We start from the raw sequence: 57,671 nt of genomic DNA, 5'->3' as shown, positions 1-57,671 counted from the left end.
CATGAGCCAGGTGAACGCCGAGGTCGAGCAGATCCGCACCGACATCGCCGCCCAGCAGGAGGAGGCCACCAAGAAGGTCAGCGAGCTGCTCGACAGCCTCGAGGAGCGCCGCACCGCCGCCAAGGACGAGGCCGACAAGCTCATCAGCCAGGCCAAGACCGTGCGCGAGGAGGCCGACTCCTACGCCGCCGCCAAGCGTTCCGACGCGGACGCCCAGGCCGCCGCCATCCTCAAGAAGGCCGGCGAGGAGGCCGAGACCCAAATCGAGGAGCGCCGCACCGCCGCGCAGGTCGAGCTCGACGGCCTCAAGAAGAACATCAAGGAGCTGCAGCAGCGCGAGGCGCAGATCACGCAGCGCGTCACCGAGCTGCGCTCCATGTTCACCAACGTGTTCTCCGGATTCCTCAACGACCAGGCCGCCGCTCCGGACGTGCCGGTGAACAACGCCGTGGCCGACGGCGACGCCGCGCCCGCCGACGCCCCGGCCGGGAACGCCGCCGGTGCCGATGAGGTCGACGACATCCCGGAGATCACCGACGGCGACGCCGGCGACCAGCAGCAGCCGGCCGCGCAGGACGCGCAGGGCGCCGAGCAGCAGCAGCAGTAGCTGCAGTAATAGCAGACGGCGATAGGAGCCCCTGCATGCCGACCGGGACGGGTCGGCATGCAGGGGCTCCCGTGTTTCCGTCATCGCCATACGTCGAGTAAGCTGGTCCCGGTTGTTATCCGCCCACAAGGAAATCAAGGAGATAATCGGACATGACTGAACTGCAGCCGTTGAGCACCGACGCGTTGGACACCCTGCGTGAGGAGTTCGACGCCGACGGCACCAACCGTATGGCGATGAACGCGGTGACCGCCGCCGGCATCGACACCGTTGCCAAGAACTACGATCGCGCGCGCCTGCTGCAGCGCCGCTTCTCCACCGTCGTGGACAACGGCGAGGCCACCCACCAGGACCGCTCCGGCCGCTGCTGGCTGTTCAGCTCCCTGAACGTGGCCCGCTTCGTCGCGAAGAAGAACCTGAACGTCAAGGAGTTCGAGTTCTCCCAGAACTACGCGATGTACTACGACAAGCTCGAGCGCGTCAACTACTTCCTGCAGGACGTGGCCGCCCTCGTTCGCGCCGGCGAGCCCGCCGACTCCCGTCTCGTCCAGCACCTGCTCGCCGACGTGATGGGCGACGGCGGCCAGTGGACGATGGCGATGAACGTCTACAAGAAGTACGGCGCCGTGCCGAAGGACCTCTACCCGGAGACCGCCTCCTCGAAGAACACGGGCGCGATGAACACGCAGCTGCGCCACATGCTGCACACCGCCGTCGCCCGCATGTTCGCCGCCGAGGCCGCCGGCGAGGACGCCCGCATCGACGAGGTCATCACCGAGGCCCGCGCCGCCGGCCACCGCATCCTCACCATCCACCTGGGCGAGCCGCCGGTCTCCTTCGATTGGGAGTGGACCGACGCCGACGGCGAGTTCCACCGCGACGGCGAGATCACGCCGCAGGAGTTCTGGAAGAAGTACGTGGGCTCCGCCGATCTGGAGAGCTACGTCTGCCTCGTCGACGATCCGCGCAAGGAGCACCCGAAGGGCCGCAAGATCGCCATCGAGCACCTCGGCAACGTGGCCGGCGGCGACGCCACCGAATACCTCAACGTGCCGAACCAGTTCATGAAGGACTGCGTGAAGAAGATCCTCGTCGAGCAGGGCATCCCGGTGTGGTTCGGCGCCGACTGCCACCCGTTCATGGACCGCGAGTCCGGCGCGTGGGCCACCGACCTGTTCGAGTACGGTTCGATCTACGACTTCGACTTCGACCTCGACAAGGAGGAGCGCGTGCGCTTCGCCGACTCCGCGATGAATCACGCGATGGCGTTCGCCGGCGTGGACGTCGCCGAGGACGGCGCCACCCGCCGCTGGCGCATCGAGAACTCCTGGGGCACGAAGATCGCCGACAAGGGCTACTTCACGATGAGCGACGATTGGTTCACCGAGTACGTCTATGAGGTCGCCGTCCCCAAGGCGCTCCTCCCCGAGGAGTACCTCAAGGCCCTCGAAGAAGACGCCATCTCCCTGCCCGCATGGGATCCGATGGGCGCGCTTGCCTGAAAGGCAAGCGCGCCTGAGCCGACATGCCGTATAGCGAACAGCCCGGTGGGCTGTTCGTAGGCATGGCCCGCGGTCGTGAGACCGCGGGGAACGGCGAAGGCAGATCTGAGTCTGCCGAAGGCAGTCAATAATTGCAGGGCGCACTCGCGTGAGAAACTCGGCCCCCTCTGACGAGGGGGCTCCCGGCGGAGCCGGGTGGGGGAGAGACCGCGGCCGCAGGCCGCAGAAGAACGGAATCGGCCTTCGGCCGATGCGATTTTCCCGCGGCCTGCGGCCGCTCTTCCTCTCTCCCTCCGTCATCGCTTCGCGATGACACCTCCCTCGTCAGAGGGAGGCGATGGCAGCTGGCCTCACATCAGCTCGCCTGTCGGCTCGCACATCGCCTACAAACGCCTCCGGCGTTCGCTTCACGGCGAGGTCCCGTCAGGGGGAGCCCGATAACCCGCCGATTCCGGCCGGCCGTTCCACGAAACGGCCGGCCGGTTTCGCATTTCGGGCACGGCACACTACAGTGAAGTGGTCGCCGCACGGTGCGGCGCGTATCGCGCATCGCATGTCGCATGCGCATATATCGAATGACTCATGGTCAAGAAAGGAGAGTCGGCATGGCAGCACTTCGTGGTCCGGACAGTTCCGAGGACGCGCGTCGTTTGGGGGAGCAGGCCGTCTTTCCCGAGACCGTCGACGTCAACATCCGCCAGCTCGACCCGATTCCCGCGCCGCGCGCGTTCCTGAGGGAGCTGCCGCTCACCGACGAGATGAGCGAGCTGGTGCTCACCTCCCGCCAGCAGATCCGCGACGTCCTGCACGGCCGCGACGACCGTCTGCTCGTCATCGTCGGCCCTTGCTCGATCCACGATCCGAAGGCCGCGCACGAGTACGCGGAGAAGCTCGCCGCCGTGAACCGCGAGCTCAACGACCGCCTGCTCATCGTCATGCGCGTGTACTTCGAGAAGCCGCGCACCACGATCGGCTGGAAGGGCCTCATCAACGACCCGGACCTCGACGGCCGGTTCAACATCCGCAAGGGCATGTGGCTGGCACGCAAGGTGCTCACCGACGTGCTCAACCTGGGCCTTCCCACCGCGACCGAATGGCTGGACCCGATCACCCCGCAGTACATCTGCGACCTGATCAGCTGGGGCGCGATCGGCGCGCGCAACACCGAATCTCAGGTGCATCGCGAGCTCGCCTCCGGCCTGTCGATGCCGGTGGGCTTCAAGAACGCGACCGACGGCTCGATCAAGCCGGCCGCCGACTCCTGCTATGCGGCCGCGTTCGAACATCATTTCCTGTCGATCAATCTGGACGGCCGCGTCATCTCGGCGGAGACGAAGGGCAACCCGGACTGCCATCTCGTGTTGCGCGGCTCGAACCACGGCCCCAACTACGACAAGGCGTCCGTCGCCCAGGCGCTGGAGGACCTGAGGAAGTCGAAGGCGTCGGGCCCGAGCGAGCATGGTCTCGTCATCGACGCGGCGCACGGCAACTGCGGCAAGGACGAGGTGCGCGAGGCCGAGGTCGTCGAGGAGATCGCGCAGCGCGTCGCCGAAGGCGAACCTGGCATCCTCGGCGTGATGATGGAGAGCTTCCTCGTCGCCGGCCATCAGAAGCCGGCGCCGCTCGACCAGCTCGTCTACGGCCAGTCGGTGACCGACTCCTGCGTGCCGTGGGACCGCACCGAGGAGCTGCTGCATACGCTCGCCGACGCGGTCGCCGCCCGTCGCGCCTCCCGCTGAACCCATCCGCCGCACTCTCCCGCCGCGGGCGATATCCGCTATCCTTGGGCACTGGATATGTGAGCCAAGGGAGAAGCGATCGTCATGCAGCAACAGCAGCCACTCAACAAGCCGGAGGATCTGAAGGCCATCCGCGAGGCGATGGACGCGGGCAAGAACCCGCTCGTCGCCACGGACGTGCCGCGCTGGGAGGACCAGGTCGGCGTCAGCCGCATCGTGAACCGGCGCGTGCTGGAGTTCGAGGTGCTGCCCACCCCGGCCCAGGTACTCGCCGACCTGCCGCTCGGCCCCGAGGCACAGGAGATCGTCGCCTATTCGCGTGACGAGATCCGCGCCTGCCTGTACGGGCAGGACGACCGTCTGCTCGTCGTCGTCGGCCCGTGCTCGGTGCACGATCCGGCGGCGGCGCTCGACTACGCGCGTCGTCTCGCCAAGCTCAAGGACGAGCTCGACGGCCAGCTGCTTATCGTCATGCGCGTGTACTTCGAGAAGCCGCGCACCACCGTCGGCTGGAAGGGCCTCATCAACGATCCGGACATCGACGGCTCGTGCAACATCCGCAAGGGCCTGCTGCTCGCGCGCAGGACGCTGCTCGGCGTGCTCGGCGAGGGCCTCGCCGCCGCCACTGAATTCCTCGAGCCGACCAGCCCGCAGTTCATCGCCGACGCGGTCAGCTGGGGCGCGATCGGCGCGCGCAACACCGAAAGCCAGGTGCACCGCCAGCTCGCGAGCGGGCTTTCGATGCCGATCGGCTTCAAGAACGCGACCGACGGCTCGGTCAAGGCCGCGTCCGACTCGTGCTTCGCGGCCGCGCAGCAGCACACGTTCTTCGGCATCGACCATCTGGGCCGCGCCGCCGTCGTCAAGACGCTCGGCAATCCCGACTGCCACGTCGTGCTGCGTGGCGCGAGCTCCGGTCCGAACTACTCGCGCGAGGACATCGCCGCCGCGTTGGAGACGATCCGCAAACGCATGCCCGCCGACTCCGCCGCCGCGCACGGCGTGATCGTCGACTGCTCGCACGGCAACTCCGGCAAGGACGAGCATCGCCAGGCGCAGGTGGTGCGCGAGATCGCCGCGCGCATCGCCGCGGGGGAGCAGGGCATCACCGGTGTGATGATGGAGAGCTTCATCGAAGGCGGCAACCAGCCGGCCGCGCCGCTCGACCAGCTCGTCTACGGCAAGTCGATCACCGACAAGTGCCTGAGCTGGGAGGATACGGAGGCCCTGCTGCGCGAACTCGCCGAAGCGGTCGCCACGCGCCGCTGGCGGTGAGGGGGAGCGGGGTCTACCCCTCAGTCGGCCTGCGGCCGCCAGCTCCCCTGTCAAGGGGAGCCGAACCTTGGCGATGTCAAGGGGAAGCGAAGCTTGGTGATGCCGAGGGGAGCCGGGATACATGGAACGTGGTCCACAATGTGAGCAGTCTCACCGCGGGGTCCGGACGGCGAGTAGACCAATAGGCAGCACAGCGGTGTGCGGACGCCGCTGCAGCCACAAGCCGCCAGCCCGCGCTCCGCGCACCCTGCCGATTCCCCGCGGCGCGACGCATACCGCGCATGGCCCGCGGGGATGAATCCGAGAGATTCATTCAAGAGGGGTTACATCACATCATGTCCGCAACCGCAGTCGCATCCACGGCAACCTCGGCGAAGAAGGACTCCGTTCCCGAGATCATCGCCGCGTCGATGGTGGGTACCGCCATCGAGTTCTACGACAACTACTGCTATTCCATCGCGTCCGCCAGCTACTTCGGCGCGATCTTCTTCCCGGCCGCCACCAAGGCCAACCCGGCCATCGGCACCATGCTCGCGTTCCTCACGTTCGCCGTGTCCTTCCTCGCCCGCCCGTTCGGCTCCATGCTGTTCGGCCACTTCGGCGACAAGATCGGCCGCAAGACCACGCTCGTCGTCGCGCTGATGACGATGGGCATCTCCACGTTCCTCGTCGGCTGCCTGCCCAGCTACGACCAGTTGGGCGTGCTCGCCATCATCATCCTGTGCATCTGCCGCGCCTGCCAGGGCGTCGGCCTCGCCGGCGAATGGTCCGGCGCCGCCCTCGTCGCCACCGAGAACGCCCCGGCGCACAAGCGCGCCCTGTACGGCTCGTTCCCGAACCTCGGCGCCCCGATCGGCTTCTTCTGCGCCTACGGCCTGAACCTGCTGCTCGACTCCACGCTCGGCCCGGAGACGATGCAGGCCTGGGGCTGGCGTGTCCCGTTCCTGTGCTCCGCCGTGCTCGTCGCCATCGGCCTGTATGTGCGTCTGCGCATGACCGAGACGCCGATCTTCCGCAAGGCCGTCGCCAACGACCGCGTCGTCAAGCACCCGCTGCGCTCGCTCGTGCCGTACTGGAAGGAAGTCCTTCTCGGCACCTTCGCCATGGGCATCACCTACACGCTGTTCTACGTGCTCGGCACCTGGTCGCTGAGCTACGGCGTCAAGGTCATGCAGCCGGCGTTCACGCAGAACGAGTACCTCGCCATGCAGATGACCTCCGTGGTCTTCTTCGCGGTCTTCATCCTCATCTCCTGCATCTACTCCGACCGCATCGGCCGCAAGAAGGTGCTCATCACCACCACCGCCCTGACGCTCGTCTTCTCGCTGTTCGCGATGCATCTGCTGCAGCACAACGTCGTCACCGTCATGGTGTTCCTGTGCGTCGGCTTCGCGCTCATGGGCTGCCTGTTCGGACCGTGCGGCGCCTACCTGCCGGAGCTCTTCCCGACCAACGTGCGCTACTCCGGCGCGGGCCTGAGCTACAACCTCGCGGCCATCCTCGGCGGCGCGTTCGCCCCGTCCATCGCCACCGCCCTGGTGCAGTCGACCGGCTCCGTCGTGTCCGTCGGCTGGTACATGGCCATCATGGCCGCCCTCGCGCTCGTCGCCCTGTTCCTCATCAAGGAGAGCAAGGACAAGGACTACGAGGCCTGAGTCCATCCGATCCGCGGTACCCCCTCAGTCGGCTTCGCCGCCGGCTCCCCCTGAAGGGGGCGCGGAGAGAGGTCTGACCATAATCTCCCCTATGCTCGGTTGCGGAAACGCACATCGAGCATAGGGGAGATTTCGTATGACCGGCAAGCATATCGCGTCCGCCGCGGCGGCATCCACCAGGACCATCGCGATCATCGGCGCGCTGGACGAGGAGGTGGCGCTCATCGCCGCCGCCCTCGAGCACGTCGAGCACGACCATGCGGCGAGCCTCGACGTCACGCGCGGCACGATCGCCACGAACAAGGGCGAGGAGCTCGCCGTCGTCGCCACCGTGGGCGGCATGGGCCTCGTCGCCGCCGCCGCGACCACGCAGCATCTCATCAGCACGTACGCGCCGGACGCCGTCGTCTTCTCCGGCATCGCCGGCAACCTCAACCGCGAACTGCACGTCAACGACGTCGTGCTCGGCGGCACGCTGCGCTTCCTCGACACCGACATGCGTCTTGTCGGCCAGTGGAAGCCCGGCACGCCGGACGAGCCCGTCACCGAATTCCATTCCGACGACCACCTGCTCCACATCGCCGACGAGGCGCTCGACGCGGCCGGCACGAAGCACATCACCGGCATCATCGCCTCCGGCAACTACTTCGTCGACTCGCCCGAGCAGGTGAGCCGCGTCATCCACGACACGGGCGCCGACGCGGTCGAGATGGAGGGAGCCGCGGTCGCGCAGGTCGCCGCGCGCAACGACGTGCCCGCGCTCGTCATCCGAGCCCTGTCCGACAACGCGGACACCGACTACGAGGTCTTCAAGGAGTTCGACATCAGCGAGTACGCGGACACCGCCGCCGCGCTCGCCGTCGACATCCTCAGGCGCATGTGAGCCCACGTCCCGCGGACGTCCGTTTTTCGCCGGAAAAAATGAACATCCGCTGAACTTACGTAGTCCTGCGTGAATCCTACGTGTTCTCCCGCTAGTCTGGAGGGGCAAACGTTTTCGGCCGGCCGTCGCGTCGACGTCCCGTCGCGCGCCGCCGGCCTCCCGTCAGTGAGGTGGAACATGGTCTGGTGGCAGGTGCTCGTTCTGGTCGTCGTCGCGCTCGTCGCGGCGATCGCCGCCTACCGCGACGGCATGGAGCGGGGCGAGCGCGTGGGGCGCGAGTCGCGCCCGCACGTCGCCGCCCCGATCGACCCCGACGACGTGCTGTTCGGTGGCGAACCGTCGGTGCGTGCGCGGGAGGAGGCGTTCGTCGCGGCGATTCCCGAAGCGGTGATTCTCGTCGACGGCGAAGGCATCGTCCGCTACATGACGAAGGACGCCGCCGAATTCGGGATGAACGAGTCGCGTCATCTTTCGGACGACGACGCGCTCGGCATCCTCGCGCGCGTCGCCGCGGACGGCAAGACACGCGAACGTGAGATCGAACTGCCTGTCGAGGGCGTGCACACGCTCGCCGGCGTGAACGGCGATTCCGGGCGCGGCGTCGAGGCGGGCAAGGCGATGCCGTCGAACATCCGCTATCTCAGGGTGCGCGTGAGCGCGATCGGCGACGACCTGTACGCGGTTCTCATCAGCGACATGAGCGAGCAGCGCCGGTTCGAGGCGATGCGACGCGACTTCATGACGAACGTCTCGCACGAACTGAAGACGCCCGCCGGAGCCATCTCCCTGCTCGCCGAGACGATCGGCGACGCCGCCGACGATCCGGACGCCGTGCGCTACTTCGCCGGACGCGTCTCCAAGGAATCGACGCGACTGACCGAACTCGTCCACCGTCTCATCGACCTGCAGAAGGCGCAGGACGCGGCCGGCGTGCTCGACCCGAAGCGTCTCGGCGTGCTCGCCGTCGCGCGCAAGGCCATCGCCGAGAACCAGGTGCAGGCGGACGGACGCCACATCGCGCTCGAACTGCACTATGACGGCGTGCAGGTGCCGGCCGACGCGCCCGGACCGGGGGAGAGGGACGCGATCGTCTCCTGCGACGAGGACTCGATCACCACCGCCGTGAAGAACCTCGTCGAGAACGCGATCCACTATTCGCCCGAACACACGACCGTGCGCATCGCCGTGGGCGCGCGCGACGGCAAGGTGCGCATCCGCGTCATCGACCAGGGCATCGGCATCCCGGCGGAATCCATCGACCGCATCTTCGAGCGCTTCTACCGGGTCGATCCGGCGCGCTCGCGCGCGACCGGCGGCACCGGTCTCGGCCTCGCCATCGTCAAGCATTGCGTCGCCGACTGCGGCGGCACCGTGTCCGTGTGGTCGCATGAGGGGGAGGGGTCCACGTTCACGATCGAGCTGCCGCTCGACGCGGACCAGACGCCGCTCGCCGGTCCGGCCGCGGACGGTGCGGACGCTACGGACGCTACGGACACCGCCGGGGTCGCCGATGCCGCGGACGTTGCGGATGATCGGGGAACGGACGCCCGGAAAAACGTAGTCGGCGATGATGGTGGTACTGATGATTCGCATGATACTGGGAATCACACCGAAAACGACGCGTAATTATTACGTAGTCGAGATTGGAGGCGGATGAACCGTGGGCGAACGACTAGGATTGTCCACGTAACAAAACAGGGGAAAGGTGATCATGACGCGCATTCTCATCGTGGAAGACGAGGAATCCTACAGGGAACCGCTGGTGTACCAGCTTACGCGGGAAGGATACGACGTCTCCGCCGCCGCGACCGGCGAGGAGGGGCTCGAACTGTTCACCAAGGGCGGCATCGACTTCGTGCTGCTCGACCTCATGCTCCCCGGCATCGACGGCACGGCGCTGTGCCGCCGCATCCGCGAGCAGAGCCGTGTGCCGATCATCATGCTCACCGCCAAATCCACCGAGATCGACAAGGTCGTCGGACTCGAGCTCGGCGCCGACGACTATGTGACCAAGCCGTACTCGTTCCGCGAGCTGCTCGCGCGCATCCGCGCCGTCATGCGCCGCAACCAGCAGCCCTCGGGATCGGGCGACGGCTCCGGCGCCGACGACCTGCCGCTCGTGTGCGGCGACATCTCGATGCAGGTCGGCCAGCATCAGGTCACCGTGCGCGGCGAGAACGTGTTCTTCCCGCTCAAGGAGTTCGAGCTGCTCGAATACCTCCTGCAGAACAAGGGCCGCGTCATGACCCGCCACCAGCTCATCGACCGTATCTGGGGCTCCGACTATGTGGGCGACACCAAGACGCTCGATGTGCATGTCAAGCGCGTGCGCGCCAAGATCGAAGAGGACCCGAGCCACCCCAAGTACCTCACCACCGTGCGCGGCCTCGGCTACAAGATCGACAAGCCGGCCGCCTGACCTGCGGTTGCGTGACCTGCGGTTGCGCGTGATTCATTCAGGCTCCCTCTGACGAGGGAGCTGGCAGCCGGAGGCTGACTGAGGGAGAGAAGGGCCGGAAGGCCCGATTGGGTCTCCTCTTCTCTCCCCACCCTGCTTCGCCGAGAGCCCCCTCATCGCAGGAGGCCGGCTCATGCGCCAAACTACGCGCAAGTCCCCGAAAACGACGTAGGCATTGATTGCGGATTGTTCATCGTCCGTTCACTGATTTCGGCCGGTGAAAGCCGTCGTTCCCTCTAGTCTTGAAGATGTCAAGAAATGACGGACGGTTCGGAATGCGTCTCCACACCACATCCGGATCGCCTCTTGCAAGTGATAGAGGGAAAAGAAACAATGCGTAAGAACATCCTCGTTCGCTCCATTGCCGCCCTGTCCGGCATCGTGATGCTGGCCGGCCTTGCGGCCTGCGGCGACAACACCGCCTCCACTTCCAACGGTGGCTCCGATTCCACCACCAAGTCCGAACCCATCTCCGGCAACTTCGCCGGCGCCGGCGCCTCCTCCCAGCAGGCCGCCGTCGAGGCTTGGACCGCCGCCTTCCAGGGCACCAACCCGGACGCCAAGATCGCCTACAACCCGTCCGGCTCCGGCGCTGGCGTCTCCACCTTCCTCACCGGCGCCACCGCGTGGGCCGGCTCCGACAAGGCCCTGTCCGACGACGAGGTCGCCCAGTCCAAGACCGTGTGCACCTCCGGCACCGCCTTCGACGTCCCGGTGTACATCTCCCCGATCGCCGTGGTCTTCAACCTCAAGGGCATCTCCGACGCGGGCAAGCACATCGACCTCGACGCCTCCACCATCGCCAAGATCTTCGACGGCAAGATCACCAAGTGGAACGATCCGGCCATCGCCGACCAGAACAAGGACCTGAAGTTGCCCGACACCGCGATCACCGTCGTGCACCGCTCCGATAAGTCCGGCACCACCCAGAACTTCGTCTCCTACTTCAAGGACGCCGCCCCGAACGACTGGAGCTACGACCTGTCCGAGAACTGGCCGAACTCCGTCGGCCAGGGCGCCAAGGGCACCTCGGGCGTGATCTCCACCGTGCAGCAGGCCGACGGCACCATCGGCTACGCCGACTTCTCCCAGGTCGGCAAGCTCGGCACCGTCGCCGTGAAGGTCGGCGACACCTACAACGAGATCTCCGCCGAGGCCGGCTCCAAGGTCATCGAGGATTCCGAGCTCGACTCCTCCGCCAAGGGCGACAACCGTGTGGTCGTGAAGATCAACCACGAGACCACCGCCAAGGGCGCCTACCCGATCGTCCTCGTGTCCTACATGATCGCCTGCCCGGCCTACAAGGACGCGAAGCAGGGTGAGTTCGCCAAGGCGTGGCTCACCTACGTCACCTCCTCCGATGGCCAGAAGGCCGCCCAGGACGCCGCCGGCTCCGCGCCGCTGCCGTCCAGCCTGACCGCGAAGATCACGAAGTCGATCGCGGCCATCAAGACCAAGTGATGACCTTCCCGGGTCGTCCATACGGGCGGCCCGGCACGGTCCGAACAGCTTAATTGAAGACACCGAATCTGTGAGCCGCAGTCGTGCGAACGGCTGCGGCTCACAGCCGGTTTTCGGAAAACCGTGCCATGAAGGTCCTCACGCACTCGCAATACGCACCAATTTCCACTAAGGAGAATCCGTGAGTTCGCAAGACACACCGGTCATGCAGCCGGCCGGCGGCAAAACGGCGGACAAGGTGTTCAAAGGCATCGCGTATGCCTGCGGCATCCTGATCCTCGTCGTGCTCGCCGCCGTGTTCCTGTTCCTCTTCTTCCGCGCATGGCCGCTCATCGGCGGTGACCAGGCCGCCAACAGCGCCACCATCTCGAGCTTCACCGGTGGCAAGACGTCGAGCTTCTGGGGCTACGTGCTCCCGCTGCTCTTCGGCACCGTGCTCGTCTCCATCCTCGCCCTGCTGATCGCCTTCTTCGTCTCGATCGGCATCGCCCTGTTCATCTCGCACTACGCGCCGAAGAAGATCGCCACCGCGCTGAGCTACGTGGTCGACCTGCTCGCCGCCATCCCCTCCGTCATCTACGGTCTGTGGGGCGGCCTGATTCTGGTGCCGGCCATCTACCCGTTCTGGAACTGGGTGGCCACCTACCTCGGCATCATCCCGTTCTTCGCAGGCCCCGCCGCCAACCCGCAGCGCACCGTCGCCACCGTGGCCGTCGTGCTCGCCGTGATGGTCCTGCCGATCATCACCTCCATGTCGCGCGACATCTTCCTCCAGACCCCGACCCTCCAGCAGGAGGCCGCCTACGGTCTGGGCGCCACCAAGTGGGAGATGATCAAGCTGGCCGTGATTCCGTTCGGCAAGTCCGGCATCGTGTCCGCCTCCATGCTGGCCCTCGGCCGCGCCCTCGGCGAGACGATGGCCGTGTTGATGATCCTGTCCCCGGGCCTCACCTACTCCATCAAGCTGCTGCAGGCCTCGCAGAACCAGACCATCGCCGCGAACATCGCCGCGCAGTACCCTGAAGCGAACGATCTGGGTGTCTCCACGCTGATCGGAACCGGTCTGATCCTGTTCCTCATCACCTTCGTGGTCAACTACGTCGCCCGTAAGATCACCGAGAAAGCGAGCGTCTGATGGCTGAAGCAACCGCGACCAAGAAGAAGAACCTCGACGGCGCGCCCGTCATCGACTTCGACAAGTTCCGTCCGACCCGCTCCTCGGAGAACGCCCGCAAGCGCAAGGACTACTTCATGACCGGCCTGATCGGCCTGGCCTTCGTCATCGCCTGCCTGCCGCTGATCTCCGTCCTGTGGACCACCATCGTCAACGGTCTGAAGCGACTGAATCTCAACTTCCTGTCCTACAACATGACCGGCGTGGTCGGCGGCAACCCGACCCCGTCCGGCGGCTACGGCGGCGTGCTCCACGCGATCATCGGCACGCTGGAGATCACCGGCGGCGCCATGGTCATCTCCATCCCGATCGGCATCATGTGCGCCGTGTACCTCGTCGAATACGCGCACGGCGGCAAGCTCGCCATGACGATCTCCCTGCTCGTCGACGTGATGAGCGGCATCCCGTCCATCGTCGCCGGTCTGTTCGCCTTCTCGATGTTCACCATCGTGTTCGGCCCCGGTACGATCAACGGCTTCGAAGGCTCCGTCGCACTGTCGCTGCTCATGCTGCCGACCGTCGTCAAGTCCTGCGAGGAGATGCTCAAGATCGTCCCGAACGACCTGCGCGAGGCCTCGCTGGCCCTCGGCGTCACCAAGCAGCGCACGATCACCAAGATCGTGCTGCGCACCGCCCTGCCGGGCATCGTCTCCGGCTGCATCCTCGCCATCGCGCGAGTGATCGGCGAGACCGCCCCGCTGCTCATGACCGCCGGCTACATCTCCAGCACCAACGTGAACCTCTTCTCCGGCCAGATGACCACCCTGCCGGTGTTCGTCTACCAGGAGTACTCGAAGCTCAACGCGAACTGCCCGGCCCACGCGACCGCCGCCTGCGTGCCGACCATCCCGATGGAACGCGCCTGGGCCGCCGCCCTCGTGCTGATCATCATCGTGCTGCTCCTCAACCTCATCGGCCGTCTCGTCGCCAAGGTCTTCGCCGTCAAGACCGGCCGCTGAGCCTCAGGCCCCCGCGAAACGTAACGCATCGTAAGCAACCAAAAGGAAATTCATCATGGGACAACGCATTGACGTCAACCACGAGAACATCTACTACGGCGACTTCCTCGCCGTGGAGGATGTGAACATCAACATCGAGCCGAACAAGGTGACCGCGTTCATCGGGCCGTCCGGCTGCGGCAAGTCCACCGTGCTGCGCACCCTGGACCGCATGCACGAGCTCATCCCCGGCGCCCACGTCGAGGGCGAGGTTCTGCTCGAAGGCAAGAACCTGTACGACAAGGACGTGGACCCGGTCTCCGTCCGCCGTGACGTCGGCATGGTCTTCCAGCGCCCGAACCCGTTCCCGACGATGTCCATCCGCGAGAACGTGCTCGCCGGCGTGCGCCTGAACAACAAGCACCTCAACAAGTCCGACGCCGACGATCTCGTCGAGTGGGCCCTGCGCGGCGCCAACCTGTGGAACGAGGTCAAGGACCGTCTCGACAACCCGGGCATCGGCCTGTCCGGCGGCCAGCAGCAGCGTCTGTGCATCGCCCGCGCCGTGGCCGTCCACCCGCAGGTCGTGCTGATGGACGAGCCGTGCTCCGCCCTCGACCCGATCTCGACCCTGGCCGTCGAGGATCTGATCAACGAGCTCAAGGACGACTACACCATCGTCATCGTCACCCACAACATGCAGCAGGCCGCCCGTATCGCCGACTTCACCGCGTTCTTCAACCTGAAGGCCGTCGGCGAGCCCGGTCACCTCGAGTACTTCGCGGACACCACCACGATGTTCAACAACCCGCAGAACGAAGAGGCCGAGCGCTACATCTCCGGTCGTTTCGGCTGATCGCGCGACGGATATCGCCGTCATTCCGGAAAGCCCCGTCCCGTACATGTGCATCGCACGTGTACGCGGCGGGGCTTTCCCCGTTTCGGTGCGGGTGCCGCGCATGCATGGATGCGGCGTCCGCTCGTGGCTGGTTTGTCCCTCGATGAATGAAAGGTCTGTTGCGTCGTCGAGGGACGGATTCCGTCGCCCCTCGACGCGGTAGGCATCCTTTTCTTCATCGAGGGGCGGGCCTCCCACGTTCCGTGAAGACAGGCACTCACCATAATCCGCTATTTTTCAACGATTTAACGAAGCGCCTTCTTGACTCGCAGGCCGTCCACGTGCCCCTCGATGCCAATTCCCTGTGCGTCTACGCCGAGGGGCAAGAATTCCTGCCCCTCGATGAATAAAACCCCAATCGCCATGCCGAGGGGCAACCTTCATCGTCCTTCGGTGTCGGCTGGTATGTGCCATCCGTATTGAGAGCTCTTCCATAAATAAGGGGCCCGTGCCGGACCGCCGGAACCGGCGGACGTCACGGGCCCTGCGCGTGGGTTCCGTGACGGGACCACGGAACCCACGCGCCACGCGACTACGCGATCACAGGATCGCCATGCACACGAAGTCGATGATGAACAGCGCGGCCACGACCCAGATGATCGGGTGGACGTCCTTGGCCTTGCCCTTGCAGGTCTTCACGATGCAGTACATGATGAAGCCGCCGGCGATGCCGTAGGAGATCGAGTAGGAGAACGCCATGAACGCGGTGGCGAAGAACGCCGGAATCGCGTCCTCGATGTTCGTCCAGTTCACTTCCTTGAGGGATGCGGCCATCATGCAGCCGACGATGACGAGCACGCCGGCGGTCGCGGCGGACGGCACGGCGGAGATGACCGGGGCGAGGAAGATGGACAGCGCGAAGCAGATGGAGACGACCACGGAGGTCAGGCCGGTGCGGCCGCCCGCCGCGATGCCCGCGGAGGACTCCACGTAGGTGGTGGTGTTCGAGGTGCCGCAGATCGCGCCGATGGAGGTGGCGATCGAATCGGCGAACAGGGCCTTGTCCATCTTGGAGGAGAAACCGGAGCCGTTCTCCAGCGCCTTCTCGTCCTCGAGGGAGAAGATGCCGGTGCGGCGGCCGGTGCCGAGGAACGTGCCGAGCGTGTCGAACGTGTCGGACATGGAGAACGCGAAGATCGTGACGATCACGAGCGGAAGCCTCGCCGGGTCGGAGAACAGCGCCGGGAAGCCTTCGGGCGTGAAGATCGCGCCGAACGTGGTCGGCAGCTCGGAGAACGTCTGCGACAGGGATTGGGCGGAGCCGAAGTTGGTCACGCCGAACGGGATGCCGACGATCGTGGTGATGACGATGGCCAGCAGCATGCCGCCCTTGACCTTCATCACGGTGAACACGACGGCGAGGATCAGGCCGATGAGGAACACCCACAGCACCGGGCCGTCGAACGTGGCCAGGCCCGGCGTCGCGGCGGTGGCGAGGCCCTTGCCGGCGGCCTTCGTGTCCTTCGGGGTGAAGGTGATGAGGCCGACGTTGAGCATGCCCACGTAGGCGACGAACAGGCCGATGCCGCCGCCGATCGCCTGCTGCAGCTGCTCGGGGATTGCCATGATGATCATCTTGCGGATCTTGGTGACGGTGATGATGATGTTGATCAGGCCGCACAGGAACACCATGCACAGCGTCTCCTGCCAGGTGAATCCGAGGCCGAAGCAGACGGTGTACGTGAAGAACGCGTTGAGGCCCATGCCGGCCGCCTGCGCGTACGGCACGTTGGCGAACAGGCCCATGACGAGCGTGCCGATGATCGCCGCGATGATTGTGGCGAGGAAGACGCCGCCCCACGGCATGCCCGTGGACGACAGGATCTGCGGGTTGACGACGATGATGTACGCCATCGCGAAGAACGTGGTCAGACCGGCCAGGATCTCGGTGGAGGCCGTCGTGCCGTTCTCCTTCAGGTGGAAGAACTTCTCCATATTCTCTTCTTTCCTTGGAATGGTTGGCAAAGCCGTGGCTGATTATATCGCGGGCGCGTTGCGCGGGAGCGGGGCCGGCGGGGTTAGACTGGGCGGCGGAACGATAGGTCTCGCATGATGGGGGAGCGATGGGCAAGCCGGCGGTAGAGGTGTCGATTCGCGCGTGGAGGAAGAACACGGTGCATCCGGGGCAGGAGCGTGGCCGCGTGCTGCTCATGCCGGGCACCGGCTACAACTGCGACCGTCCGTTGCTGTACTGGTCGGCGCAGGCGCTCGTGGAGGACGGCTGGCGCATCGACCGCATGAACGTCGCCCACGCCTCCGACGACCTGTCGACGGTGATTCCGGTATTGAACGGGGCGATCGACGGGTGGGTGGCTTCCGTACGCGCCGAGGCGGCGCCGTCGGAGCGTCCGCCGCGGCTGCTGCTCATCGGCAAGTCGCTCACGACGATGACCTATCCGCACGTCGCCACGACGTTCGGCCTGCCGTTCGTGCTGTTGACGCCGGTGCTGCATCACGCGGACTTCGACCCGTCCGCGCGCGTCATCCCGGTGCCGCGCGTCGGCGACGACATCATGGCCGAGCCGGACGCGCCGGCGGTCGGCGTCGCGCGCGCGGTCGTCGACGGCGACGCCGCCGCGCTCGCGGGCGGCGACGCCGAGCTGGAACGGTGGCGCACGTCGCGGTATCCCGGTCCGGCGCCGCTCGTGTGCGCCGGCACCGCCGATCCGTTCTATGACCGGGCTCGTGCGAACGCGTTGACCCCGCACGTGCACGAGTATCCGGATGCGAACCATTCGATCGAGGTGCCCGGCCATTGGCGTCGTTCCCTCGACTATCTCAAGGAGGTCGCCGCCTCCGTCGCCCAGTACGCCGCCACGATCTGATCGGTGATCGCGGCCGGGTCCGGCTCCCTCGATCGCGGCCGGGTCCGGCTCCCTCTGATGAGGGAGCTGTCGGCGGAGCCGACTGAGGGAGAGACGACCGCGGGGCCGGACGATGGACGACGCGACACGCCCATGTGACGCGTTGTCCGTGACCCCACGTAACTTATCCACTCGTAAACCACAGACCGTTGGTTGAGGTGCGCGTGAGTGCATCTCCGAAGTTCGGCACGCCGAGCCAACGCAGGTTGAGAGATATAAGCCCATTTACGGGTGAGCCGGAAACGGCCTTATGTTGCTCTGCCTGCGCGCAGGGCTTTTTTATTGCCCGGCGGGGCGTCCGAACCTCAGGTCAACGGCCGACTTAGGAAGGAACGCCATGAAGAGGCCCGAAAAGGAAGCGGTGGTCGCTCAGCTTACGGCTCAGTTCCGTGATGCTGACGCGGTCTACCTGACCGAGTACCGCGGGCTTACCGTTCCGCAGATCTCCGATCTGCGTGAAAAGCTAGGCCGCGATACTTCCTACACTGTGGCAAAGAACACGCTGGCACGCATCGCCGCCAAGGAAGCGGGCATCGAGGGTCTCGACGAGATTCTCGCCGGCCCGACCGCCATCACCTTCGTGAAGGGCGACTTCATCGAGGCTGCGAAGACCATCCGTGACTTCGCCAAGGAAAACAAAGCCCTCATCATCAAGGGCGGCTATGCCGATGGCACCGTCTACGACGCTGAAGGCGCCACCAAGCTGGCGGATCTCAAGTCCCGCCCGCAGCTGCTCGCCGAGTTCGCCGGCGACATCAAGGCCACGATGTCCAAGGCCGCGTACCTGTTCAACGCCCTGCCGACCAAGGCCGTGCGTACGATCGATGCGCTGCGCGAGAAGCAGGAGAAGGCCGCCTGATTCATGCCTGGCGCGGGTTCGTCCCCGCCGCGTGAACCGAACGGTCATAACTGAAAAGAAACCAAGTTTTTAGGTGGCGGACGCCCCTCTTCAACCTGTCCGCCGCCAAAGATCGAAAGGAAGCCATAATGGCTAAGTACACCAACGATGAGCTGCTGGAAGCCTTCGGCGAGATGACCCTGGTCGAGCTCTCCGAGTTCGTCAAGGCCTTCGAGGAGAAGTTCGACGTCGAGGCCGCCGCCCCGGTCGCCGCCGTTGCCGCCGTTGCCGGTGCCGCCGCCCCGGCCGAGGAGGAGAAGGACGAGTTCGACGTCATCCTCTCCGCCGTCGGCGACAAGAAGATCCAGGTCATCAAGGCCGTCCGCGCCATCACCAACCTGGGCCTCGCCGAGGCCAAGGGCCTCGTCGACGGCGCTCCGAAGGCCGTCCTCGAGAAGGCCAAGAAGGAAGACGCCGAGAAGGCCAAGGAGCAGCTCGAGGCCGCTGGCGCCACCGTCGAGCTCAAGTAATGCACGCGGTCGGGAAGGCCGCTCATTACCAGCTTCGCACGTTTCTTCGTGCAGGAACCCCGCATCCGTCGCTTCGGATGCGGGGTTTCCCGTATCCGGGCGGATTCTGTCGATTCGTCGGACGATAATGCGAACAAATGCGCCGGGGCATGACACAATAGGAAACAGTGCGTGAAATCATCAGAAAGGGAGGCCGCGCGGTGAGTGAGCAGACGGCGAGCCAGTGGCGATTGAAGGTCGCGGGCGGGGACCAGGTGAACGTGCGTCCGGGCGAAAGCCTCGAAATCGGCCGCAAGCCGCTGCGCCCCCTGCCGGATGAGGGCATCGCCCGTCTGGAGGTCGACGACGCGACCAAATCCATGTCGAAGCGTCACGCCCGGTTCTCCGTGGCGGCCGACGGCGGCGCGGTGCTGCGCGACCTGAATTCGACGAACGGCTCCTACGTGGTGAACGAGAAGGGCGAGCTCATGCGCCTGCCCGCCGGCCGCGACGTGCCGCTGCCCTCCTCGCCGATGCGCATCCAGTTCGGCGACGTGCCGGTCGATTTCGTCCGTGTCGAGCCGGATACGCGCCCCGAGGCCGAGGTGCCGAACCTGTTCGACTATTCCACGGCCGCGACGACCCGTCAGGAGCCGGATGCGGCGGACATGTCCGTCGACGAGATCCTCGACCTGCGTGCGGGCGAGCCCACGGCCGTGTTCAACGCGCAGAACGCCCGTCACGCCGCGACCTCCTCGCCGTTGGCGCGCATCGCCGACATCGAGCCGCTCACGTTCGCGCAGGTCACCTCGCCTGCCGGCGGTCAGGACGATCCGGACGATCGGGATGACGAGGAGCCGCCGATCGTGTTCTCCGAGGCGGATTCGCGTACCGATCTGCCCGTGACCCCGGTGCCGGACGCCACGCCCGTCGTTGTGCCGGACGATTCCGGAACCACGGGGAACGGCGCGGACGGCCCCGACGCCTCCGCCGTCTCCGCTGCCTCCGATATCCCCGTCGTGCGGGAGCCGTCGACGGATTCGGTGCCGTTGCACGTCGTCGAGGCGGCCGATCCGGTGTCGCCCCGCGACCTGTTCGCCGACGCGATGAACAAGCCCGCCGACACCGCGCCGGAATCGGCCGCGACGCCCGTCGCCTCGTCGCCGGAGCCCGTCGTGTCGCCCAGGCCCGTCGTGTCCTTCGGTGCCGTCGCGGCGTCCGACCCCACCGTGTCGCCGGAGCCCTCCGTGTCGTCCGACGCCGAGGCCGAATCCGCGCCGTCCGAGGACACGACCACGCCGATCGTCGTCGGCGCGGCGCGGGAGACCGTGTCCGTCGGCTATGACGATGACGCCACCGGCGTCTACAAGCCCGCCTTCGAGCCCGGTTCCGTGTTCGACAAGGTCTCCAAGGGCGAGTTCGGCAAACCGCAGACCCCGATGATCGAAGTGGACGGCCTCACCTCCGAGGACGCGCGCCACACCACCGACATGACCCTCCAGTTCGAGATGGCCCGTCACGCGGAACTGCTGCCCTTCCTCGCGATGAACCCCGCGCTGTACGACGACCTGTACGCCTGGCTCGCCGCGCAGGGCGACGCCGACATCGACGAGGCGCTCGCGCACAACGTGGGCTACCAGGACTACCGCGAAGCGGTCGGAAAGTGAAGGAGAGCGGACGATGAGCGCACAATCCACGAAACCCACGCTCGACTGGCTGCAGCAGTGGCATGACCAGTACAAGGCGGCACTCGTGCCCTCCCCGCTGGAGGACGTCAACCAGCTCGCCGCACAGCTCGACCTGACGCACGCGCACCCCTCGGGCATCGCCCAGCTGTTCGCGTCCGGGCACGTCACGCTCGAATCGCTGTTCCGCGACAACGGCATGCTGCGCGCCGCGGAACGCCGTCTCGGCCGCGTGCTCGACGACCGCGCCGCCAAACGGCGCGTGAGCGGCGTCGCCGAACTGTCGCTCGTCGTCGGCATCGCCACCTGGCACGGCAACGCGCGCCCGGTGCTGCTCTACCCGGTGCAGGCCGTCGCCTCCACGACGCCCGGACAGTCGACGATCGCGTTCACCGGCACCGTGACGCTCAACGCGTCGTTCGTCGACGCGATGCGCGAGGCCGGCGTCACGCTCGACGCCGACTACCTGTTCGACGGATCGCACTATGCGTCCGGGTCCCCCGAGACGTCCGCCGTGTTCGCTGAGATCGCGAAGCGCGTGAAGCCCGCGGTCGGCGACTTCAACATCGAACGCCACATCATCCTCGGCTGTTTCATGGAGCCGTCCACGCAGATCCTCACCGAGACGCAGCGCATCATCGACCAGCTGGGCGAAGGCCCTAGCGGCAACACGCTGCTCGACGCGCTCGCCGGCGACCGGGACGCAGCCGACACGCTGCGCGGCGCGCCGATCCCCGACTACAGCCCGTTCGACGCGGACCCGCACAGCGAGTATGAGGTGGGCGACGTCGACAACACGGTGCGTTACGCCGCCCAGCTCGCCGCGTCTGGCCACAGCGTGGCCGTCGACGGCGCGGTCGGCAAGGACACGGTCGAACAGGCCGCGGCCATCGCCACCCGCTGCGTGATGAACGGCCGCACCGTGCTGTACGCGCCCGGTGTGGCCGAGCAGAAGCGGCGCTTCATGCAGGTCATGCGCGCCAACGAGACGTCCGGCATGGTGCTCGACATCGCCGACGAGCAGGCGAACGCGGACATCGACCGCCAGCTCATCGCCGCCGTCGGATTCCGGTCCGGCGTGGCCACGCAGCATTTCGACCAGCTGGCCGACGAGCTCGTCGGCGTGCGCTCGCGGCTCACCCGCTATCTGGGCGACCTGCACGGGGTGAGCGAGAAGTGGGGCGTGTCCGCCTACCAGACCATCCAGAACCTGGCGGCGATCTCCGTCGCCCCCACCCATCCCTCCACGCACGTGCGGCTGTCCGAGAACACGGCCCGCAGCGTCGCCGGGCACATCGACGAATGGACGGCGAAGCTCGAGCGGGCGGCCGCCGTCGGCGAATACACGATCGGCCCCGACGACACCGCCTGGTACAAGGCGTCCGTCACCAGCGAGCAGGAGGCGGTGGACACCTACCAGCGCGTCGTCGACCTGCTGCAGAAGGTGCTGCCCGCCGTGCGCGAGCATGTCGCCTCCACCGTGCAGGCCTGCGGATTCCCCGTGCCCGCCACCGCGCGCGAATGGGAGCGCCAGATCATCGTGCTCAAGAACCTGAGGCGCGTGCTCGACGTGTTCCAGCCGGAGATCTTCGAACGCGACATCGATTCGATGATCGAGGCGACCAAATCGAAGGCCGACCGCAAGGCCGAAGGCACCACGATGGGCTTCTGGGAACGTCGCCGCCACACCCGCGAGGCGAAGTCCCTGCTGCGCGTCGGCGCCCAGGTCGAGGACCTGCACGGCGCGCTCATCATCGTGAAGAAGCAGTCCGAGCAGTGGCGTTCGCTCGTGCCGCACGGCGGATGGCCGGTGCTGCCGCCCAAGCTCGACCAGATGATCGCCGCGCAGGAGACCATGTCGCGCCACATGACCGCGCTCGACACGGTGCTCAGCACCACGCCGAAGGGCGGCGAACTCGAATCCCAGGACTTCAACGACGTGGAGAGCCGGCTCAAGGCCCTCTACGACGACCACAAGTCGCTCGACGACCTGCCCGAACGCTGCCGCCTCGAGAACGAGTTCCAGGCCGTGGGCCTCAACGACCTCGTCGCCGACTTCTCCAACCGCCACGTGGACGCCTCCGCCGTGGGCGCCGAGCTCCAGCTCGCCTGGTGGACCACCGTGTTCGAGGACATCGTCCGCTCCTCGCCGATCATCTCCAACCAGGACGGCTCGGTGCTCGCCAACGCGACCGAGCGTTTCGAGCAGGTCGACGTCGAACACGTGCGCTCCATCGGCCCGATGGTGGCCCAGGAGTCGATGCGCCGCCTGTGCGACCTGCTGTTCGCCCGCACGCAGGAGGCGAACCTGCTGCACACGAAGCTCGCCGGCCGCGGCCACATGCCGCTCGACCGCATCCGCCGCGACCATGCGGAGATCCTCGCCGCCGCCAAGCCGATCCTCATGGCCACGCCGGACACGCTCGCCTCGCTCACCGAGCCGAAGCCGCTCGCCGACGTCGCCATCATCGACGCGTGCGCGCACATCCCCGCCATCCAGCTGCTCAGCATCGTCGTGCGCGTCAAGCAGATCGTCATCATCGCCCATAGGGACACCGTCACGTGCCCGGGACTCAAGCGGCTCATCGACGCGCTGCCCGTCGTCGAGGTGAAGTCGCACCCGGTGCGTCGCGCCCCGAGGCTCAGCGCCTTCCTTGAATCCGAAGGCTACGGCGCCGTCCGCTACGACGTGTGCACCGACGCGGCCCGCGGCCGCATCGCCTACCACAAGGTCGAGGCGACCGGCACGCCCGTGTTCGCCACCGGACTGGTCGAATCCAGCCAGCAGGAGATCGACGAGGTGGTGCGGCTCATCACCGAGCGCGCCCACTCGTTCACCATCGTGCCGGCCAGCTACCTGCTCACCGTGGTCTCGCTCACCGACGTGTTCCGCGTGCGTCTCGGCGCCGAGCTCAAGGCGCTCGCCGCCAAGGACAAGTCGATGAACAGCTTCCTGCGCCATGTCCGCCTCGTCGGCATCCGCGAGGTGGCCGGCGCCCGCGCCACCGACGTGATTCTCGCGATGTGCTACGCGAAGACCTCGCACGGCCGTCTGCTCCAGCAGTTCGGCGCCCTGGAGGACACGGGCGGACGCGGCATGCTGCTCGACGCGCTCGCGCTCGCCGACCATCACGTCGATATCGTCGCCGCGTTCACCTCCGACGAGATGGAGGACGAACGCATCCACGCGCCCGGCGTGAAGCTGCTCAAGACGCTGCTGACCTGGGCGGAGCATCTGCCCGACGAGCCGGCGCTGCCGGCGTGCCGCGAGTCCGGCAGCAACACGCTGTTCAACGATCTCGCGGACCGCATCCGCGCCCGCGGACTCGACGTCGCCATCGACTACGGCTACGACAACGGCCTGACCATCCCGATGGTCGTCGGCCTCAAAGGCAAGCCGTTCGCCCTGGCCGTGCTCACCGACGACGCCGGGTACATGTCCATCCAGTCGACGCGCGAACGCCACCGCATGCTCACCGCCGACCTGATGACCCTCGGCTGGTCCGCGGTGACCGTGTGGAGCGTCGGCTCGTTCGTCAATCCGGAGAAGGAAGTCGACCGCATCGTCGCCAAGGTCGGCGAGATCTACCGGGAGGTGCAATGAGCGAGTACTCGTCCACCCGACGCACGCCGCGCAAGCACAAGCGCGTCGTGCGCGAGGGCACCGAACGATTCGACGCGGACGGCGTCAAGCTGGAGCCTTCGGACATGATGACCGAGCGCCAGCGCGAGGCCGACGACGACAAACGCATCCTCGGCGAACTGCCGCCGCACTGGGCCGTGTTCAACGAGAAGAGCTGAGCTTCGGCATCACCGGGTCACGGCGACGATCGCGCCGAGCTCGGCCGACGCCATCACCCTGACCGCGGCCTCGGGCGTCATGGCCATCGTGACGACCGCCGTGCCGGCGCCGTTCTCGTCGCGCCTCGCGCGTTTCATCACCAACGCGTCCTCGGCGATCGTGCAGGTTCCCCCATCGCCGTCCGGTCCGTCGGCCGATTCCCCTGACGGTGGATCGGTCGGGCCGCCGTCGGACGATCCGTCATCGGCCCGATTACAGCCCACGGCGGACACCAGTCGCACCGTGTCGCCGGCGACCAGCGCCGAGGCGTCGTTCGACACCGCCACCTGGAGCACCGTCCGGCCGCCCGGCACGACCGGCGCGTCACGGGCGTTCGTCGGAAAGAGGGGCTGACTTTCGTCCACATCGTTCTGCGCGATCCGCCCCACCACATCGTCGGTACGGGAGAACGCCCCCGCGACGACGGGGGAGCGGGGCGTCTCCACCACGGCGACGTCGCCGGCCTCGATCACGTCGCCGCGCCGGATCGCGCGCGTCGCGACGACCACATCCGTCGTCGCGACCAGAACGTCCACCAGTATCACCGCAATCACCGCGACGACGATGACGCAGCATGCGACGACGATTCGGGTGAGCCGCGCGCGGGCACGCCGCGCGGCGAGCGTGGGGCGTGTGAGCCTCGCCCAAGGCGGATCGGGTATTCTCATATGCCCAGCGTCGGGTATCGGCATGGTCGGACGCAACCCGTACCGGCAATGTGGATAGAGCCCCCGGAAATCTTCACATCCTGTTCGAACGGGTACGGCGACCGCCGGCGCCGGCGATGCACCTCGGACCCCGGACCCGGATACGACGAAGGCGGCGCACCGGATGACATCATCCGATGCGCCGCCTTCCCGCAATCCGCCGCCGGCGCGGCGCGAACCTCACTTCTTGCCGGAATCGGTGCGGTAGAAGCCGCTGCCCTTGAACTCGATCGGCACGGCGGAGAAGATCTTGCGCACCTGCTCCTCATGGCACTGAGGGCAGACGGTGATCGGCGCGTCATCGAACGACTGGCGCTCGGTGAAATCGTAGCCACAGCTCTTGCAACGGTAATGATAGGTAGGCAACGTAATCCTCCAACGAAACGAATCCGGCCCGGAACCCCACGGCATGGCCACCCGGCGAAAAGCCCGCGGCTCCCCGCGTGTCCCGGCATATGCAACCGTACATATCCTAATCGCCCGCGCGACACGTCCCGCCGGAAGCGAACACCGGTTTCCAGCATGCGGAACGGTAGCCGGAACGGGCGGCGAGGCGTCGGCGTCACGCGAACATCGTCACGCCGTCCGGCGTGAGCGCGCCGTCCACCGGCAGATCATGCGGCTCGCGGGGCAGCGGGTCCGCATCCGCATCCAGCAGCTCCCACGGCCAGCAGACGGCGACGACCGGCGCGTCGGGCGCGCGATGTCCGAGCGCGCGGTCGTACCATCCGCCGCCGCGTCCCAGCCGGGTCCCCGACCGGTCCACCGCCAACGTGGGGACGATCACCAGTCCGGCCTCGCCCAGCGCCTCGGGTGGCAGCGTCGGCACCGTCGGTTCGTCGGGCCGGTGATGCCCGTTCCCGCCCGCATCCACCGCACGCAGGTCGTCGAGATTGCGCAGCACGCCCCAGCCGACATCCAGCCCCGAACCCAGCAGCGGCACGAGCACGCGCGCGCCGGCCTCCAGCAACGTGCCCAGCAACGGGCGCAGCTCGACCTCCGACCCCATCGAGACGTAGGCCGCGACCGTCATGCCGGCGAGGTCGTCCGTGGGCCAGGGCAGGTCGCGCATCAGCGCGGCCAGACGTGCCCCCGCTTCGGCGCGCTCCCCGGCGGGCACCGCCTTGCGCCTGGCGATCGCCTCATGGCGCAGCCGCCGCTTCGTCTCGATCCGCTCGTCCCGTTCGACGTCCATCGTCCGTCCTTTCGTCCGGTTCCATCCGTTGCGTCCACGGCCGCCGGCGTCGCCGTCCGGCCGTTCATGACGCGCAACCATACGCCGTCGGTTTTTCGCGCGCGTGGCACAATGGTGGGCGTGTCAGTATTCCAGACCATCCGCCACGCGTTCGCGCCCGCCGACCCGAACGCCATCCGCACGCCCGTCGTCCTCAACGCGCCGGCCGGAGCGCCGCCGATCACGCTGCGCACGATGAGCGCCGACGACGAGGCCGAGTGGAGCGAGGTGCGATGGAACAACGACGCATGGCTCAGGCCGTGGGAATCCGGCGACCCGATGCACGGACCGGGCATCACGTTCAACCAGTGGATGGCCATCCAACGCCGCAACGAGGAACGCGGCACGGGCATCGTGCTCCTCATCGAACATGGGATGCGCATCGTCGGGCAGATCTCGATCGGCGCGATCACCTACGGTGCGATGCGCACCGGCGTGGTCGGCTACTGGGTGGCGCAGGACGCCGCCGGGCACGGCATCGCGCCCACGGCGCTCGCCATGCTCGCCGACTGGGCGATCGGGGACCCGACCGGGCCCCGCCTGCACCGCCTGGAGATCGCGATCCTGCCGGACAACGCGCGTTCCCTCGCCGTGGTGCGCAAGGTGGGCGCACGACGCGAGGGGTTGCGCGCGAACTATATGTATGTGGCCGGCCGGTGGCGGTCACACGAGACGTTCAGTCTGATCGCGGAGGACATGGGCTCCGGGTTCGCCGCGCGTCTCGTCGCCTGCGGCGGCGACGCGTCCGAGACGGCGGCGCAGGCGGACCCAGCGGCCGCCGACGGTCCGGCGCCCACGGACGCCGCCACGCCGTCCGCCCCTACGCGGGCAATCGACACGCCGCCGCACAATGCGGACAATGTGACGACCGTCTCCTATTCTTGAGCATTATGGGTTACGAGCAGTTGAGCACGATCATCGTGCTCGTCATCGTACTCATCGGAATCGTGGCATGGCTGCCGGTGCGCACGGCCAAAAGCATGCGGCATGTGGAGGAACATCGCGAGGATCGCTTCTCCTCGTCGCTACATCTGGTCGATGAGCACAGCGGCACGCGATTCAGCGATGACGGTACCTACGCGAAAGGGGTCTTGATGCAGCCGAACGAGAGGCGCGCGAACACGCTTACCCCCGAGCGCATCGCCGAAGTGCGGCGGTTGCGCCGTCAGGCGGTACGACGTCGCCAGATCCTCGTCGTGTCGTTGCTGCTGATCGCCGTCGTCGTCGCCGTGGCCGCGTTCCCTCTGCATTTCAATCCGTGGTTCGCCCTGATCCCCGTCGCCCTCGACGCCGTCGTGCTCGTGCTGGGCGCCCATGCCGCCGGCCAGGCCCGCGCATGGGAGCGCAAGGTCGCCAGGGCGCGCGCCCGCGAACGCCGTTCGCGCATGGCCAGGACCCGCGCGCAGGCGCGGAACGTCGACGCCGAGACCGCCAAGGTGAAGATGGAGGCCGACGGGCTCAGGAGGTCCGCCGAGGCGATGGCTTCGGCGATCGCCGATGATTCGGCCGTCGCCGGTGCTGTCCGGGGCGAGGAGGTCCCGACCGCCGAAATGGAACGTCGCGAGATCCGCAGCGTGCTGCGTCAGGCGGAGATCGAACAGCGTCAGGCGCTGGCCGCGCACGGCAAGCTCGATGCGCCCGAGGTGCAGGTGGTCGACGTCCCGGCCGCGGATGCCGAGGCGGCCGCCGCCGCGCAGCAGGACGCCCGGACCGTGCTCTCCGACGCCACCACGGAACTCGCCGAAGTGCGTCCGGCGAAGGCCCTTGACGCGTTCGACATGGCCATCGCCTCGCCGGACCTCATCTCCTTCTCGCTGGGCGAGCCGCGCAACGTGACCGAAGACAAGCCCGCCGCGCCGGAAAGCCGCGAGATCAAGTCGATGCGTCAGGTCGCCAAGGCCGATCCGGTGGACGCCGACGAGGAGAAGAGACTCGCCGAGGAGGCGCGCATGGAGACCGAGCCCGCCAAGGGCGCGGGCGATGGCGTCGCATCCGTCGCCCAGACCGGGGAGACGGCCGGGAAGACGTCGTCCGACGCTTCGGACGGCAGCGTGATCGCCGCGGTGCCGCAGGATTCCGGCGTCTCCGACGTGAACGCGTTCCACGAGTCCGAGGAACAGGCGAGGGTCGCCGTGCCCGCCGCCACCTCCGATTCGCTGGGCCATGACCTGCAGGCCATCCTCGCCCGCCGCAGCTCCTGACGTTCGTTTCTCTCACAGCGTTAGCACTCGAGTTGGCAGAGTGCTAAAAACCGCGCTACCATGTGAGGCAGTGCTTGGGATCGTGCAAGTGATCGTCAGCCTCTTGGGCGTTTCCGGCGCGAAGACATCGAACCTACAAGAAATACGAGGTGACCCACAGTGTCGATCAAGCTCACACCGCTGGAAGACAAGATCATCGTCAAGCAGGCCGAGGCCGAGACCCAGACCGCGTCCGGTCTGTACATCCCGGACAACGCCAAGGAGAAGCCGCAGCAGGGCGAAGTCCTCGCCGTCGGCCCGGGCCGTCGCGATGACAAGGGCGAGCGCATCCCGGTCGACGTCAAGGTCGGCGACAAGGTCCTGTACTCCAAGTACGGCGGCACCGAAGTGCACTACGAGGGTGAGGACTACCTCATCATCGGCGCCCGCGACGTGCTCGCCATCCTCGGCTGAGACACCCGCGCATACGCGTATATCGATTGCGAAAGCCCCGGCGGATTGCCGGGGCTTTTCTCGTATCCGCTCGCAGCGTATTTGAGACGCCATGCCCGCCGGCCGTACACTGGACGCGGATTCGAGCCCCCGTCGAAGGAGCGCAGCCATGATAGACACGCCCGGCATCCCCTCGCGCATCGCCGCGATGCTCCGCGACGCCTTGTCCTGCCCGCCGGACGTCATCGAACTCGCCGTCCTCACGTTCGTCGCCGGCGGCCATCTGCTGCTCGAAGACGTGCCGGGCGTCGGCAAGACCACGCTCGCCCGCGCGTTCGCCCGCGCCATCGACGGCGAGGTCAGCCGCATCCAATTCACCCCCGACATGCTGCCCGGCGATCTGACCGGCGTGAGCATCTGGTCGCAGGGCGAAAGCCGGTTCGTCTTCCACCCAGGCCCCCTGTTCGCGAACATCGTCATCGCCGACGAGATCAACCGCGCCAACCCGAAGACCCAATCGGCCATGCTCGAGGCGATGAACGAACGCCAAGTGAGCGTCGACGGCGAAACCCACCCGCTGCCCGACCCGTACTTCGTCATCGCCACGCAGAACCCGATCGAGCTGGAAGGCACCTATCCGCTGCCGGAAGCGCAACTCGACCGGTTCATGACCTGCACGGCATTCGGCTACCCGACCGCCGAAGCCGAGGCGCTGATGCTCACCGCCGGCGACTGGTCGCATCCGCTCGACCGCGTGGACCGCGTCTGCTCCGCCGCCGAGGCGGCTGCAGTCCGCTGCAAGGCTCGCGAAGTGACGCTCGAACGTCCGGTCGCCGACTATATCGTCGCCATCACGCAGGCCACGCGCGGGCGCGACGGCGTGCGCTACGGCGCATCGCCGCGCGCCAGTCTCGCGCTCGCCGCGATGGCCCGCGCCCGTGCGTTCATCGACGGACGCTCCTACGTGCTGCCCGACGACGTGCGTACGCTCGCCGTGCCCGTACTCGCCCACCGGCTCGTGCTCGACGAGACCGGCATGAGGTATGCCGACGGCGCACTGGAACGGGCGCGCGCCGTCGTCGCCGACGTGGTGCGCGGCACCGCGGTCCCGAGGGCATGACCATGCGGCGGCCGGGGCGTTCGGAGTGGGGGAGGGGAATCGCCCGGCAGCATATTCCGCGGCTTGACCTGTGGGACCTTCGCCATCATGGTCTGATCCGTCCCACGGCCGCCTGCCTGGCATTGGCCGTGTTCGGCGCGCTCGCCTGCTATGCGGGATTGCTGTTGGACGAGCGCACGCTGATGGCCACGGTCATCGTGGCCGTCTCGATGATCGTGCTGTCGCTGTCCGCCGCGGTGGTCCAGTGGGCGATAATCGGGCGCGGGGACACGGCACGATCGCCGTGGCTGTTGCTGCCGTCCGAGGTGACGGTCACAGCGTTGTATGAGCGCCTCGACCAATACGGGAACGTCGTCGACCGATGGGCGGGCGCGTTGCCCCGTGAACGCGGCCTGTACCGGCGAATCGGCACGCTGCTGCGCTGGCGCTCGCCGTTCGGCCTGTTCGTGGTGCGTCGTCGCGTCGCCGCCGCGGGGGAGACGATGGTGCTGCCCGAGGCGGCGGATGCGGCCGCGCGGGAGACGGGCGCCGTCGTCTCCGGGCGGACCGTCGCCCTGAGGGATGCGGAGGATTCGGGGGCCGTGCGCGGCTACGAGCCCGGCGACCCGATCAGACGGATCGCATGGCGGCACAGCGCCCGTCGCGGCAAGCTGATGACCCGTGAGAGCGAGGGAAACGAGCGCGCCACGCTGCTGCTGGTCGTGAACGTGGACGGTTCGGACGGCGTGGACGCGCGGCGGCTCGACGGTGCGGTCGCCGCGTTGCTGCCGTATGCGCAGGCATGCCACGGCATGGGTCGCGGCATGGACGTGGCGGCCACCGACAGCGTCCATGTGGCCGAAGGAGAGCGGGCGGTCCTGCGGTTCCTGGCCGCCGCGCGTCCGGTCGGCGGGCGGGGTGATGCGCGTGGCCGCGATCGGCTCCGCGGGCGTCTCCGCGAACGAGTGTGTATGGTTCTTGCCCGAGCGTGTATGGTCCTCAGGCGTATGTGCATGGTCCGGGGCGCAACCTGCACGATTCCGCGGGCAACATGCAGCATTTCCGCGGCGACATGCACGGCGTCGGTGGGAAACATCGTCCGGCGCCGTTCCGGGTCAGTCGGGGTGTTGGTCTGCGATGCCGGTGATTCCAACGGTTTGGCGGATGCCCTGCGCCGCTCGTCGCTCGCCGCCTCGGTGCGTGTACTCGACCCCACCCCGCAGGAACGGGTCGTGATTACGCAGGAAGGGTCCGAAACCCCGCACGTTCGACCCGAAACCATGCAGGTCTCCTCCCGAACTCCACAGGTTCACCTCGAAACCAAGCGGATCCGCCCCATCGGACCGCGTACGGCCCTGCGGACGCCCCGAATCGTCGCCTCGCTCGCCCTGTTGACGTACTTCGGCGTCATGCTCAAGGCGCTCGTCGGGCTTGTGGAACCCACGGGCTGGTGGATATGGTTCGCCGCCGGGGCACTCGCCGCCGCCGTTCTCGCCTCGACCGTGCCGGTGCCGTCCGGACACCCGGTCCGATCCTCCCTGATCCGCGTGTCGGCTTTCGCCTTCGCGGCGGGAATCACGGCCGTCGTACTGGTCGTTGCGCGATTGCGCGACGTATCCGGCTCGGCGGGAGGCGGCTCCGGTGCGGGTGGCACAGGCGGTGCGGCCGCTACGGGCTCGGGCGTGCAGGACGGTCTTGCCGGATTCCCGACCCGCTTCGTCGACGCGCTGTCCGTCGGATTCGACCGGCTCGACCGCCAGCTGCCGCCATTGAAGGTCGTTCCGGCGTCCGACATCCTGCTGATCCTCGTCGTCTTCGCGGCCGCCGTCCTCATCCGCTGCCTGCTCCTGTGGCGTCCGGCCGTCCCGTCGCTCGCCGTCCTCCCCGTCGTCGCGCTCGCCGCCGACTCCGCGATGCTCGGCCATGTCGCCCCCTGGTGGGCGGTCGCCCTGCTCGCCGCCGCCTTCCCGATGAGCGTGTGGGCGTCGGCGTCCCGTCCTCGCTCCGGTTCAGGTCCCGATTCAAATCCCGATTCAAATCCCGGTTCAAATCCCGGTTCAAATCCCGCATCCGCGACGGCGGCCGCCGCCTGCAACGTGCCGGCCGCCGCCGCACCCGTCCCCTCGGAGCCGGCACGGACCCTGCGCGCCGCATTCGCCGCGCTTCTGGTCATGGCCGTCACCTTGGCCGGCACCCCTGCCGCCGAGACCCTCGCCTACCGGGTGCCGTTGTCGATCGGCGAGGGCGGCGGCATGTTCTCATCGAACACGGTCAGCCCGCTCATCGACCTGAAACGCAACATCGACGCCGGTTCGGATTCGGTCGTGCTCGGCTATTCCGCCGACCGCCGCCTGTACCTGAAGCTCACCACACTCGACGCGTTCGATGGCGACACGTGGGGCTACGACCGGGAGCTCGCCATCGACGCCGGTCTGTACGGCTCGGGTATCCGTCTCGGCCGCGACGAGTCCGACGAGCTCACGATGGAGCAGCGCCGCGCCGGCGACCCGATCGGCATCTACGCGTGGCTGCTCGGCTACGCCGGCTACACCGCGTCCGCCTCCGGCACGGGCACCGCCACTGACGGCACCGACGGCACTGACGCCACCCGCATCGACGAACGCACGCTCGAACGCTACGAGACGACCGCGAACGTGCGCATCGACACGCTGCGCTCCCGTTTCCTGCCGGTCCCCGGCATCGCCAACGGGGCGAACGGCGTCGGCTCCTCATGGCTGCGCTACCGTGACGGCAGCATGGTCAACCGCACCGATGCGACATCGTCGGGCATGCGGTACGCCGTGTCCGGCACGTATCTGGATCCCATCTCGTCGGCGTCCGGATTCTCCGAGCTCGATCCGGTGCGCGAGGTCGTCGCCGCGCTGGAGCGGCAGCGCGACGATTCCGGCGGCCAACTCGCCGGCTGGCTTGAGGCGCGTCGCACAATCGCCGATTCGGGATTGGGAGAGACACGCGATGGGTTCGCCGTGATCCGCGCCTCCATCGACGTCGATGGCGTCGTGAGCGCCCCCGACGGCACGCGCATCGGCAAGGTGAGCGCCTACAGCATGGCGTTCTCCGGCGAGCAGGACAATGACCGTGTGTGGGGCGGCGGGACGACGACGCCTTCCGCGGGCCGATACTCCCAGCATCCCTCCCACATCGCCTTCGACGACGCATTCGAGGCGCGATACGGTGCCGACGGCGCCGGCATCGTCTACGGCTTCTCCGAGAACGGCGACGCCGTGACCCTCGTGATGCCCCTCACGAACATGACCGGCTCCGACGGCTCTTCCGACGGCTCTTCCGACGGCTCTTCCGACGGCGCGCGCGGTTCGTCGCCGTCGATCGACGGCAGGTCCGGGGCCGGCGCGTCGACCGTCTGGGCGCAGAACGCCATCACCATCCTCTTCCAATCCGACACCACCATGTCCATCGCCGTGGAGGCGGGCTCCGCCGCTGACGACCGCCGCATGGCGCGCCGCATCCTCGCCATGGTCGCCGCCTCCGACGAGGAGGCCCGAGCGGGCCGCTACACGTCCCTGCCGAAGTCGCTGCCGGCCAACGTGCGCGCCGTCGTGCGCCGGGCGCGCGCGGACGGCGTCGCCGCGAAGGCCGGGACCTACGACGAGCAGATGCGCGCCATGCGCTGGCTCGTCGGGTATTTCGCCGACAAGGCCAACCATTTCACGTATTCGCTGGATGCGCCGGACGGCGACGGCCGCTCCAACATGCAGGTCGTCGACGACTTCCTCGACCCCGACACCGGCCATGCCGGCTACTGCCAGCACTACGCCGCCGCGCTCGCCGTGCTCGGGCGCGCGCTGGGCGTGTCGACGCGCATCGTGCTCGGCTACAACGCGGGCACGAACGCGCGCGATGCCGACGGCTATTTCCCGGTGGCGTCGCGTCAGTTGCACGCGTGGGTCGAGGCGTATCTGGACGGCGTCGGCTGGGTGCCGTTCGACGTGACGCCGCCGAGCGAGGAGAACGGCATGCTGACGTCCGACGGTTCACCAGCCGCGTCCGACGGTTCGTCCGCCGGCTCCTCGGGCGCGTTGACCGGCGACGACGGGTCCGCCATCACCGAATTCGATACGACGGGGAACGACGGCGCGTCCACGCGACGGAACGGCGCGGACGGCGGCGCGTCCGCGAAATCCGACGACACCGTCTCCCGCGACAGGGATACGGGCGGTTCGTCCGAGGTGTCCGGTCCGCCCGTCTGGCTCGCACGGCCCGCGGCATGGTTCGCGGCGTTGCCGGTCCGGTGGCGTGTCGCGCTCGCCGTCGGCGTGGCCGCGGCGGCGCTCGTCGCGTGCGTGGCCGCGCCTCGCGCCGTACGCGCCTGGCGTCGCCGGCGTTGCATCGCCGCCGCGCGCCGCGCCGAGTCCGCTTCCAGCGGCGGTTCCGGTGGCGATGATTCCGGTGATGGCGATGCCGCCGCGTCCGCCGCGTCGCGTGCGGCCGCGTGGCGTATGGCGTGGGCCGAGATCCGTCGCGAGGGGCGTGCGGCCGGTGCACGATGGGATGACGCCGCCACCGACCTGATGATCGCCGATCGCGTCGCCGCCGTATGGCCGGGAGGGTCGGATGACGATCGCGGGCATCGCGCCGTGATTCTCCGGGTGGCCCGCGCCGCCGATTCGGTCGCGTTCGGCGGTGGCGCGCCTCCGGTCGATGGTCTGGCCGACGGACTCGATGCGCTGTTCGCGGCGACACGCCGATGAACGGGATTTCGGAAGTGGTTCGGGCGGCTTTCCGACGTCCTGATTCGGTGCCGGAACCCCGGAAACGGCGTCGCGACACGCCGATGAAGCCGAAAAGTTGCACGTCCTTGTTTCGTTGGAATTCCAACGATTATGACGTATATGGCGGGTGATTTCGCGGGGTGTTCGCCATGTCCGGGTTGCGCGACCGGGAATCCCGTGGCATGATGTTCGAGTTGCCTGACGAGGTCAAGACCTCGGAGGGAAACAGAGACTGGCGGATTTCCCAAGCGGTCAAAGGGAGCTGACTGTAAATCAGCCGCTTCGTGCTTCAGTGGTTCGAATCCACTATCCGCCACGCCCCGATAGCTCAGTGGTAGAGCACTTCCTTGGTAAGGAAGAGGTCGTGAGTCCAATTCTCACTCGGGGCTCTCTGGCGGGGTAGCTCAGCTGGCTAGAGCGTACGACTCATAATCGTAAGGTCAAGAGTTCGAGCCTCTTCCTCGCTACAAATCGCGCCCACCAACCGGTGGGCGCATATTATACCTAGTAAAACACAGAGGTGAATGACAATGGCTAAGAGCGCCGACATCCGTCCGGGCATCACGCTGGCCTGCACCGAGTGCAAGGAGCGCAACTACATCACGACGAAGAACCGTCGTAACACGCCCGACCGTCTCGAGCTGAAGAAGTTCTGCCCGCGTTGCGGCAAGCAGACCGTGCACCGCGAGACCCGCTGAGCGCATTCGAGATTTGCGAAGACCCGACCGTATGGCCGGGTCTTTTCGTATTCCCGGAGGTTTTTCCCGCTTTGTTCATGCCGCTTGCGGGCGAGCCCGCCAAGCCGCGGATAGGATAGGCAACTATGACCAGCTTTGCAGAGATCACCACGATCGGTGTGGGCGGCGAGATCGCCCGTTTCGTCGAACCGACCACGCGTGTCGGCGTCATCGAGGCCGTCGAAGGGGCGGACGGGCATGGACTGCCCCTGTGCGTCATCGGCGGCGGCTCCAACATGCTCGTCTCCGACGAGCCGTTCCCCGGCGTCGTCGTGCGCGACGCGCGCCGCCGCATCACCGTGCCCGACGAGGCGGCCCCCGTCGAGGGAGGCGACCGCACCGTGCACGTGAACGCGGAGGCGGGCGCCAACTGGGACGATTTCGTCGCCTTCACCGTGGAACTCGGCCTGGAGGGCGTCGAGGGCCTGTCCGGCATCCCCGGCACGGTGGGCGCGTCCGTCGTGCAGAACATCGGCGCCTACGGCCAGGAGGTCGCCACGTCCGTCGAATCGGTGGAGGTGTGGGACCGCGAGACGAAGACCACGCGCGACCTGCTCCCTGCCGACCTCAAGTTCGGCTACCGTTCCTCCGCCTTGAAGTCGAGCATGTACGCGGCCCCCGCCACGCCGGCCGACCGCTTCTTCCCGACGCCGCGCTACGTGGTGCTGTCCGTCACGTTCGCGCTGCGCCACAGCGCCGAAGGCACGGTCGGATTCGGCCAGCTGGCGAAGGCGCTCGGCGTCGAGGTGGGCGCGCGCATGGCCACCACCGCCATCCGCGACGCGGTGCTCGAGGTGCGCGCCTCCAAGGGCATGCTTGAGGATCCGACCCGCTACGCCCTGCCGGTCATGTCCGACACGAAGCGCGAAGGCAACATCATCGCCGACCTGAAGCGCCTCGCCGCGGCCGCCATGCCGGCCGACGACGGCTCCGGCCTGCCCGCGCCCGACTGGGACCGACACAGCTGCGGATCGTTCTTCATGAACCCGATCCTGCCCGAAGCCGAGGCCGCGCGCCTGCCCGAGGACGCGCCGCGCTTCGCCGCCGTGCTGCCTGACGGCACGCCCGGCGTGAAGACCTCCGCCGCATGGCTCATCGATCACGCCGGATTCCACAAGGGATTCGCCGTGGGGGAGCCGGACGGCTCGGAGACCGCGGGGCCGGCCGCGCCGGCGAGCCTGTCCACGCACCATACGCTCGCCCTGACGAACCGCGGGGACGCCACGGCGTCGGATGTCGTCGCCCTCGCCAAGACCATCCAGCAGGGCGTGAAGGAACGGTTCGGCGTGGCGCTCGTGCCCGAACCCGTGTGCATCGGCATCGACCTGCGCCCCTGACCGGCGTCGCGTCCCGAATGTGGGGAAAGGGCCTTCGCGTCGCAATCCGGTGGGCATATACTATGCCGTTGAACCTAACCGGAGAGACAAGAAGGTCCCAGCACCATGCAGATATTCCGAACGAAATCCGTCGAGCAGACCATCGCCGAGACCGGCGAAGAGGGTCGCACGCTCAAGCGCAACCTCACGTGGTGGGATCTGTCCATCATGGGCGTCGCCGTCGCCGTCGGCGCCGGCATCTTCTCCGTGGGCGCGCAGGCCGCCGCCTTCCACGCGGGTCCGGCCGTCATCATCAGCTTCCTCATCGCCGGCGTCGTGTGCGGCGCGGCCGTCATGTGCTACGCCGAATTCGCCTCGATGATCCCGGTGGCCGGCTCCGCGTACACGTTCACGTACACCACCGTCGGCGAGGTCGTCGCGTGGATCATCGGCTGGGACCTCATCCTCGAGATGATGATGGCCGGTTCGGTGATCTCCAAATACTGGGGCGTCTACCTGGACGACTTCTTCCACCTCATGGGCTGGGGCGTCGACACGAATCTGACGTTCGGCTCGTTCCACATCGACATCGCGCCGATCATCATCGTCGCGTTCTTCACCACGCTGCTCGTGTTCGGCACGAAGATCGGCGCCCGCGTCGATGGCGCGATGACCGTCCTCAAGATCGCGATCGTCCTGTTCGTCGTGGTCGTCGGATTCTTCTACGTGAAGATGTCGAACTTCACGCCGTTCATCCCGCCGAGCCAGCCCGCCGACTCCCTGCCCGGCAGCTCCGTCGCCGCCGACGTGCTCAACCAGCCGCTGTGGCAGTGGGCGACCGGCATGGTCCCGAGCGTGTACGGCGTGCCCGGCATCCTGTCCGGCGCGGCGCTCGTGTTCTTCGCGTTCCTCGGCTTCGACGTGGTCGCCACCGCCTCCGAGGAGACCGTGAACCCGCACAGGAACGTGCCGCTCGGCATCGGCGTGGGCATGGGCCTCATCATCGTGATGTACATGCTCGTCGCGTTCGTCACCACCGGCATGGTCTCCTACAAGGACCTCGCCAAGCAGGACAGCCCGTCGCTCGCCACCGCGTTCGAGCTGGTCGGCGCGAACTGGGCGGCGAAGATCATCAGCTTCGGCATCGTGCTGGGCCTCGCCACCGTGGTCATGGTGCTGCTGCTGGGCCTCACGCGCATCGTGTTCGCGATGAGCCGCGACGGTCTGCTGCCGCGCGGCCTGTCCAAGACGGGCAGGCACGGCACCCCGGTCGCGCTGCAGATCGGCGTCGGCGTGGTCGTCGCGCTCGTCGCCGCCTGCTTCGACATCGGCGTGCTCGCCGACATGGTGAACATCGGCACGCTCTCCGCGTTCACGCTGGTCGCGATCTCCGTGCCGATCATGCGCGCGCGCCGCCCCGAACTGCCGCGTGCGTTCAAGATGCCCGGCAACCCGTGGGTGCCGATCCTCATCGCCGTCGCCAACCTGTGGCTGATGCTCAACCTGTCCGTGCTCACCTGGCTGCGTTTCGTCGTGTGGCTGGTCATCGGCTTCGCGATTTACTTCGGCTACGGCTACTGGCATGCCCGCCTCGGCAGGGGAGCGCTCACCGAGACGCTCTCCGAGGAGACCGACAAGGCCATCAACACCGACTGACGGAGTGTCAAACCGTCCCCGCACGCGCCTAGACTGGACGGTCAGAGTAGTCAGGAACGTGTTCTAAGGAGAATCCCATGCCGTACGTTGTCGCCCAGCCTTGCGTGGACGTGAAGGACAAGGCCTGCGTGGACGAGTGCCCGGTCGACTGCATCTACGAGGGCGATCGTTCCCTGTACATCAACCCGAATGAGTGCGTCGACTGCGGCGCGTGCGAGCCGGTGTGCCCCACCGAGGCCATCTTCTACGAGGATGACCTGCCGGAGGAATGGGCTTGGTACAAGGACGCCGCCGCCAACTTCTTCGCCGAGGTCGGCGATTTCGGTGGCGCCTCCGCTCACGGTCCGATCGGCAAGGATCCGGCGCAGGTCGCCGCCCTGCCCCCGCAGAACCAGGACTGACCGATTGATTGGATGACTCCCCGCTCCCGGGGAGTCATCGTTGTTTTTATCATGCTCCCCCTTTCCCAGGGGGAGTCGTCGGCTTCGCCGACTGAGCGGGGTTCTCCCCGGAGAGGCATCACCATGGGCTTTCACACCTACTCCTCGCCATACGACTGGTCGCGCATCGCCGGCTACAAGACCACCGCGAAGGCGGTCGGCGGCGGCATGATCGACCTGTCCGTCGGCTCGCCGGTCGACCCGGTGCCCGCCAGCGTGCGCGACGCGCTCGCCGCGGCGGCGGACGCGGCGAACGCGCACGGCTATCCGGCGACCATCGGCACGCGCGACCTGCGCGACGCGATCGACGGCTGGTTCCGCCACCTGCGCGGCGTGGACCTGAAAGCCGTCAACGCGGCCGTCGTGCCCACCGTCGGATCGAAGGAGGGCGTCGCGCTGATGGCGTCGCTGCTGCACCTCGGCCCGGGCGACGTGGTCGTCCAGCCGAAGGTCTCCTATCCGACGTACGAGATCGGCACGCAGCTGGCCGGCGCCACCGTGCTCAAGGTCGACGACGTCGCCGACGTGGACTCGTGGCGCAACGTGCCGGGCGTGAAGGCCGTGTGGGTGAACTCGCCGTGCAATCCTTCCGGCGATGTGCTCGGCGCCGACTGGCTCGTCGGCATCGTCGCGGCGGCGCGCGCGATCGGCGCGGTCGTCCTGTCTGACGAATGTTATGCGCTGATGGACTGGCGCGCGAGCCGTGGGGCCGCCGACTCCAACGAGCCCGCCTCGGCGGACGCGTTCAGCCTGTCCGCCGCGCCGTGCGCGCTGAGCCCGCAGGTGTGCGAGGGCAGCGCCGACGGCATCCTCGTGCTGTATTCGCTGTCCAAGCAGAGCAACATGGCCGGCTACCGCACCGCGCTCATCGCCGGCGACTACCGTCTCGTCACCGAGATGGCCGAGTACCGCAAGCAGATCGGCGAGATCATCCCCGGACCCGTCCAGGCCGCGATGGCCGCGGGCCTGCGCGACGTCGAAGCGGTGCGCGTGCAATGGCAGCGCTACCGCACGCGCCTGTCGAAGCTCGTCGCCGCGCTGCGCGCGTACGGGTACGACGCGGCGATGCCCGACGGCGCGCTCTACGTGTGGGTGAAGGCCAAGTCCGGCGACTGCTGGACGGACATGGCCGATCTCGCGAAGCTCGGCATCATCGCCAGCCCCGGCGAATTCTACGGAGCCCCTGCCTTTCTGCGCTTCTCCGCCACCGCCACCGACGAGGCGATCGAAGCCGCCTGCGCCCGCCTCGCCGCCTGAGTTCTTTCCGGTTACTCACGCGCCGAACCGGGCCGCGCCTTTTCCGAACCTCCGGCGCACTTCGTCCAGCGCGCTCTCCGCGCGGCGCTGCCGGTCCGAGACGGTGCTCGCGTCGGCGCTCGTCGCCTCTTCGAGCATGTCGTCCAGTGACGGCTGCACGGTGCTCGCGGCGGCGGCTCCCAGTCCGCTCGCGCTCATCCCCGCCAACCGGATGAGCTTCGGCAGCGGCGCGTCGGGGGAGGAATCTTCGGGCATCCCCAGCATCCCGTGCAGCAGCCGCACGCACACCGGATACAACGCGCCCGCCGTGTCCACCGGGCGTTCCAGCGTCCGCGACCGCGTCCGGTAGCTCAGATCCGCGAACCGCAGTTTCACCGTCACCGTGCGCGCCACGAACCCTTTGCGGCGCAACGTTCCGGCCACCTCGTCGCACGCCTCGCGCAGCAGCCTGAGCACGACGCGCTGATCGGTGGTGTCCTTCAGCAGCGTCTCCTCCGAGCCGACCGACTTCTCCTCGCGCACCGGCGTGACCGTGCGTTCGTCGAGACCATGCGACGCCATCCACAATCCGCGAGCCGCCGCGACCGAACCGGTCGCCTGCTCCAAGGCCCGGGGACTCATCGCCGCCAGATCGGCCACCGAATCCACGCCCCACGCGTTGAGGCGCTTCTCCAACGACGGCCCGATGCCGGGGATGCCACGCAACGGCATCATCTGCACGAACTCGGCGGACCGGGCGGCGGGGATGAGTAGCATGCCGTTCGGTTTCGCGTTCGTCGACGCCATCTTCGCGACGAGCTTGTTCGCCGCGACGCCCACCGAGCAGGTCACGTGGAAGCGGCGCTCCACTTCGGCGCGGATCCATGCGCCGATCGCCGTCGGCCGCTTCCATGCGAGCAGCGCGCCTGAGACGTCCATGTAGCCCTCGTCCACCGACACCTGTTCCACCCGGTCGGTCACGGCGTGGAACACCTCGGTCATGATCCTGTGCGAGACCGCGCGGTAGTAGCGCATGTCCACAGGGAGGAACACGCCGTCCGGGCACAGCTGCCGCGCGCGGGCGGACGGCATCGCCGAGTTGATGCCGTAGCGTCGCGCCTCGTAGCTCGCGGCGGACACCACCGAACGCGGCCCCGTGCCGATGATCACCGGCCTGCCCGTGAGTTCGGGGTGACGCGCCACCTCGAGCGAGGCGTAGAACGCGTCCATGTCGATGTGCAGCACCGTGCATCCGGTCTCGTCATGCCCCCAATCGCGTTTCGCGGCGGCCAGTCTCGGTGCGGTGCTCATACCGCCATTCTACGGTCGTGCGTGGCGGGTCGGGATATTGCCGTGGGGGATATTACCGTAGGGGATATGAAGCGAGTGGTTGTGAATGCGCTGAACCATGTGCCGGTGGTCGCCATCGTCGTGTGCGAGGCGATCGTCATCTACAGTGCGACCGCCGTCGCGAAGCTCGCGTTCACCCAGCTCGACCCGCTGTACGCCGTGTGGTACCGTGTCGGATTCATGGCCGTGCTGATGCTGTTGTGGCGGCGTCCGTGGCGGGCCGACAAACGTGCGGCGCTGCTCCGCCATGATGCGCGTGGCTGGGGGTTGGTGGTGCTGTTCGGCGTCTCGCTCGCGCTGATGAACACGATGTTCTATGTGGCGATCTCCAACATGGATCTGGGCATCGCCGTCTCCCTCGAGTTCCTCGGACCGTTGTCGGTCGCCGTGGTCACCGGTCGCAGCTGGCGTGAACGGCTCGGCATCGGCATCGCCGCAATCGGCGTGGTCCTGCTCGCCGGCATCTCGCTCTCGGATCCGGAGAGCGGCGGCAGGTTCCTCGTCGGTCTGATCGCGATCCTCATCGGCGGGTCGATGTGGGGCGTGTACATCGTGGCCGGCAGACGCATCGCCGCGGGCGGCAACTCGCTCGACAACCTGTGCGTCGCCGTCACGATCGGCTGGGCGGTGCAGTCGCTGTTCCTCGGCGTCCCGGCCGTCACGTACCTCGTCCATCCCAAGGCGACGGCCACATGGGCGGCGGCTCCCGGCGGCCCGTTGAAACTGTTCGCGCTGCTGTTCCTCGTGTCGTTCCTCGCCTCGTTCGTCCCGTATGTCATCGAGCAGGTGACGCTGCGTCGTGTCACGCCCGCCACGTTCTCCGTCATGCAGTCCATCAACCCGGCCGTCGCCATCGCCGTCGGCCTGGTATTGGGGGAGGTACCCGGATTCGGCGAGATGGCCGGCGTCGCGTTGGTGATTCTGGCCGTCGTCATCACCTTCTCCGGAGACAAGGCCCCCGCCCCGGGCCGCTGATCGCACTGCGGCCGACGACGCCGGCGACGCGGAATCCTTTTGCCCCGGATGAGATGGTCTGTGCAACGGGGCCATCCGCGGACATCCATTTGGCTTACGAGGGGTGCCATCGGTTCGGTTTCCGGCGCATGATCATTGGTTTCAAGCCTCGCATACTCAGGATGTCCATGATCAGGTACCCCTTGTAACACGGATACGTGTTGGGAATGACCATAATGTACCCCTTGTAACGCGACATGGGAGCTGAATCGATTTCGTTACCCCGCTATGTACCCCGCACCGTCCCCCGTTTTCGGCATGAAAAAAGGGATTCACGTGAACCCGTGAATCCCTTGGTGGCGGAGTGAGGGGGATTCGAACCCCCGAGCCGCTCAAAGCAGCTAACACCTTAGCAGGGTGCCCCTTTCGGCCACTCAGGCATCACTCCACATTGTGTCATGAACACAACAGCATGAAACTATACACCACCCCTCGGATGCGACCCGCCGTATTCACAAAATCCATGATTTTCGCATACCCACATACTGACAGGGAACCTCCGGCACCGCCATCGTGCGTCATGTGTCGCATACTGCGTCGCATGCATATAGGCGGAGCCGGAGGTACGCCATTGTCCGTCCGTCTCCTGCGGGCCATTCTATCCCCAAACGTCGCGCGACACCCGGTTCCCACGGCAATCCCCGTGGCGGCATGGGCGGCGGTATCCTCGACGGAAAGAGCGGGAGAAGAAAGGCAGAGCAGCCATGAGACACATCAACGGCGTCGGTCGTCATACGCCGCCGTCCAGCGGACCGTCACACGTCAGGACCATCGTGGTCGTCGCGCTGGTCGCGGCGATCGTGCTCACGTTCAGTGGAGGCGCGTGGGCGGTATCCACCGGCCGGATCGGCGCGGTCGGGGAGACGCCGGAAGCGGCGGAATCCACGGAATCCCGGACCAGGCAGGCCGTGCCCAAGCCCGCCGCCGAGCATCACGGCAATTCCCCGGACTGCCCGGACACGGACTGCATCGCGATGCTCGTCAACGGCGACCTGCTGTTCCACGAGGGCCTGTGGGAGCATTTCGCCGGCCCGGACACCACGGCCACCGACGGCACCGCGTTCGACTTCGACCCGCTGTTCGAGCCGATGAGGAAGTACATCCAGGCCTCCGACATCGCGGTATGCGAGTTCGAGACGCCGATCGCCCCGCGCGGCGGCCCCTACTCCGCGTACCCGGTCTTCAACGTCCCTCCCGAGGTGGCGGACGCCGCCAAGCACGTCGGCTACGATGCGTGCACGCACGCCACGAACCATTCGTGGGACCAGGGCTCCGACGGCATCGCGCGCCTGTGGGACACGCTCGACTCGCTGGGCATCGCCCAGACCGGCTCGTACAAGACCGAGGCGGATTCCGTCAAGCCGCTCGTCATCGACTCGCCGACCGGCGGCGGCAAGCTGGGCCTCGTCACCGGCACTGTCTCGCTTAACGGCCAGACCGCCGACCAGGATTGGCGGGTGGACCGTCTGCGCGAAAGCGGCGACCCGCACCATGATTCCGACATCCAACGCGCGGTCGACAAGGCGGACAAGGCGCGCGAACAGGGCGCCGACGTGGTCGCCATCGCCATGCACTCGGTGCAGGAGTACCTCGACTACGCGGATTCCTGGCAGGTGTCCGAGGCGCACGAGCTCGCCGATACGGGCGCGTTCGACGTGATCTATGGCGCCGGATGCCATTGCGCGCAGCCGATCGAGCATTACAACGGCACGTGGATCGTCTACGGTCTCGGCAACGCGGTCACCGTCACCTCGTACATCCCCGGCAACGAGGTGAACAACCAGGGCGTCACCGCGCGCGTCCAGTTCGCCGGCAAGAAGGGCGTCAAGGGGTCGTGGCGCGTGAGCCGCATCGACTGGCTGCCCACCGCGAACATGCGGCAGGGCCAATACGTGTGGTGCCCGATCTCCTCCGACCATCCGGACGGCGTGTGCTGGAACGAGACGGAGGACGCGAGGCAGCGCCAGCGCATCTCCGACGTCATCTATGCGATGGGCGCCGACCCGAACGTCGTGCGCGAGTGGAACATCACGGACGAACGACAGGCGACCCGGTGACGCGCACCCACGCCGGCCCGCGCTAAGGTAGGCTCCATGACCATGCCGCACACGCCATCCGCCACATCCCCGATCATCCTCGACACGCAGCCGGAGCGCACCGACCTGCCGCTCGTCGTCATGCCCGCCGTGCTCGGCTCGATGATCGCGCCGCTCACCGCGCAGCTGGAACGTCTGCATGACGTCGCCCGCGTGCGCATGTACGGCGACTTCACCGAGGACGAGGACCTCATCGCCAGTCGCGTGGCCGGCGCGACCGTCATGCTCAACGGCGGTCCGCACATCTCCGACGCGCTGCTGCGCCGCCTGCACGCGGACGGCCTCAAGTGCATCGTGTTCTCCGGCACCGGCGTCGCCAGCTACATCGATCTGGCGCTCGCGCGCGAGCTCGGCATGCGCATCTGCAACGCCGTCCACTACGGCGACGCCGCCGTCGCCGAACACACGTTCGCCCTTCTGTTCGAGCTCACGCGGCATGTCGGCGCGCTCGACGCGGGCGTCAAGGCGGGCGGCTGGTCCGGTCCGTTCGCGGACGGCATGCAGCTCGCCGGCCGCCGTCTCGGCATCATCGGCCTCGGCGGCATCGGCGGCGCCGTCGCGCGGATCGCACGGGCGCTCGGTATGGACGTGTCCGCATGGTGGACCGGGCATACGCCGGTCGACCGGTTCACGCGGTACGGCGTCACGCCGGTCGACGACCTCGGCGCGCTCATCGCCGCCTCGGACGTCGTCACCGTCCACCTGCCGCTCATCGACGGCGTGACGCGCGGCATCGTCACCGCCGACCATCTCTCACGCCTCAAGCCCGGCGCGTTGTTCGTCAACACGGCGCGCGCCGAGGTCATCGCGCCGGGCGCGCTCGCGGAACGTCTCGCGCGCGGCGACGTCCACGCGGCGCTCGACGTGTTCGACAAGGAGCCGCTGCCCGCCGACGACCCGTTGCGCGCGATGGACAACGTGATCCTCACGCCGCACGTCGCGTGGCGCACCGACGGCGCGTTCGCCGATCTCACCAGGCAGATGGCGGACGCCACGCTCGCCTACCTCACGGGCGGCGACGTGAACGTCGTCGTCTCCGAACACGATCGCGAGGCGTGATGCGGACGATCCTCGACCCGACGGACCAGCCCGCGCACGACGCGTTCGTCGAGAAGAAATCCGAGTTCATCGGCGACGCCGCGCACGTCGCGACGCTCGACGAGGCGCTCGCCTTCGTCGAGCGGATCCGCGAGCGGCATCCGAAATCACGTCATGTCGCCTACGCGGCCGTCTGCGGCGGCGCCGACGGCCGCGTGGCGGAGCGCATGAGCGACGACGGCGAGCCGTCCGGCACCGCCGGCAAGCCGATCCTCGACGTGATCCGCGCGAACGACCTCACCGACTGCGTGGTCGCCGTGACGCGGTATTTCGGCGGCATCCTGCTCGGCTCCGGCGGGCTCATCCGCGCGTATTCGACCGGTGCGTCGATCGCCGTGAAGGCGGCGCGGCAGGCGGCGATCGTGCCGTGCCGGCGCTACCTCGTCGCGTTGCAGTACCCGCAGCTCAAACGGTTCCAGCAGATCCTCGCCACGGTGCACGGCACGCAGTCCGACGAGACGTACGCGGCCGACGTGACGCTCGTCGCGTCGCTGCCGGTCGACGAAGCTCCGCGATTCGAGGATCTCGTGCGCGAGACGTTCAATGCGACCGTCGCGCCGGAGCCGCTCGACGTGGTGAACCGCGCGGTCGCGCAGGACTGACACGCGCGGTAGGCTGGGGCGCATGAGCGACACCGATTTCGAGCCGTTGACCGTCACCTACGAGCATCTGCGCCACAGCGAGGATTCCGCCGAACTGTCCGAATTCGCGCGACGCGAGCTGCCCGACCGCGCCGACCAGGCCGCGTTCTCGCGCGCCACCGCACTGCTCGAGGCCGTCGGCGGCAACCCGCATACGCCGGTCGCCGACCGCGTCTTCCTCGCCGAGACGATGCCGTTCCCGAACGTGCTCGTCAAACTCGCCGCCGACCCGGAACCCGAAGTACGCAAGGCGGTCGCCGGCAACGAGAGCGACAAGAACTGGCTGGTCGGGCGTCTCACCAAGGACCCGGTGCCCGAAGTGCGCGACGCGGCGCTGCGCAACACGAAGACCTCGTGGAAGATGCGGCTCGAAGGCGCGCAGAACCCCGAGGTGGACGCGGCCACGCTCGCCTTCCTTGCCACGCTCGGCACCGAGCTCGAACCCGGCGCGCCCGCCGTGCTCTCCTCGATGGTGCGGCGCGCGGTGGCGCTCAACCCGAACGCCACGCCCGAGACCGTGGCGAAACTGGCCGACGACCCCTCCGCCGAGGTGCGGCACGCCGTGGCGAAGCGCAAGGCCGCACAGGCCGGCTGACGGGCCGGCGAGACTGACGGAGTCGGAGAGGCCTTCTCCGGGGCCGGCGGGATTGGCGGGCCGGCCCGAGGCGGCTCACGCGCGCGAGTAGTGTACGGCATCGCCCATGTAAACCCCACGTGTCGGCGTTTTCTCCACCTCGGCGTTACACTGGGAGCCATGACTGAGAGAACGGAAAGCGCTGAGCGGCTCGCCCGTCCGCTGATTCAGCTGGCCAAATTGGTGGGCATCGGCACCAGCTATGTGGGGATGAGCGACGACTACCACGAGATCGAGGACGATGTCCTGGTGGATCTGCTCGCCGCCTTGGGCATCGACGCCTCCGGAGAGGATGCGATCCGCGGTTCCATCAAGCACATCCGCGACGCGCGTCGCAGCCGCCTCGTACCGCCCACCGTGCTGCACACGGTCGGCGAGGACACGCGCGTGCTCGTCAACGGCGGCGTGTTCGACCTGCCGAAGGCGACCATCACGCTCGAAAGCGGCGAGGATTACGGCAGGACGCTCGACTACGGTCCCGGCGACGGCTCGAGGGCCTACGTGCTCAACGACCGGTTCATCACCACGTCGTCGATCACCATCCCCGCCGACCTGCCGGCCGGCTACCACACGCTGCATGTCACGGTGGGCGAGACCACGCAGGACGCCACGCTGATCAGCGCGCCGTCGCGCGTCGAACTGCTTGACGAGATGAAGAACGGCCGCCTGTGGGGCTGGATGGCGCAGCTGTACTCCATCCGCTCCGCGAACTCGTGGGGTGTGGGCGACTTCCAGGACCTCGCCGACCTGCTCAAGGAGGCGAAGCGCCGCACGGGCAGCGACTTCACGCTCATCAACCCGGTGCACGCCGCCGAACCCGTCTCCCCGCTGACGCCGTCGCCGTACCTGCCGATCGCGCGCGGTCTCGTCAACTTCACGTACATCCGCCCCGAGACCATCGAGGAGTACCAGCTGCTCGGCAAGGAGAGCCTCGCGCAGGTCGAGGAGCTGCACTCCTCCGTCGAGCCGCTCAACGGCGACGCCCAGCTCATCGACCGCGATTCGATGTGGCGCGCGAAGATGCACGCCCTGTGGATCATCTTCAAGCTCGGCCGTTCCCCGGAGCGCCAGCAGGCGTTCGCCGACTACTGCAAGGCCGCCGGCGACGACCTCGAAGGCTACGCCACCTGGTGCCTGTGCTACGACAAGTGGGGCGCGCCGACCCGCGAGCTCGACAACTGGGAGCAGAAGTTCACCAAGGATTCGCCCGAGGTCCAGGGGCTCAAGCAGCAGTTCCCCGACACGCTCAACTTCTACCGCTGGCTCGAATGGATCGCCACCGAACAGCTCGACCGCGCGCAGCGCGAGGCCCGTGAGGCGGGCATGCGCATCGGCCTCATGGCCGATATGGCCGTCGGCGTGCACGCGCTCGGCTCCGAGGTCTGGTGGCATCCGGAGAACTTCGCGAAGGGCGCGACCGTCGGCGCCCCGCCGGACATGTTCAACCAGCAGGGCCAGGATTGGAGCCAGCCGCCGCTGAGCCCGATCGCCCTGGAGAACACCGGCTACGCCCCCTACCGCAACCTCGTGCACAACATGTTCGCGCACGCGGGCGCGGTGCGCATCGACCACATCCTCGGCCTGTTCCGCCTGTGGTGGGTGCCCGCCGGGCGCAAGCCGGTGGACGGTGCCTACGTGCACTACGATTCCGAGACGATGCTCGGCATCCTCGCGCTCGAGGCCTCCCGCGCCGACGGCGTGGTCGTCGGCGAGGATTTGGGCGTCGTGCCCGCCTACGTGGCCGATTCGCTGTCCAAGCACGGACTGCTCGGCTGTGCCGTCGAATGGTTCGAGCAGCGCGACGGCAAGTTCCGCGCGCCCTCCGACTGGCGTCCGTACGCGCTCGCCTCGGTCAACACGCACGACCTGCCGCCGGCGGCCGGATACCTGGAGCTGGAGCACGTCGAGCTGCGCGAGCGCCTCGGCCTGCTCACCGAGCCGAAGGAGAAGGTCGAGCAGGACGCCATGAACGAGCAGAACGCCATGCTGGAGATGCTCGTGCGCGAGAACTACCTCGACGCCGACTTCGCCGACCATCGCGAGGACCACGAGCAGGACATCATCGAGGCGCAGTACCGCGCGCTCAAGGGCTCGCCGTGCAAGCTGCTCGCCGCCTCCATCACCGACGCGGTGGGGGAGAAGCGCGCGCAGAACCAGCCGGGCACCAACAACGAGTACCCGAACTGGCGCATCCCGCTCGCCGACGACAAGGGCGACGTGGTTCCGGTCGAAGGCCTGTTCGAGCGCGAGTCCGTGCAGCGCCTCGCCGCCATCATGAACGGCTGACGCGTTCGGACGAACGGTTGATGTGCCGTCCGTGTCCCTGACTGCCGAAAGTCCGCTCCCTTCACGGGGAACGGACTTTCTTTATTCTGCGCCCCCCTCAGGGGGAGCTGGCGGCCGCAGGCCGACTGAGGGGGTGCCGGGAGCGTCGGGGCGGAACGGCCCCGCCCGACTCCCGATTCTCACCGCCACGACACGCCCGGGGTGATGTCAAGGCCGGCGATATACTAGTGGATTGTTGTGTTTCCCTAAGGGGTCCTTCAAAGCGCTTTCCCACTCGCCATCGAGGACTTTCAGGGAGCCCACGGATAAAGAGGTCTGAAGCTTATCGGATCGCGCGCCCTAACCAAGCGCACACCGAGCAGCCGAAGCCCGGAACACAATAGTGAAAAGGTAGATACAGTGAAGACTTTCACTCCGAAGCCAGCTGATCTGACTCATGACTGGTACATCGTCGACGCTTCCGATGTGGTGCTCGGTCGTCTCGCCTCCCAGGTCGCGAACCTGCTGCGTGGCAAGAACAAGCCGACCTTCGCGCCGCACGCCGACTCCGGCAACTACGTTATCGTCATCAACGCCGACAAGATCGCGCTGACCGGTAACAAGCTGGGCAAGGAACTGTACTCGCACTCCGGCCGTCCCGGCGGTCTGCGTCGCGACAAGTACTCCGAGCTGCTCAAGAACAAGCCGGAGCGCATCATCACCTCCGCCGTCAAGGGCATGCTGCCGAAGAACCGTCTGTCCAAGGTGCAGCTCGGCCGTCTGCGTGTCTTCGCCGGCTCCGAGCATCCGCACGCTGGCCAGAACCCGCAGGTCTTCGAGATCCAGCAGGTTTCTCAGCAGGCTAAGTGAACCGAAGGGAGATAGAGAACATGGCTGAAAACACCAACAACTCCGCGGTTCAGGAAACCGAAGAGGAGCTCACCAGCTACACCACCGAGACCAACGCCGGCGCCGGCACCGGCACCTCCGCGATCGAGCCGGGCTACGGCACCGGTCGTCGCAAGGAGGCCGTCGCCCGTGTCCGCCTGATCCCGGGCTCCGGCAAGTGGACCATCAACGGCCGCACCCTGGAGGAGTACTTCCCCTCCAAGCTGCTGCAGCGTGAGGTCAACTCCCCGATCGTGCTCCTCAAGCTCGAGGGCAAGTTCGACGTCGTCGTCCTCGTCGACGGTGGCGGCACCACCGGCCAGGCCGGCGCCATCCGCCTCGGCGTGGCCCGTGCGCTGAACGCGATCGACCGCGACGCCAACCGTGCCGAGCTGAAGAAGGCCGGCTTCCTGACTCGCGACGCCCGCGTCGTCGAGCGCAAGAAGGCTGGTCTCCACAAGGCCCGTCGCGCCCCGCAGTTCTCCAAGCGTTGATTCGCCTGGGCGCTGCCCATCACGACAAGGAACCCCGTCACCGTTCGTCCGGTGGCGGGGTTCCGTCGTTTTCGTAGGGGGGCTTACGGAGCGTCCCGGGATCTCGCGGAAGACCCCGGGAGCTTGGGACCCCGGTCCTCAGCTCAGCTGCTTCATCAGGCTGATGCTGAGTGCGGGGAACGTCCACACGTTCGTGTCCGGCTCGGATTCCGTCTCGGCCCCGGTCGCGGCCTCCGGCTGCGCCGGTGCGGCGGTGGGTCCGGTGGGTCCGGTGGATCCTGCGGATTCCGGTCCGGAATCGGCGCCGGACGCGTCGGCGTCCTTCACGTTTGCGGCGTTCGTGCCGTTCGTGCCGTTGCCGTTCGCGACGTCCGCGCCACCCGTAGCGAGCGGCGTCGGGATGGCGCCGGCCATGGCGTGCGCCGCCTGCTGCGGCTCCGGCGCGTGCCGGTGCAGCAGCAGTGCCGCGGCCTTCTCGGCTTTCGCCCGTTCCTCCTTCTCCGCGGCGGCCTTCGCCTCCGCGTGGGCGATCGCCTTCATGTCCGCGTCGAGCGCGTCGGACAGCTGGCGCGCGGTGGCGCCGTCGCCCTCGCCCTGCATCCGTTCGACCAGATCGTGGATCTCGCTGCTTTCGGGCACGCTGATCGTCCACAACGTCTGCTGGCCGTCCAGTTTGAGATCCGCGACGGCGCGGCCGCGGCCGGGCATATGGCCGGTGCTCTCCGCCGAGCACCATGCGGGCGTCCATTCGCTGTCCGAGGGGAGTCGGAACTGCTTGTCCTCCGGCACGCCGTTGATGACGATGAGGATGTCGGTCTCGCTCGCGTCGAGCAGCTGCATCGCGAAACTGCGCTGGCCGAGGTCGAACCAATCGCGTTCCATCGGCGTGGTGCCGTTCGGCAGGAACCATTGGATGCGGCTCGACGGCTTGAGCAGGCCCAGCTGCGTGAGCCTGGTGAAGAAGCCCTCCTGATGGTACAGGTCGAGCGACTTGCGCAGGGCCACCAGCTTCGACACGGTCTCGAGGCGGTGCATGTGCCAGCTCTTCTCCGGCTGGTACAACCAGTCCCATTTCAGGTAGCTGATCGGGCTGTCCTGGCAGTAGGCGTTGTTGTTGCCGTCCTGCGAGTTGCCGAATTCGTCGCCGGCGAGCATCATCGGCGTGCCGAGGCTGAGCAGCAGCGTGCCGAGCATGTTCATCGCCGCGCGTTCGCGCCGCGCCACGACCGTCACGTCGTCGGTTTCGCCCTCCACGCCGAAGTTCGCGGAATGGTTGACGTTCGATCCGTCGTTGTTGTTCTCGCCGTTCGCCTCGTTGTGCTTGTTCGCGTAGCGGGTGAGGTCGGTGAGCGTGAACCCGTCATGGCAGGTGACGAAGTTGATCGACGATGCGGCGCCGCGGCCCGGATCGGTGGCGAACAGGTCGGCGGATCCGCACAGACGCGTCGCCATCTCCTGCATGCCGATGCGTCCGACACGTCCGCCGCCCTCCACGTCGGTGAGCCAGAACTGGCGTGACGTGTCGCGGAAGCGGTCGTTCCACTCGGCGAACGGCACGGCGAACTGTCCGGTGCGCCAGCCGAGATTGCCCAGATCCCATGGCTCCATGATGAGCTTGAGGTTGCCGAGCAGCAGGTCGGCGCGCAGCGCGTACAGGAACGGGTGGTGCTGCGTGAACTCGCCGTTGAGGCGGGCGAGCGAGACGCCCAGGTCGAAGCGGAATCCGTCGATGCCGATGCGTTTCGCCCAGTAGCGCAGCGAGTCGATCGCGAACGTGACGACGTGCGTGTTCGTGAAGTCGAACGTGTTGCCGCAGCCGGTCGTGTCCTCCAGGCGGCCGATGTTGTTCTTCTGCCGCCGGTACGTGGAGATTGCGTCGAGGCCGCGCCAGCAGACGGTCGGTCCCTCCACGCCGCCTTCGCACGAATGGTTGTAGACCACGTCCATGATGACTTCGAAGCCTGCCTCGTGCAGGGCGCGTACCATGTCGATGACCTCCTGGCGCACCGCCTCGGCTCCCGCCTCCTGCGCGGCCTTCGTGGCGTAGGAGGGCTCGGGGGCGAAGAATCCGAGCGTGTTGTAGCCCCAGTAGTTCACGCGGCCGCGTTCCTGGAGGAACACCTCCGGCTGTTTCGCCTGGATCGGCAGCAGTTCGATCGACGTGATGCCGAGCCCCTGCAGATAGGCGAGCGTGGTGGGATGGGCGAGGCCGGCGTAGGTGCCGCGCAGCTCCTCGGGCAGCCACGGCGCCTGCGCGGTGAAGCCCTTGACGTGCAGCTCGTAGATGACGGTCTTGCTCCACGGGATGTGCGGATGGTCGGGGTCGGCGTCGTGCTTGGTCTTGTCGCGGTCGTCGATGGCGACGGACAGCGGCATGTGGCCGAGCGAGTCGACGGTGCTCATGTTGCCGAACGCGGAGCCGGTGACGCGGTTGTCCTTCACCTCGCACTCGTAGGAGAAGGCGGCGGGGCACAGCTCCATCGTGCCGTCGATGCCCTTCGCGTACGGGTCGAGCAGCAGCTTGTACGGGTTGAACCGCACGCCGTGGCGCGGGTCCCATGCGCCGTCGACGCGGAAGCTGTAGCGCATGCCGCTCCACGCCTTCGGGATGTGCACGTACCACAGGCCGTAGTTGGGGCCCTGCATACGGAACAGGGTCTCACGCACGTAGAGATCCTCGAGGATGCGCATGCAGACGGGGAATTCGCGGATCTGGTCGACGAACGGCACGTTCGGCACGTCGAACAGTCGGATGGCGTCCTGATAGAACGCCGTGGGGTCGTCAAGCGATTCGATCACGCTCAGCCACACCTGATCGGCGGTCTCGGAGCGGACGACGACGTCCGCGCCGCCGTCCTCGGTGAAGTAGAAGCCAGGGCGGGTGGCGTAGCGATGCAACGGTGGGTTTCTCATACACCCATTGTAGGCGTGTCGGGTTTTCGCGGGGTCTTCCGGTGGTTTCCGCATGTGCGCGGCGTTCGTGCGGGTCGCGTGCGGTGCGTGTTCCGCGTCGATGCGTCGTTTTGGTGATTGTCGGGTGGTCGTTGGGTGGGCATCGGGAACGTTGGAATTCTGGGCGACACGCCGATGCGATTCGGTTTTAGAAAACGAATTTGCAAAACTTGGGAAAAGAAGTTATAGTATGTATCAACACCTCGCAGGGAACGCGAGATGAACGAACTTCAACACCGTCGGTGACGACGGAAGAACAAGGAACAACAAGCAACAGTCTTCGCAGTCGAAGACGCATCGAAAGGAACCATCATGAAGGCACTCGTGCTCACCGGCGTCAAGCAGTTCGAGATCCAGGACCTGCCCACCCCCGAGATCGCGCCGAACGAGGTACTCATCAACACCGCCTACGCCGGCGTGTGCGGCACCGACCACGACCTGTACGCCGGCCGCCCGGGCTCCGCCGCCGCCGTCCCGCCGATCGTCCTCGGCCACGAGAACTCCGGCATCGTCGAGGCCATCGGCTCCGAGGTCACCAACGTCAAGCCCGGCGACCGCGTCGCCGTCGATCCGAACATCTACTGCGGCCAGTGCGAGTTCTGCCTCACCCAGCGTCCGGAACTGTGCGACCACCTGTCCGCCGTCGGCGTGACCCGTGACGGCGGCCTCGCCGAGCAGTTCACCGCCCCGGCCACCGTCGTCTACAAGCTGCCGGATAACGTCTCCCTCAAGGACGCCGCCGCCATCGAGCCGATCTCCTGCGCCGTGCACGGCGTCGACCTGCTCAAGCTCAAGCCGTACCAGAAGGCCCTCGTCATCGGCGATGGCTTCATGGGCCAGCTCTTCGCCCAGATCGTGCAGGCCTACGGCGTGCATCAGGTCGACCTCGCCGGCATCTTCGACGAGAAGCTCCAGCGCAACCAGGAGCTGTTCGGCGTGAAGAACATCTACAACACCACCCGTGAGGCCATTCCGGAAGGCGCCTACGACGTGATCATCGAGGCCGTCGGCCTGCCGCAGACCCAGGCCCAGGCCGTCGCCGCCGCCAACAAGGGCGCCCAGGTGCTCATGTTCGGCGTCGGCCCGCAGGAGGCGCACTTCGAGATGAACACCTACGACATCTACAAGAAGCAGCTGACCATCCAGGGCTCCTTCATCAACCCGCTCACCTTCAAGGACGCGATCAGCCTGCTGGAATCCGGCAAGATGAACGTCGATCCGCTCATCAGCCACGAGCTCGAGCTCGAAGAGGTCCAGGACTTCCTCGACGGCAAGATCAAGGGCGTCTCCAAGGCCGTCGTCAAGCTCGCCCACTGAGTTCTGCAGCGGGGCCCTCGCCCCGCTCCGTTTCATAGACTTGGCCGCCGGTTTTCCCCTTTTTCCCGGCGGCCATTACACTCTTTGGTCATATACCGCCCCTTATCCGACAACGATGTTTATGTAGGGATTATTCATGATTCGCTTCTTCGAAAAGTTCGGCATCCCCCGTGCGCTGCTCCTCGGCTTCCTCGCCGTGGCCATCTTCATGACCGGCGACGGCTTCGAGCTCACCTTCCTGTCCAAGTACATGGTCGATCAGGGCTTCACCGCCGCGCAGGCGTCCGGACTGGTCACCGTCTACGGTCTGTTCGCCGCGCTCGGCGGCTGGACCGCCGGCGTGCTCGCCGAGATGTTCGGCGCCCGGCGCGTCATGATGTTCGGCGCCTGCTGGTGGATCGGCGTCCACCTGGTATTCCTCGCCCTCGCGCTGCCCAGCGGCATCTACCCGTTCATCCTCGCCGTCTACGCGGTGCGCGGCATCGGCTACCCGCTGTTCATCTACTCGTTCGTCGTGCTGATGGCGCAGTACATCACCCCCGCCCGTCTCGCCTCCGCCACCGGCTTCTTCTGGACCTGCTTCTCGCTGGGCATCGGCGTGTTCGGCGCGTACCTGCCGAGCTTCATCATGCCGCACTTCGGCGAATACAGGACCTTCTGGTTCGCGCTGCCGTTCTCGATCGTCGGCACCATCATGTGCTTCCTGTTCGTGCCGAAGAACAAGGTCGTCAAGGGTGAGGGGCTGAGCACCAAGGAGAAGCTCAAGGAGCTCACCGACGGCGCCACCATCCTGTTCACCAACCGCAAGATCGCCATCTGCGCCATCATCCGCATCATCAACAACCTGCTGCTCTACGGCTTCCCGGTCATCATGCCGCTCTACCTGTGCACCACGAAGTACGGCGGCATCAACATCTTCAAGACCGAGGAGTGGATGCGCATCTGGGGCTTCGTGTTCGTTGTCACCCTGATCTTCAACACCTTCTGGGGTTGGTTCATGGACCGCTTCGGCTGGGTGTGGCCGATGCGCTGGTTCGGTTGCGGCGTGCTCGCCGTCGGCTCCGTCGCCTTCTACTACATCCCGCAGTGGTTCGGCGCGAACGCGCTGATGATGATCATCGCCTCCATCATCGTCGGCATCGGTACCTGCGCGTTCTCCTGCCTGCCGACCATCATGACGCTCGAAGCCCCCGGCAAGCAGGGTGCCGCCCTCTCCGCCTACAATCTGGCCGCGGGACTCACCACGTTCGTCGGTCCCGGCATCGCCACGGTCCTGCTGCCGTCGATCGGCATCGAAGGCATCTGCTGGACGTACGCGGCCCTGTACGTAGTGGCGCTGCTGCTCACCTGCACCCTGCACCCGAAGCAGCCCGGCTTCGACGAGAAGGGCCACCGCATCAAGGAAACGAAGACCGAGACGGCGGAGTCTGCGATCGCGGCCTGATCGGCAACGAAATACCAATGATCGATTATTCGGGCGGCATGGCGTCGGCCACGCCGCCCGAATGACGGATTATCCTGAACCTGTCGAGACAATCGAATCAACCATCACCATTCAAAGGAGAATCATCATGGCCAAGAAGATGACCGAATTCACCACCGACCTCCAGCACTCCGGCATGATCGCCAAGGACCTGGACGAGACCATCAAGTTCTACACCGAGACGCTCGGCTTCGAACTCGCCGGCCTGTTCCACAACGGTGAGAACCGTTGCGCCTTCCTGCGCTACGGCCACCTGACCATCGAGACCTGGGAGGGTGATCCGGCCCCGCTGACCACCGGTGCGATCAACCACTGGGCGTTCGACGTTCCGGATATCGAGGCCGCGTGGGAGAACGCGAAGGAACTCGGTCTGGAGATCAAGGAGGATGAGATCCAGTCCATTCCGAGCTTCTGGGACAAGGGCATCCGCTACTTCAACGTCTTCGGCCCGAACCGCGAGACCCTCGAATTCTGCGAGATTGTCAAGTAACCCGCTCCGCCTCTCCATCCAACCAACAGTCTGCGCATGGCCGACGCGTTCATCCGCGTCGGCCATGCGCATTCGTGCCTATGGAACGGATTGTGTCGCGTGGTGTTGTGGTGGTGTCTGGTTGTTTCCTCCCGCTGGCGGGAGGTGGCGCGTAGCGCCGGTGGGTGGTTGTTGGTTGCGTGTTTTCGACACGCCGGTGTTTTGGCTTGTTTCTGGGGTTTTTGGGGTGTTGTGTTGGTGTTGGTTTGCGTTGTGGTGGTTGGTGGTGTAAGTTTGTCACTCGCTGCCGCTGAGCGGTCCGGTTGCCTTCTGTTGGTTGGTTTCCGGGTTGTTCGGTGTGTGTGGTGGTTTGAGAACTCAAGAGTGTGTTGTACTACTTACTTCTTTATAGTCAATGATTGCCAGTCCGATGCCGGCTCCGGGGTTTTCTGGAGTGCCCGGGGGGGTTTGAATGGTGTCGGGGTTTTTGTGCGAACCTCTTTCCTTATAAGGGGTTCCGTCTTTTTTCTTTTTGAGAGTCATTTGTTTGGTTCTCTTCATGAAGTTTTTTGTGGAGGGTTCGATTCTGGCTCAGGATGAACGCTGGCGGCGTGCTTAACACATGCAAGTCGAACGGGATCCTGGCAGCTTGCTGTCGGGTGAGAGTGGCGAACGGGTGAGTAATGCGTGACCGACCTGCCCCGTACTCCGGAATAGCTCCTGGAAACGGGTGGTAATGCCGGATGTTCCAATATGCTGCATGGTGTGTTGGGAAAGGGTTTTACTGGTATGGGATGGGGTCGCGTCCTATCAGCTTGACGGTGGGGTGATGGC

At 66.9% G+C, this 57,671-nt stretch carries 45 protein-coding genes, 4 tRNA genes, 1 rRNA gene and 1 pseudogene (1 of these 51 running past the window's edge); 43 read left to right on the top strand and 8 right to left on the bottom strand.

Annotated features, from left to right (window positions below):
- From AC1AYN_RS10030 to pstB, 12 genes are all read left to right on the top strand, one after another.
- Positions 1–607: the 3' portion of a cell division protein gene (locus tag AC1AYN_RS10030; RefSeq protein WP_476533089.1), read on the top strand. The gene continues 848 nt to the left of window position 1, outside the view; 607 of the gene's 1,455 nt are visible here — the last part of the coding sequence; its start codon lies off the left edge, out of view; it ends in the stop codon at positions 605–607.
- A 152-nt stretch (positions 608–759) separates the two neighbouring features.
- Positions 760–2,109, top strand: coding sequence for a C1 family peptidase (locus AC1AYN_RS10025; protein WP_476533088.1), 1,350 nt, complete (start codon positions 760–762; stop codon positions 2,107–2,109).
- A gap of 605 nt (positions 2,110–2,714) precedes the next feature.
- Complete coding sequence (locus tag AC1AYN_RS10020; RefSeq protein WP_476502843.1) at positions 2,715–3,848, top strand: 3-deoxy-7-phosphoheptulonate synthase; 1,134 nt, start codon at positions 2,715–2,717, stop codon at positions 3,846–3,848.
- Between the two features lie 84 nt (positions 3,849–3,932).
- On the top strand, positions 3,933–5,123 hold the full coding sequence (locus tag AC1AYN_RS10015) for a 3-deoxy-7-phosphoheptulonate synthase (protein ID WP_476502842.1): 1,191 nt from the start codon (positions 3,933–3,935) through the stop codon (positions 5,121–5,123).
- A gap of 335 nt (positions 5,124–5,458) precedes the next feature.
- Positions 5,459–6,778, top strand: a complete 1,320-nt coding sequence (locus tag AC1AYN_RS10010; protein WP_476533087.1) for an MFS transporter — start codon at positions 5,459–5,461, stop codon at positions 6,776–6,778.
- A gap of 136 nt (positions 6,779–6,914) precedes the next feature.
- Positions 6,915–7,661, top strand: coding sequence for a 5'-methylthioadenosine/S-adenosylhomocysteine nucleosidase (mtnN, locus tag AC1AYN_RS10005; RefSeq protein ID WP_476502840.1), 747 nt, complete (start codon positions 6,915–6,917; stop codon positions 7,659–7,661).
- Positions 7,662–7,838: 177 nt separating this feature from the next.
- The gene (locus AC1AYN_RS10000) at positions 7,839–9,287 is read left to right on the top strand and encodes a sensor histidine kinase (RefSeq protein WP_476533086.1); all 1,449 of its coding nucleotides are present in this window, start codon (positions 7,839–7,841) and stop codon (positions 9,285–9,287) included.
- Positions 9,288–9,372: 85 nt separating this feature from the next.
- Positions 9,373–10,080, top strand: coding sequence for a response regulator transcription factor (locus tag AC1AYN_RS09995; RefSeq protein ID WP_476502838.1), 708 nt, complete (start codon positions 9,373–9,375; stop codon positions 10,078–10,080).
- A gap of 372 nt (positions 10,081–10,452) precedes the next feature.
- Positions 10,453–11,580, top strand: a complete 1,128-nt coding sequence (gene pstS / locus AC1AYN_RS09990; RefSeq protein ID WP_476533085.1) for a phosphate ABC transporter substrate-binding protein PstS — start codon at positions 10,453–10,455, stop codon at positions 11,578–11,580.
- 181 nt (positions 11,581–11,761) lie between these two features.
- On the top strand, positions 11,762–12,715 hold the full coding sequence (gene pstC / locus AC1AYN_RS09985) for a phosphate ABC transporter permease subunit PstC (protein ID WP_476533084.1): 954 nt from the start codon (positions 11,762–11,764) through the stop codon (positions 12,713–12,715).
- A complete protein-coding gene (gene pstA / locus AC1AYN_RS09980; RefSeq protein ID WP_476502835.1) occupies positions 12,715–13,713 on the top strand; it encodes a phosphate ABC transporter permease PstA in 999 nt (332 codons plus the stop codon). The genes pstC and pstA overlap by 1 nt, the downstream gene beginning before the upstream one ends.
- Before the next feature lie 55 nt (positions 13,714–13,768).
- On the top strand, positions 13,769–14,548 hold the full coding sequence (pstB, locus tag AC1AYN_RS09975) for a phosphate ABC transporter ATP-binding protein PstB (RefSeq protein ID WP_055427879.1): 780 nt from the start codon (positions 13,769–13,771) through the stop codon (positions 14,546–14,548).
- Between the two features lie 582 nt (positions 14,549–15,130).
- On the opposite strand, the gene AC1AYN_RS09970 is transcribed toward pstB, so the two are convergent.
- Positions 15,131–16,525: an NCS2 family permease gene (locus AC1AYN_RS09970; RefSeq protein ID WP_476533083.1), complete on the bottom strand. Its 1,395-nt coding sequence runs from the start codon at positions 16,523–16,525 to the stop codon at positions 15,131–15,133.
- Positions 16,526–16,653: 128 nt separating this feature from the next.
- On the opposite strand from AC1AYN_RS09970, the gene AC1AYN_RS09965 reads away from it, so the two are divergent.
- The 6 genes from AC1AYN_RS09965 to AC1AYN_RS09940 all read left to right on the top strand — a co-directional run bounded on the left by AC1AYN_RS09965 (position 16,654) and on the right by AC1AYN_RS09940 (position 24,287).
- Positions 16,654–17,415 (top strand): hypothetical protein, encoded by a 762-nt coding sequence (locus AC1AYN_RS09965; protein ID WP_476502833.1) that lies wholly within the window; start codon positions 16,654–16,656, stop codon positions 17,413–17,415.
- Positions 17,416–17,791: 376 nt separating this feature from the next.
- Positions 17,792–18,313, top strand: coding sequence for a 50S ribosomal protein L10 (rplJ, locus tag AC1AYN_RS09960; RefSeq protein WP_034527148.1), 522 nt, complete (start codon positions 17,792–17,794; stop codon positions 18,311–18,313).
- Positions 18,314–18,441: 128 nt separating this feature from the next.
- A complete protein-coding gene (gene rplL, locus AC1AYN_RS09955; RefSeq protein WP_101621482.1) occupies positions 18,442–18,822 on the top strand; it encodes a 50S ribosomal protein L7/L12 in 381 nt (126 codons plus the stop codon).
- Between the two features lie 200 nt (positions 18,823–19,022).
- A complete protein-coding gene (locus AC1AYN_RS09950) occupies positions 19,023–20,468 on the top strand; it encodes an FHA domain-containing protein (protein WP_476533082.1) in 1,446 nt (481 codons plus the stop codon).
- Positions 20,469–20,481: 13 nt separating this feature from the next.
- Positions 20,482–24,090: a helicase gene (locus AC1AYN_RS09945; protein WP_476533081.1), complete on the top strand. Its 3,609-nt coding sequence runs from the start codon at positions 20,482–20,484 to the stop codon at positions 24,088–24,090.
- Positions 24,087–24,287, top strand: coding sequence for a hypothetical protein (locus AC1AYN_RS09940; RefSeq protein WP_476502830.1), 201 nt, complete (start codon positions 24,087–24,089; stop codon positions 24,285–24,287). The genes AC1AYN_RS09945 and AC1AYN_RS09940 overlap by 4 nt, the downstream gene beginning before the upstream one ends.
- A 9-nt stretch (positions 24,288–24,296) precedes the next feature.
- Here AC1AYN_RS09940 and AC1AYN_RS09935 read toward each other — a convergent pair whose 3' ends face one another.
- The 3 genes from AC1AYN_RS09935 to AC1AYN_RS09925 all read right to left on the bottom strand — a co-directional run bounded on the left by AC1AYN_RS09935 (position 24,297) and on the right by AC1AYN_RS09925 (position 26,229).
- The gene (locus AC1AYN_RS09935; RefSeq protein WP_476533080.1) at positions 24,297–24,995 is read right to left on the bottom strand and encodes an SAF domain-containing protein; all 699 of its coding nucleotides are present in this window, start codon (positions 24,993–24,995) and stop codon (positions 24,297–24,299) included.
- A gap of 219 nt (positions 24,996–25,214) precedes the next feature.
- On the bottom strand, positions 25,215–25,400 hold the full coding sequence (locus AC1AYN_RS09930; protein ID WP_034527156.1) for an FmdB family zinc ribbon protein: 186 nt from the start codon (positions 25,398–25,400) through the stop codon (positions 25,215–25,217).
- Positions 25,401–25,596: 196 nt separating this feature from the next.
- On the bottom strand, positions 25,597–26,229 hold the full coding sequence (locus AC1AYN_RS09925) for a 5-formyltetrahydrofolate cyclo-ligase (RefSeq protein WP_476533079.1): 633 nt from the start codon (positions 26,227–26,229) through the stop codon (positions 25,597–25,599).
- Positions 26,230–26,340: 111 nt separating this feature from the next.
- Here AC1AYN_RS09925 and AC1AYN_RS09920 point away from each other — a divergent pair.
- The 13 genes and pseudogenes from AC1AYN_RS09920 to dapC form a co-directional block, all read left to right on the top strand.
- Positions 26,341–27,003: pseudogene (locus AC1AYN_RS09920) on the top strand (GNAT family N-acetyltransferase); the annotation flags it as partial.
- A 155-nt stretch (positions 27,004–27,158) separates the two neighbouring features.
- Entirely contained in the window at positions 27,159–28,469 is a 1,311-nt protein-coding gene (locus AC1AYN_RS09915; RefSeq protein WP_476533078.1) for a hypothetical protein, read from the top strand.
- Positions 28,470–28,628: 159 nt separating this feature from the next.
- Positions 28,629–28,922 (top strand): co-chaperone GroES, encoded by a 294-nt coding sequence (gene groES / locus AC1AYN_RS09910; protein ID WP_034527158.1) that lies wholly within the window; start codon positions 28,629–28,631, stop codon positions 28,920–28,922.
- Between the two features lie 148 nt (positions 28,923–29,070).
- Positions 29,071–30,021 (top strand): AAA family ATPase, encoded by a 951-nt coding sequence (locus tag AC1AYN_RS09905; RefSeq protein ID WP_476533077.1) that lies wholly within the window; start codon positions 29,071–29,073, stop codon positions 30,019–30,021.
- A gap of 128 nt (positions 30,022–30,149) precedes the next feature.
- Positions 30,150–34,730 carry a transglutaminaseTgpA domain-containing protein gene (locus AC1AYN_RS09900; protein ID WP_476533114.1) on the top strand — a complete coding sequence of 1,527 codons (4,581 nt, stop codon included), beginning with the start codon at positions 30,150–30,152 and terminating at the stop codon, positions 34,728–34,730.
- A gap of 255 nt (positions 34,731–34,985) precedes the next feature.
- Positions 34,986–35,067: transfer RNA gene (locus AC1AYN_RS09895), tRNA-Tyr, on the top strand.
- Position 35,068: 1 nt separating this feature from the next.
- A tRNA-Thr gene (locus AC1AYN_RS09890) sits at positions 35,069–35,140 on the top strand.
- Positions 35,141–35,144: 4 nt separating this feature from the next.
- Positions 35,145–35,218 (top strand) — tRNA-Met (locus AC1AYN_RS09885).
- A 63-nt stretch (positions 35,219–35,281) separates the two neighbouring features.
- Entirely contained in the window at positions 35,282–35,449 is a 168-nt protein-coding gene (gene rpmG / locus AC1AYN_RS09880; protein WP_007053013.1) for a 50S ribosomal protein L33, read from the top strand.
- A 125-nt stretch (positions 35,450–35,574) separates the two neighbouring features.
- Positions 35,575–36,825 carry a UDP-N-acetylmuramate dehydrogenase gene (locus AC1AYN_RS09875; RefSeq protein ID WP_476533076.1) on the top strand — a complete coding sequence of 417 codons (1,251 nt, stop codon included), beginning with the start codon at positions 35,575–35,577 and terminating at the stop codon, positions 36,823–36,825.
- Between the two features lie 105 nt (positions 36,826–36,930).
- Positions 36,931–38,460 carry an amino acid permease gene (locus AC1AYN_RS09870; protein WP_476502822.1) on the top strand — a complete coding sequence of 510 codons (1,530 nt, stop codon included), beginning with the start codon at positions 36,931–36,933 and terminating at the stop codon, positions 38,458–38,460.
- 77 nt (positions 38,461–38,537) lie between these two features.
- Positions 38,538–38,861: a ferredoxin gene (gene fdxA, locus AC1AYN_RS09865; RefSeq protein ID WP_034527169.1), complete on the top strand. Its 324-nt coding sequence runs from the start codon at positions 38,538–38,540 to the stop codon at positions 38,859–38,861.
- Between the two features lie 123 nt (positions 38,862–38,984).
- On the top strand, positions 38,985–40,157 hold the full coding sequence (dapC, locus tag AC1AYN_RS09860) for a succinyldiaminopimelate transaminase (protein ID WP_476533075.1): 1,173 nt from the start codon (positions 38,985–38,987) through the stop codon (positions 40,155–40,157).
- Between the two features lie 15 nt (positions 40,158–40,172).
- Here dapC and dinB read toward each other — a convergent pair whose 3' ends face one another.
- The gene (dinB, locus tag AC1AYN_RS09855; RefSeq protein ID WP_476533074.1) at positions 40,173–41,447 is read right to left on the bottom strand and encodes a DNA polymerase IV; all 1,275 of its coding nucleotides are present in this window, start codon (positions 41,445–41,447) and stop codon (positions 40,173–40,175) included.
- Between the two features lie 66 nt (positions 41,448–41,513).
- Here dinB and AC1AYN_RS09850 point away from each other — a divergent pair, with 66 nt between their 5' ends.
- Entirely contained in the window at positions 41,514–42,461 is a 948-nt protein-coding gene (locus AC1AYN_RS09850) for an EamA family transporter (RefSeq protein ID WP_476533073.1), read from the top strand.
- A gap of 336 nt (positions 42,462–42,797) precedes the next feature.
- Here the strand turns inward: AC1AYN_RS09850 and AC1AYN_RS09845 are convergent.
- A tRNA-Ser gene (locus tag AC1AYN_RS09845) sits at positions 42,798–42,888 on the bottom strand.
- A 316-nt stretch (positions 42,889–43,204) separates the two neighbouring features.
- Between AC1AYN_RS09845 and AC1AYN_RS09840 the strand changes: the two genes are divergently transcribed.
- The 7 genes from AC1AYN_RS09840 (at position 43,205) to rpsI (ending at position 50,616) form a co-directional block, all read left to right on the top strand.
- Entirely contained in the window at positions 43,205–44,557 is a 1,353-nt protein-coding gene (locus tag AC1AYN_RS09840; protein WP_476533072.1) for a CapA family protein, read from the top strand.
- Between the two features lie 36 nt (positions 44,558–44,593).
- The gene (locus AC1AYN_RS09835; protein ID WP_476533071.1) at positions 44,594–45,655 is read left to right on the top strand and encodes an NAD(P)-dependent oxidoreductase; all 1,062 of its coding nucleotides are present in this window, start codon (positions 44,594–44,596) and stop codon (positions 45,653–45,655) included.
- A complete protein-coding gene (locus tag AC1AYN_RS09830) occupies positions 45,655–46,296 on the top strand; it encodes an IMPACT family protein (protein WP_476533113.1) in 642 nt (213 codons plus the stop codon). Before AC1AYN_RS09835 ends, AC1AYN_RS09830 begins: the two co-directional genes overlap by 1 nt.
- A gap of 22 nt (positions 46,297–46,318) precedes the next feature.
- The gene (locus AC1AYN_RS09825; protein WP_476533070.1) at positions 46,319–46,930 is read left to right on the top strand and encodes an AbrB family transcriptional regulator; all 612 of its coding nucleotides are present in this window, start codon (positions 46,319–46,321) and stop codon (positions 46,928–46,930) included.
- Between the two features lie 159 nt (positions 46,931–47,089).
- Positions 47,090–49,255, top strand: coding sequence for a 4-alpha-glucanotransferase (malQ, locus tag AC1AYN_RS09820; protein ID WP_476533069.1), 2,166 nt, complete (start codon positions 47,090–47,092; stop codon positions 49,253–49,255).
- A 399-nt stretch (positions 49,256–49,654) separates the two neighbouring features.
- Positions 49,655–50,104 carry a 50S ribosomal protein L13 gene (gene rplM, locus AC1AYN_RS09815; RefSeq protein ID WP_476502805.1) on the top strand — a complete coding sequence of 150 codons (450 nt, stop codon included), beginning with the start codon at positions 49,655–49,657 and terminating at the stop codon, positions 50,102–50,104.
- Between the two features lie 20 nt (positions 50,105–50,124).
- Positions 50,125–50,616, top strand: coding sequence for a 30S ribosomal protein S9 (rpsI, locus tag AC1AYN_RS09810; protein WP_034527187.1), 492 nt, complete (start codon positions 50,125–50,127; stop codon positions 50,614–50,616).
- A 138-nt stretch (positions 50,617–50,754) separates the two neighbouring features.
- On the opposite strand, the gene glgX is transcribed toward rpsI, so the two are convergent.
- Entirely contained in the window at positions 50,755–53,529 is a 2,775-nt protein-coding gene (gene glgX, locus AC1AYN_RS09805) for a glycogen debranching protein GlgX (protein ID WP_476533068.1), read from the bottom strand.
- A 351-nt stretch (positions 53,530–53,880) separates the two neighbouring features.
- Between glgX and AC1AYN_RS09800 the strand changes: the two genes are divergently transcribed.
- From AC1AYN_RS09800 to AC1AYN_RS09790, 3 genes are all read left to right on the top strand, one after another.
- Positions 53,881–54,885 carry a zinc-dependent alcohol dehydrogenase family protein gene (locus AC1AYN_RS09800; RefSeq protein ID WP_476502803.1) on the top strand — a complete coding sequence of 335 codons (1,005 nt, stop codon included), beginning with the start codon at positions 53,881–53,883 and terminating at the stop codon, positions 54,883–54,885.
- 136 nt (positions 54,886–55,021) lie between these two features.
- The gene (locus AC1AYN_RS09795; protein WP_476533067.1) at positions 55,022–56,329 is read left to right on the top strand and encodes an MFS transporter; all 1,308 of its coding nucleotides are present in this window, start codon (positions 55,022–55,024) and stop codon (positions 56,327–56,329) included.
- A gap of 127 nt (positions 56,330–56,456) precedes the next feature.
- Complete coding sequence (locus AC1AYN_RS09790) at positions 56,457–56,858, top strand: VOC family protein (RefSeq protein WP_476533066.1); 402 nt, start codon at positions 56,457–56,459, stop codon at positions 56,856–56,858.
- 357 nt (positions 56,859–57,215) lie between these two features.
- On the opposite strand, the gene AC1AYN_RS09785 is transcribed toward AC1AYN_RS09790, so the two are convergent.
- On the bottom strand, positions 57,216–57,398 hold the full coding sequence (locus AC1AYN_RS09785; RefSeq protein WP_476533065.1) for a hypothetical protein: 183 nt from the start codon (positions 57,396–57,398) through the stop codon (positions 57,216–57,218).
- 7 nt (positions 57,399–57,405) lie between these two features.
- On the opposite strand from AC1AYN_RS09785, the gene AC1AYN_RS09780 reads away from it, so the two are divergent.
- Positions 57,406–57,671, top strand: a 16S ribosomal RNA gene (locus tag AC1AYN_RS09780); the annotation flags it as partial.

The sequence above is a fragment of the Bifidobacterium sp. LH_413 genome (assembly GCF_056357015.1).
Note: the sequence above shows the minus strand (reverse complement) of the source record. Positions and strands in the feature narration are given on the sequence as shown.

What these genes read in the sequence shown, in the direction of transcription:
- AC1AYN_RS10025 (WP_476533088.1), top strand. Translation starts at nt 760, where the DNA reads ATGACTGAACTGCAGCCGTTGAGCACCGACGCGTTGGACACCCTGCGT.
- AC1AYN_RS10020 (WP_476502843.1), top strand. Translation starts at nt 2,715, where the DNA reads ATGGCAGCACTTCGTGGTCCGGACAGTTCCGAGGACGCGCGTCGTTTG.
- AC1AYN_RS10015 (WP_476502842.1), top strand. Translation starts at nt 3,933, where the DNA reads ATGCAGCAACAGCAGCCACTCAACAAGCCGGAGGATCTGAAGGCCATC.
- AC1AYN_RS10010 (WP_476533087.1), top strand. Translation starts at nt 5,459, where the DNA reads ATGTCCGCAACCGCAGTCGCATCCACGGCAACCTCGGCGAAGAAGGAC.
- mtnN (WP_476502840.1), top strand. Translation starts at nt 6,915, where the DNA reads ATGACCGGCAAGCATATCGCGTCCGCCGCGGCGGCATCCACCAGGACC.
- AC1AYN_RS10000 (WP_476533086.1), top strand. Translation starts at nt 7,839, where the DNA reads ATGGTCTGGTGGCAGGTGCTCGTTCTGGTCGTCGTCGCGCTCGTCGCG.
- AC1AYN_RS09995 (WP_476502838.1), top strand. Translation starts at nt 9,373, where the DNA reads ATGACGCGCATTCTCATCGTGGAAGACGAGGAATCCTACAGGGAACCG.
- pstS (WP_476533085.1), top strand. Translation starts at nt 10,453, where the DNA reads ATGCGTAAGAACATCCTCGTTCGCTCCATTGCCGCCCTGTCCGGCATC.
- pstA (WP_476502835.1), top strand. Translation starts at nt 12,715, where the DNA reads ATGGCTGAAGCAACCGCGACCAAGAAGAAGAACCTCGACGGCGCGCCC.
- pstB (WP_055427879.1), top strand. Translation starts at nt 13,769, where the DNA reads ATGGGACAACGCATTGACGTCAACCACGAGAACATCTACTACGGCGAC.
- AC1AYN_RS09970 (WP_476533083.1), bottom strand. Translation starts at nt 16,525, where the DNA reads ATGGAGAAGTTCTTCCACCTGAAGGAGAACGGCACGACGGCCTCCACC.
- AC1AYN_RS09965 (WP_476502833.1), top strand. Translation starts at nt 16,654, where the DNA reads ATGGGCAAGCCGGCGGTAGAGGTGTCGATTCGCGCGTGGAGGAAGAAC.
- rplJ (WP_034527148.1), top strand. Translation starts at nt 17,792, where the DNA reads ATGAAGAGGCCCGAAAAGGAAGCGGTGGTCGCTCAGCTTACGGCTCAG.
- rplL (WP_101621482.1), top strand. Translation starts at nt 18,442, where the DNA reads ATGGCTAAGTACACCAACGATGAGCTGCTGGAAGCCTTCGGCGAGATG.
- AC1AYN_RS09945 (WP_476533081.1), top strand. Translation starts at nt 20,482, where the DNA reads ATGAGCGCACAATCCACGAAACCCACGCTCGACTGGCTGCAGCAGTGG.
- AC1AYN_RS09940 (WP_476502830.1), top strand. Translation starts at nt 24,087, where the DNA reads ATGAGCGAGTACTCGTCCACCCGACGCACGCCGCGCAAGCACAAGCGC.
- AC1AYN_RS09935 (WP_476533080.1), bottom strand. Translation starts at nt 24,995, where the DNA reads ATGAGAATACCCGATCCGCCTTGGGCGAGGCTCACACGCCCCACGCTC.
- AC1AYN_RS09925 (WP_476533079.1), bottom strand. Translation starts at nt 26,229, where the DNA reads ATGGACGTCGAACGGGACGAGCGGATCGAGACGAAGCGGCGGCTGCGC.
- AC1AYN_RS09915 (WP_476533078.1), top strand. Translation starts at nt 27,159, where the DNA reads ATGGGTTACGAGCAGTTGAGCACGATCATCGTGCTCGTCATCGTACTC.
- AC1AYN_RS09905 (WP_476533077.1), top strand. Translation starts at nt 29,071, where the DNA reads ATGATAGACACGCCCGGCATCCCCTCGCGCATCGCCGCGATGCTCCGC.
- rpmG (WP_007053013.1), top strand. Translation starts at nt 35,282, where the DNA reads ATGGCTAAGAGCGCCGACATCCGTCCGGGCATCACGCTGGCCTGCACC.
- AC1AYN_RS09875 (WP_476533076.1), top strand. Translation starts at nt 35,575, where the DNA reads ATGACCAGCTTTGCAGAGATCACCACGATCGGTGTGGGCGGCGAGATC.
- AC1AYN_RS09870 (WP_476502822.1), top strand. Translation starts at nt 36,931, where the DNA reads ATGCAGATATTCCGAACGAAATCCGTCGAGCAGACCATCGCCGAGACC.
- fdxA (WP_034527169.1), top strand. Translation starts at nt 38,538, where the DNA reads ATGCCGTACGTTGTCGCCCAGCCTTGCGTGGACGTGAAGGACAAGGCC.
- dapC (WP_476533075.1), top strand. Translation starts at nt 38,985, where the DNA reads ATGGGCTTTCACACCTACTCCTCGCCATACGACTGGTCGCGCATCGCC.
- dinB (WP_476533074.1), bottom strand. Translation starts at nt 41,447, where the DNA reads ATGAGCACCGCACCGAGACTGGCCGCCGCGAAACGCGATTGGGGGCAT.
- AC1AYN_RS09850 (WP_476533073.1), top strand. Translation starts at nt 41,514, where the DNA reads ATGAAGCGAGTGGTTGTGAATGCGCTGAACCATGTGCCGGTGGTCGCC.
- AC1AYN_RS09840 (WP_476533072.1), top strand. Translation starts at nt 43,205, where the DNA reads ATGAGACACATCAACGGCGTCGGTCGTCATACGCCGCCGTCCAGCGGA.
- AC1AYN_RS09835 (WP_476533071.1), top strand. Translation starts at nt 44,594, where the DNA reads ATGACCATGCCGCACACGCCATCCGCCACATCCCCGATCATCCTCGAC.
- AC1AYN_RS09830 (WP_476533113.1), top strand. Translation starts at nt 45,655, where the DNA reads ATGCGGACGATCCTCGACCCGACGGACCAGCCCGCGCACGACGCGTTC.
- AC1AYN_RS09825 (WP_476533070.1), top strand. Translation starts at nt 46,319, where the DNA reads ATGAGCGACACCGATTTCGAGCCGTTGACCGTCACCTACGAGCATCTG.
- malQ (WP_476533069.1), top strand. Translation starts at nt 47,090, where the DNA reads ATGACTGAGAGAACGGAAAGCGCTGAGCGGCTCGCCCGTCCGCTGATT.
- rpsI (WP_034527187.1), top strand. Translation starts at nt 50,125, where the DNA reads ATGGCTGAAAACACCAACAACTCCGCGGTTCAGGAAACCGAAGAGGAG.
- glgX (WP_476533068.1), bottom strand. Translation starts at nt 53,529, where the DNA reads ATGAGAAACCCACCGTTGCATCGCTACGCCACCCGCCCTGGCTTCTAC.
- AC1AYN_RS09800 (WP_476502803.1), top strand. Translation starts at nt 53,881, where the DNA reads ATGAAGGCACTCGTGCTCACCGGCGTCAAGCAGTTCGAGATCCAGGAC.
- AC1AYN_RS09795 (WP_476533067.1), top strand. Translation starts at nt 55,022, where the DNA reads ATGATTCGCTTCTTCGAAAAGTTCGGCATCCCCCGTGCGCTGCTCCTC.
- AC1AYN_RS09790 (WP_476533066.1), top strand. Translation starts at nt 56,457, where the DNA reads ATGGCCAAGAAGATGACCGAATTCACCACCGACCTCCAGCACTCCGGC.
- AC1AYN_RS09785 (WP_476533065.1), bottom strand. Translation starts at nt 57,398, where the DNA reads ATGAAGAGAACCAAACAAATGACTCTCAAAAAGAAAAAAGACGGAACC.